Annotated in this window: 54 protein-coding genes and 1 tRNA gene (2 of these 55 only partly in view); 34 read left to right on the forward strand and 21 right to left on the reverse strand. The window is 68.0% G+C overall.

The genetic code is table 11. From position 1 onward, the window contains the following. Positions 1-155 carry the beginning of a DUF885 domain-containing protein gene (locus tag FBZ88_RS07840; protein WP_145616208.1) on the reverse strand. It extends 1,696 nt beyond the left edge of the window, so only the first 155 of its 1,851 coding nucleotides appear in the window; it begins with the start codon at positions 153-155; its stop codon lies off the left edge, out of view. A 180-nt stretch (positions 156-335) separates the two neighbouring features. Here FBZ88_RS07840 and FBZ88_RS07845 point away from each other — a divergent pair, with 180 nt between their 5' ends. The 4 genes from FBZ88_RS07845 (at position 336) to FBZ88_RS07860 (ending at position 4,572) form a co-directional block, all read left to right on the forward strand. Next, positions 336-977 carry an aspartyl/asparaginyl beta-hydroxylase domain-containing protein gene (locus FBZ88_RS07845; protein WP_145616209.1) on the forward strand — a complete coding sequence of 214 codons (642 nt, stop codon included), beginning with the start codon at positions 336-338 and terminating at the stop codon, positions 975-977. Between the two features lie 155 nt (positions 978-1,132). Further along, a tRNA-Ser gene (locus FBZ88_RS07850) sits at positions 1,133-1,220 on the forward strand. 135 nt (positions 1,221-1,355) lie between these two features. Further along, a complete protein-coding gene (locus tag FBZ88_RS07855) occupies positions 1,356-2,951 on the forward strand; it encodes an ABC-F family ATP-binding cassette domain-containing protein (protein ID WP_145616211.1) in 1,596 nt (531 codons plus the stop codon). Positions 2,952-3,384: 433 nt separating this feature from the next. Further along, positions 3,385-4,572: an MFS transporter gene (locus tag FBZ88_RS07860; RefSeq protein ID WP_145616213.1), complete on the forward strand. Its 1,188-nt coding sequence runs from the start codon at positions 3,385-3,387 to the stop codon at positions 4,570-4,572. Here the strand turns inward: FBZ88_RS07860 and FBZ88_RS07865 are convergent, their stop codons facing one another. Continuing rightward, a complete protein-coding gene (locus tag FBZ88_RS07865) occupies positions 4,573-5,415 on the reverse strand; it encodes a helix-turn-helix transcriptional regulator (protein WP_145616215.1) in 843 nt (280 codons plus the stop codon). Positions 5,416-5,508: 93 nt separating this feature from the next. Here FBZ88_RS07865 and FBZ88_RS07870 point away from each other — a divergent pair, with 93 nt between their 5' ends. Both FBZ88_RS07870 and FBZ88_RS07875 read left to right on the forward strand, forming a co-directional pair. Continuing rightward, a complete protein-coding gene (locus FBZ88_RS07870; protein WP_145616217.1) occupies positions 5,509-6,402 on the forward strand; it encodes an SDR family oxidoreductase in 894 nt (297 codons plus the stop codon). Between the two features lie 18 nt (positions 6,403-6,420). Next, complete coding sequence (locus FBZ88_RS07875; protein ID WP_145616219.1) at positions 6,421-7,317, forward strand: SDR family oxidoreductase; 897 nt, start codon at positions 6,421-6,423, stop codon at positions 7,315-7,317. 43 nt (positions 7,318-7,360) lie between these two features. Here FBZ88_RS07875 and FBZ88_RS07880 read toward each other — a convergent pair whose 3' ends face one another. Beyond that, complete coding sequence (locus FBZ88_RS07880) at positions 7,361-8,404, reverse strand: SDR family oxidoreductase (protein ID WP_145616221.1); 1,044 nt, start codon at positions 8,402-8,404, stop codon at positions 7,361-7,363. Positions 8,405-8,555: 151 nt separating this feature from the next. Between FBZ88_RS07880 and FBZ88_RS07885 the strand changes: the two genes are divergently transcribed. Beyond that, the gene (locus FBZ88_RS07885; protein WP_145616223.1) at positions 8,556-9,482 is read left to right on the forward strand and encodes an AraC family transcriptional regulator; all 927 of its coding nucleotides are present in this window, start codon (positions 8,556-8,558) and stop codon (positions 9,480-9,482) included. Positions 9,483-9,489: 7 nt separating this feature from the next. Here the strand turns inward: FBZ88_RS07885 and FBZ88_RS07890 are convergent, their stop codons facing one another. The 3 genes from FBZ88_RS07890 to FBZ88_RS07900 all read right to left on the reverse strand — a co-directional run bounded on the left by FBZ88_RS07890 (position 9,490) and on the right by FBZ88_RS07900 (position 12,648). Beyond that, a complete protein-coding gene (locus FBZ88_RS07890) occupies positions 9,490-10,083 on the reverse strand; it encodes a hypothetical protein (RefSeq protein WP_411861200.1) in 594 nt (197 codons plus the stop codon). Positions 10,084-10,287: 204 nt separating this feature from the next. Further along, the gene (locus tag FBZ88_RS07895) at positions 10,288-12,114 is read right to left on the reverse strand and encodes a DUF4153 domain-containing protein (RefSeq protein ID WP_186464271.1); all 1,827 of its coding nucleotides are present in this window, start codon (positions 12,112-12,114) and stop codon (positions 10,288-10,290) included. 78 nt (positions 12,115-12,192) lie between these two features. Continuing rightward, on the reverse strand, positions 12,193-12,648 hold the full coding sequence (locus FBZ88_RS07900) for a winged helix-turn-helix transcriptional regulator (RefSeq protein ID WP_145616229.1): 456 nt from the start codon (positions 12,646-12,648) through the stop codon (positions 12,193-12,195). Positions 12,649-12,759: 111 nt separating this feature from the next. Here FBZ88_RS07900 and FBZ88_RS07905 point away from each other — a divergent pair, with 111 nt between their 5' ends. Then, positions 12,760-13,674, forward strand: coding sequence for an alpha/beta fold hydrolase (locus FBZ88_RS07905; RefSeq protein WP_145616231.1), 915 nt, complete (start codon positions 12,760-12,762; stop codon positions 13,672-13,674). On the opposite strand, the gene attM is transcribed toward FBZ88_RS07905, so the two are convergent. Next, positions 13,665-14,456, reverse strand: a complete 792-nt coding sequence (gene attM, locus FBZ88_RS07910) for an AttM family quorum-quenching N-acyl homoserine lactonase (RefSeq protein WP_145616233.1) — start codon at positions 14,454-14,456, stop codon at positions 13,665-13,667. The two genes, FBZ88_RS07905 and attM, sit on opposite strands and share 10 nt — an antisense overlap. Positions 14,457-14,562: 106 nt before the next feature. On the opposite strand from attM, the gene FBZ88_RS07915 reads away from it, so the two are divergent. Then, the gene (locus tag FBZ88_RS07915) at positions 14,563-15,453 is read left to right on the forward strand and encodes a LysR family transcriptional regulator (protein ID WP_145616235.1); all 891 of its coding nucleotides are present in this window, start codon (positions 14,563-14,565) and stop codon (positions 15,451-15,453) included. Between the two features lie 23 nt (positions 15,454-15,476). Here FBZ88_RS07915 and FBZ88_RS07920 read toward each other — a convergent pair whose 3' ends face one another. Then, the gene (locus FBZ88_RS07920; protein ID WP_145616237.1) at positions 15,477-16,061 is read right to left on the reverse strand and encodes a hypothetical protein; all 585 of its coding nucleotides are present in this window, start codon (positions 16,059-16,061) and stop codon (positions 15,477-15,479) included. Between the two features lie 257 nt (positions 16,062-16,318). Here FBZ88_RS07920 and rpsB point away from each other — a divergent pair, with 257 nt between their 5' ends. From rpsB to lpxB, 15 genes are all read left to right on the forward strand, one after another. Beyond that, positions 16,319-17,098, forward strand: coding sequence for a 30S ribosomal protein S2 (gene rpsB / locus FBZ88_RS07925; protein WP_040843524.1), 780 nt, complete (start codon positions 16,319-16,321; stop codon positions 17,096-17,098). Positions 17,099-17,381: 283 nt separating this feature from the next. After that, a complete protein-coding gene (gene tsf, locus FBZ88_RS07930) occupies positions 17,382-18,299 on the forward strand; it encodes a translation elongation factor Ts (RefSeq protein WP_145609278.1) in 918 nt (305 codons plus the stop codon). A gap of 404 nt (positions 18,300-18,703) precedes the next feature. Then, positions 18,704-19,405: a UMP kinase gene (gene pyrH, locus FBZ88_RS07935; protein WP_281290113.1), complete on the forward strand. Its 702-nt coding sequence runs from the start codon at positions 18,704-18,706 to the stop codon at positions 19,403-19,405. Positions 19,406-19,407: 2 nt separating this feature from the next. Then, positions 19,408-19,965 carry a ribosome recycling factor gene (frr, locus tag FBZ88_RS07940; RefSeq protein WP_088872557.1) on the forward strand — a complete coding sequence of 186 codons (558 nt, stop codon included), beginning with the start codon at positions 19,408-19,410 and terminating at the stop codon, positions 19,963-19,965. Positions 19,966-20,027: 62 nt separating this feature from the next. After that, positions 20,028-20,765, forward strand: coding sequence for an isoprenyl transferase (locus FBZ88_RS07945; protein ID WP_145616241.1), 738 nt, complete (start codon positions 20,028-20,030; stop codon positions 20,763-20,765). Continuing rightward, entirely contained in the window at positions 20,701-21,645 is a 945-nt protein-coding gene (locus tag FBZ88_RS07950; protein WP_246138555.1) for a phosphatidate cytidylyltransferase, read from the forward strand. Before FBZ88_RS07945 ends, FBZ88_RS07950 begins: the two co-directional genes overlap by 65 nt. Then, positions 21,636-22,865, forward strand: a complete 1,230-nt coding sequence (locus tag FBZ88_RS07955; protein ID WP_246138556.1) for a 1-deoxy-D-xylulose-5-phosphate reductoisomerase — start codon at positions 21,636-21,638, stop codon at positions 22,863-22,865. Before FBZ88_RS07950 ends, FBZ88_RS07955 begins: the two co-directional genes overlap by 10 nt. A 208-nt stretch (positions 22,866-23,073) precedes the next feature. Then, the gene (gene rseP, locus FBZ88_RS07960) at positions 23,074-24,216 is read left to right on the forward strand and encodes an RIP metalloprotease RseP (protein WP_088871599.1); all 1,143 of its coding nucleotides are present in this window, start codon (positions 23,074-23,076) and stop codon (positions 24,214-24,216) included. 13 nt (positions 24,217-24,229) lie between these two features. Next, a complete protein-coding gene (gene bamA, locus FBZ88_RS07965) occupies positions 24,230-26,560 on the forward strand; it encodes an outer membrane protein assembly factor BamA (protein ID WP_145616243.1) in 2,331 nt (776 codons plus the stop codon). Between the two features lie 110 nt (positions 26,561-26,670). Continuing rightward, complete coding sequence (locus FBZ88_RS07970) at positions 26,671-27,225, forward strand: OmpH/Skp family outer membrane protein (protein WP_186464272.1); 555 nt, start codon at positions 26,671-26,673, stop codon at positions 27,223-27,225. Between the two features lie 73 nt (positions 27,226-27,298). Continuing rightward, positions 27,299-28,339 carry a UDP-3-O-(3-hydroxymyristoyl)glucosamine N-acyltransferase gene (lpxD, locus tag FBZ88_RS07975; protein ID WP_145616247.1) on the forward strand — a complete coding sequence of 347 codons (1,041 nt, stop codon included), beginning with the start codon at positions 27,299-27,301 and terminating at the stop codon, positions 28,337-28,339. Next, entirely contained in the window at positions 28,323-28,805 is a 483-nt protein-coding gene (gene fabZ, locus FBZ88_RS07980) for a 3-hydroxyacyl-ACP dehydratase FabZ (protein ID WP_004273206.1), read from the forward strand. Before lpxD ends, fabZ begins: the two co-directional genes overlap by 17 nt. Positions 28,806-28,817: 12 nt before the next feature. After that, a complete protein-coding gene (gene lpxA / locus FBZ88_RS07985) occupies positions 28,818-29,606 on the forward strand; it encodes an acyl-ACP--UDP-N-acetylglucosamine O-acyltransferase (protein ID WP_145616248.1) in 789 nt (262 codons plus the stop codon). Beyond that, a complete protein-coding gene (locus tag FBZ88_RS07990; RefSeq protein ID WP_145616250.1) occupies positions 29,606-30,436 on the forward strand; it encodes an LpxI family protein in 831 nt (276 codons plus the stop codon). The genes lpxA and FBZ88_RS07990 overlap by 1 nt, the downstream gene beginning before the upstream one ends. After that, positions 30,433-31,629 (forward strand): lipid-A-disaccharide synthase, encoded by a 1,197-nt coding sequence (lpxB, locus tag FBZ88_RS07995; RefSeq protein WP_145616252.1) that lies wholly within the window; start codon positions 30,433-30,435, stop codon positions 31,627-31,629. The genes FBZ88_RS07990 and lpxB overlap by 4 nt, the downstream gene beginning before the upstream one ends. A gap of 25 nt (positions 31,630-31,654) precedes the next feature. Here lpxB and FBZ88_RS08000 read toward each other — a convergent pair whose 3' ends face one another. Continuing rightward, positions 31,655-32,575, reverse strand: a complete 921-nt coding sequence (locus tag FBZ88_RS08000) for a DMT family transporter (RefSeq protein ID WP_145616254.1) — start codon at positions 32,573-32,575, stop codon at positions 31,655-31,657. Positions 32,576-32,708: 133 nt separating this feature from the next. Here FBZ88_RS08000 and FBZ88_RS08005 point away from each other — a divergent pair, with 133 nt between their 5' ends. Continuing rightward, positions 32,709-34,109, forward strand: a complete 1,401-nt coding sequence (locus tag FBZ88_RS08005; protein WP_246138557.1) for an aminotransferase-like domain-containing protein — start codon at positions 32,709-32,711, stop codon at positions 34,107-34,109. Here FBZ88_RS08005 and FBZ88_RS08010 read toward each other — a convergent pair. The 4 genes from FBZ88_RS08010 to gltX form a co-directional block, all read right to left on the reverse strand. Then, positions 34,094-34,801, reverse strand: a complete 708-nt coding sequence (locus FBZ88_RS08010; protein ID WP_145616258.1) for a 2-phosphosulfolactate phosphatase — start codon at positions 34,799-34,801, stop codon at positions 34,094-34,096. The two genes, FBZ88_RS08005 and FBZ88_RS08010, sit on opposite strands and share 16 nt — an antisense overlap. A 196-nt stretch (positions 34,802-34,997) precedes the next feature. Beyond that, positions 34,998-35,222, reverse strand: coding sequence for a hypothetical protein (locus FBZ88_RS08015; protein WP_145616260.1), 225 nt, complete (start codon positions 35,220-35,222; stop codon positions 34,998-35,000). 19 nt (positions 35,223-35,241) lie between these two features. Then, the gene (gltA, locus tag FBZ88_RS08020) at positions 35,242-36,561 is read right to left on the reverse strand and encodes a citrate synthase (RefSeq protein ID WP_004274395.1); all 1,320 of its coding nucleotides are present in this window, start codon (positions 36,559-36,561) and stop codon (positions 35,242-35,244) included. 112 nt (positions 36,562-36,673) lie between these two features. Further along, positions 36,674-38,080 (reverse strand): glutamate--tRNA ligase, encoded by a 1,407-nt coding sequence (gene gltX, locus FBZ88_RS08025; RefSeq protein ID WP_145616262.1) that lies wholly within the window; start codon positions 38,078-38,080, stop codon positions 36,674-36,676. A 420-nt stretch (positions 38,081-38,500) separates the two neighbouring features. Between gltX and FBZ88_RS08030 the strand changes: the two genes are divergently transcribed. From FBZ88_RS08030 to FBZ88_RS08040, 3 genes are read left to right on the forward strand one after another with little or no spacing between them, the layout of a single operon-like run. Then, positions 38,501-40,537, forward strand: coding sequence for a ComEC/Rec2 family competence protein (locus FBZ88_RS08030; protein WP_186464273.1), 2,037 nt, complete (start codon positions 38,501-38,503; stop codon positions 40,535-40,537). Positions 40,538-40,597: 60 nt separating this feature from the next. Further along, positions 40,598-40,849, forward strand: a complete 252-nt coding sequence (locus tag FBZ88_RS08035; RefSeq protein ID WP_088872555.1) for a type II toxin-antitoxin system RelE family toxin — start codon at positions 40,598-40,600, stop codon at positions 40,847-40,849. Continuing rightward, positions 40,846-41,223 (forward strand): helix-turn-helix domain-containing protein, encoded by a 378-nt coding sequence (locus tag FBZ88_RS08040; RefSeq protein WP_145616266.1) that lies wholly within the window; start codon positions 40,846-40,848, stop codon positions 41,221-41,223. Before FBZ88_RS08035 ends, FBZ88_RS08040 begins: the two co-directional genes overlap by 4 nt. A gap of 51 nt (positions 41,224-41,274) precedes the next feature. On the opposite strand, the gene lexA is transcribed toward FBZ88_RS08040, so the two are convergent. The 6 genes from lexA to FBZ88_RS08070 form a co-directional block, all read right to left on the reverse strand. Further along, positions 41,275-41,997: a transcriptional repressor LexA gene (gene lexA, locus FBZ88_RS08045; protein ID WP_145616268.1), complete on the reverse strand. Its 723-nt coding sequence runs from the start codon at positions 41,995-41,997 to the stop codon at positions 41,275-41,277. Positions 41,998-42,149: 152 nt separating this feature from the next. After that, a complete protein-coding gene (locus tag FBZ88_RS08050; protein ID WP_145616270.1) occupies positions 42,150-43,349 on the reverse strand; it encodes a molybdopterin molybdotransferase MoeA in 1,200 nt (399 codons plus the stop codon). A gap of 15 nt (positions 43,350-43,364) precedes the next feature. Next, positions 43,365-43,856, reverse strand: coding sequence for a cyclic pyranopterin monophosphate synthase MoaC (moaC, locus tag FBZ88_RS08055; RefSeq protein WP_145616272.1), 492 nt, complete (start codon positions 43,854-43,856; stop codon positions 43,365-43,367). Position 43,857: 1 nt separating this feature from the next. Next, positions 43,858-44,673 (reverse strand): indole-3-glycerol phosphate synthase TrpC, encoded by an 816-nt coding sequence (gene trpC / locus FBZ88_RS08060; RefSeq protein WP_145616274.1) that lies wholly within the window; start codon positions 44,671-44,673, stop codon positions 43,858-43,860. Continuing rightward, positions 44,670-45,737: an anthranilate phosphoribosyltransferase gene (gene trpD / locus FBZ88_RS08065; protein WP_145616276.1), complete on the reverse strand. Its 1,068-nt coding sequence runs from the start codon at positions 45,735-45,737 to the stop codon at positions 44,670-44,672. The genes trpC and trpD overlap by 4 nt, the downstream gene beginning before the upstream one ends. Continuing rightward, positions 45,734-46,357 carry an anthranilate synthase component II gene (locus tag FBZ88_RS08070; RefSeq protein WP_145616278.1) on the reverse strand — a complete coding sequence of 208 codons (624 nt, stop codon included), beginning with the start codon at positions 46,355-46,357 and terminating at the stop codon, positions 45,734-45,736. The genes trpD and FBZ88_RS08070 overlap by 4 nt, the downstream gene beginning before the upstream one ends. 281 nt (positions 46,358-46,638) lie before the next feature. On the opposite strand from FBZ88_RS08070, the gene FBZ88_RS08075 reads away from it, so the two are divergent. The 3 genes from FBZ88_RS08075 (at position 46,639) to FBZ88_RS08085 (ending at position 48,488) form a co-directional block, all read left to right on the forward strand. Next, a complete protein-coding gene (locus FBZ88_RS08075) occupies positions 46,639-47,748 on the forward strand; it encodes a divergent polysaccharide deacetylase family protein (protein ID WP_145616279.1) in 1,110 nt (369 codons plus the stop codon). 36 nt (positions 47,749-47,784) lie between these two features. After that, complete coding sequence (locus FBZ88_RS08080) at positions 47,785-47,988, forward strand: heavy-metal-associated domain-containing protein (RefSeq protein ID WP_145616280.1); 204 nt, start codon at positions 47,785-47,787, stop codon at positions 47,986-47,988. A gap of 89 nt (positions 47,989-48,077) precedes the next feature. Next, the gene (locus FBZ88_RS08085; RefSeq protein ID WP_145616281.1) at positions 48,078-48,488 is read left to right on the forward strand and encodes a hypothetical protein; all 411 of its coding nucleotides are present in this window, start codon (positions 48,078-48,080) and stop codon (positions 48,486-48,488) included. Positions 48,489-48,559: 71 nt separating this feature from the next. Here the strand turns inward: FBZ88_RS08085 and trpE are convergent, their stop codons facing one another. Beyond that, positions 48,560-50,086: an anthranilate synthase component I gene (trpE, locus tag FBZ88_RS08090; protein ID WP_145616283.1), complete on the reverse strand. Its 1,527-nt coding sequence runs from the start codon at positions 50,084-50,086 to the stop codon at positions 48,560-48,562. A 6-nt stretch (positions 50,087-50,092) separates the two neighbouring features. Beyond that, positions 50,093-51,976: a peptidylprolyl isomerase gene (locus tag FBZ88_RS08095; protein ID WP_186464274.1), complete on the reverse strand. Its 1,884-nt coding sequence runs from the start codon at positions 51,974-51,976 to the stop codon at positions 50,093-50,095. Between the two features lie 314 nt (positions 51,977-52,290). On the opposite strand from FBZ88_RS08095, the gene tpiA reads away from it, so the two are divergent. From tpiA to FBZ88_RS08110, 3 genes are all read left to right on the forward strand, one after another. Then, complete coding sequence (gene tpiA / locus FBZ88_RS08100; RefSeq protein ID WP_145609306.1) at positions 52,291-53,040, forward strand: triose-phosphate isomerase; 750 nt, start codon at positions 52,291-52,293, stop codon at positions 53,038-53,040. A 124-nt stretch (positions 53,041-53,164) separates the two neighbouring features. After that, the gene (gene secG / locus FBZ88_RS08105) at positions 53,165-53,572 is read left to right on the forward strand and encodes a preprotein translocase subunit SecG (RefSeq protein WP_145616287.1); all 408 of its coding nucleotides are present in this window, start codon (positions 53,165-53,167) and stop codon (positions 53,570-53,572) included. Positions 53,573-53,677: 105 nt separating this feature from the next. Continuing rightward, positions 53,678-55,155, forward strand: the 5' portion of a protein-coding gene (locus tag FBZ88_RS08110; protein WP_145616290.1) for a CTP synthase. 154 nt of this gene lie beyond the right edge of the window; the window shows 1,478 of its 1,632 coding nt (coding positions 1-1,478); its start codon is at positions 53,678-53,680; the stop codon falls past the right edge of the window.

Consider the following 55,155-nt stretch of genomic DNA (forward strand, 5'->3'; position numbering starts at 1 on the left):
AGCAGCCGCTCGGCGATGCCGGCCAGCAGCTTTTCCGCCGCCGTGTCACCCGGCGCCGGGGTGGCCTCAGCGGCCCAGACGGGGAAGGGCAGGGCCAGGCTGGTGGCCACGGCCGAGGCGCCCGCCAGCAACGCGCGGCGGCTGATATCCGACATGTCTCGCTCCCGATATTGTATGCAACTGCCTGATCCGCTTGTACCCGGCCCGGGGGCGGGGTGCGAGGGGGAAATTGCCCGGCGCGGGGGCGTGCAGGTGGATGACCTGTCTCATGGCGGGCGGGCGGCTTAACCGCTAAACAGGAACGTGGTGCACGGGCGTAGGGGACGGGGGCGGGCTTGCATCCTTGGCAGGAATTGACGCGGGACAGCGGGCTCACCTTGCACGGCCCGTTGGCCATGGCGATGGACGTGGCCGCGCTTCAGGCGGACTTCGCCACCCTGGACCGGGATTTGCCGGGCGAGGCGCGCGGCAGTTTCGGCGGTACCAACGGCTGGACATCCGTGCCGCTGCTGGACCGGCGCCTGGATGGGGCACCGGTGGCGATGCCGGCATTGGCCATGATGCCGTCCGTCGCCGCGCTTCTGGCGCGCGTGGACTGGCGGGTGCGGGCCAGCTACCTGCTGCGGCAGGGGCCGGGGGAGATCCTGAAATGGCATTATGACGGCCAAGCCCTGCATCTGGAGGAGGCGCGCATCCTCATTCCCATCGCCGTGCCGCCGGCTGCCGTGACCTGGATCGGGCACGAGGCGGCCGCCTATCCCCCCGGCCAGGCCTGGGCGGGTGACTTTTCCATCCCCCATCAGGTCGAGAACCCAGCGCCCGGACAGCGCGTCGTCCTGGCCCTGGACGTCGATGCCACCCCGGCCCTGGCGCGCCTGTTCCCGCCGGCGCTGTCGGCGGAGCCGCTCCGGCGCATCCAGCTGGCGCAGGAATGCTGCAACCTGGTGCGGGCTTGGCGAGTCAGCGGCCAGGAATAATGGCGGCACCCCGCGCAACCGTGTGGACGCGGGCCGCGAGGGAATGCTAGACGATGGGCCTCCCGGTGCCCGAGGCCCGGGCCGTCGGTGGAACCGGATGGAAAAATCTCTCGCTTCGGCTGAGGGGCGTTCGGTAAGCCATTGGCGAAGAAGACGGATGGGTGGCCGAGTGGTTTAAGGCAGCGGTCTTGAAAACCGCCGTGGGGCAACTCACCGTGGGTTCGAATCCCACCCCATCCGCCATCCCGTCCACACCCACGCTTGAAATCGCCCTTTGCCGTCCCTAGGTTTGTGGCCAGTGCGAACCAACTGGATGGTGCTTCATGGATTTCCGCCCGAACACGACGAGCCTTCGTTCCGTCTTCGGGGATATCCATCATGCCTGCCACCATCACGCTTGCCGATCTCAGCTGGGCCACGCCTGACGGACGCCCGCTTTTCTCCCATCTTTCCCTCAGTTTCGGAGCCCAGCGCATCGGCCTTGTCGGGCGCAACGGTGTGGGCAAGTCCACGCTGTTGGCGCTGATCGCCGGGGCGGTGCCGCCGCGGGCTGGTACGGTGACCGTGTCGGGCACCCTGGGCGTGTTGCGCCAGGGCGCGCTCCTGCGTGCCGACGAGACCGTGGCCGATCTGTTCGGCGTGGCCGACGGCTTGGCGCTGCTGCGCCGGGCGGAGCAGGGTATCGCGACCGTGGACGAACTGGGGGACGCCGACTGGACCCTGGAGACGCGGCTGCAGGGCGCGCTGGCCCGTCTGGCCTTGGACGTGATGCCCGGGACACCGCTGGTGACCTTGTCGGGCGGCCAGCGGACGCGGGTGGCGCTGGCCGCTCTGGCATTCGCCGAGCCGGACTTCCTGCTGCTGGATGAGCCCACCAACAATCTGGACGCGGAGGGCCGCGCCGCCGTGGCGACCCTGCTGGGCGGATGGAAGGCCGGCGCCATCGTCGTCAGCCATGACCGCGCCCTGCTGGAGGGCATGGACACCATCGTCGAGCTGACCTCCCTGGGCGCCACAAGCTATGGCGGGGGCTGGAGCCGCTACCGCGCCTTGAAGGCACAGGAGCTGGCGGCGGCCCGGCATGACCTGGATGAGGCGGAGAAACGCGTGGCCGATGCCGCGCGGCGGGCGCAGGAGGCGGTGGAGCGCCAGGCGCGACGCGACGGTGCCGGCCGGCGCAAGGCGGACAAGGGCGATATGCCGCGCATCTTGCTGGGGCAACGGCAGGACAATGCCGAGCGCAGCGCTGGGGCCGGCGCCCGCCTGGCCGATGCCCGAGGCGCCCAGGCGGAGGACGCGGCGGCGGCGGCCCGCGCCCGCATCGAGGTGCTGCAGCCCCTGTCCATCACCCTGGCCTCTACCCGCCTGCCGGTCCATAAGGTGGTGCTGGCACTGGAGACGGTGACCGCCGGCTATGCGCAGGGGCGCCCCATCCTGGACGGCCTGTCCCTGACGGTGACGGGCCCCGAGCGGGTGGCTATCGAGGGCCCCAACGGGTCGGGCAAGAGCACCCTGCTGGCGGTGCTGACCGGCCGCCTGGCACCCTGGTCCGGGACTGTGCGCACCCACACCGCCCTGGCCCTGCTGGACCAGCGGGTCAGCCTGCTGGATCCGGCCACGTCCATCCTGGAAAACTTCCGCCGCCTGAACCCTGGGGCCACCGAGAACACCTGCCGTGCCGCCCTGGCCCGGTTCCGTTTCCGGGCTGATGCCGCCTTGCAAGAGGTAGCCAGCCTCAGTGGCGGCGAGTTGATGCGTGCCGGTCTCGCCTGCGTGCTCGGGGGCGAGGTGCCGCCACCCTTGTTGATTCTGGATGAGCCCACCAACCACCTGGACATCGACGCCATCGAGGTGGTGGAAGCCGGCCTGCGCGCTTATGACGGCGCCTTGGTTGTGGTCAGCCACGATCCGGCCTTCCTGGAGGCCATCGGCATCAGTCGATGGGTGGCCTTGGGCGCTTCAGAAATTGGATGAGATATGCAAAAAATATCATTTAATAACAATTATCTAAGAAGATTTTCTGATGTCGCGCATGAGGCGTCGCCGTGATGATGCATGGGTATGGCACCCAGTTGAGGCGGAAGCTCAGGGGCCCCGTTCCGAAAAGCTGAACACCAGCCGTGTAACAGGTATGGCAGGGCATCGGGAAGCCGTGCGATGGAAGCCTTTTCAATAGTGGAAACAGCAGGTTGTCTGGGGAGGCTTAGAGCGCGCCGCCAATGCGACTAGGGAATGTGACGAAGTCGTCGTATTTTCCCTATGGCACGGCGACGTGCCCATTCCGATGCCGCTCCCAAGGCGGCCGTAAGCGTTCAACGTCAACCAACGCACCGACCGCCCCGACCGGGCGGGCGTGTGCGTTGCCTTGCACGCGCCGCCGGCCGGGGCAAAAGCCCGGAGCATTCCCATGGCATCCATTTCATCGCGTGACCCGGCGCAGGGCCGCTTGCTACTGCTGATCGCCGTCCTCTTCCTGTCCTACCTCTGTGTCGCCATCCCCCTGCCGGCCGTGCCCGTCTATGTCACCGGGCAGTTGGGGTTGGACAATGCCTGGGCTGGTCTCGGCACCGGCATGACCTTTCTCACCGCCATCCTCAGCCGGGGGCCGGCGGGCGGCCTGTCCGACCGGCGGGGCGCCAAGGCGGCCGTGGCGCGCGGCCTGCTCCTTTATGCGGCTGGCGGCCTGGTGTCCCTGGGCGCGGGCCTGCTGCAGCACAGGCCGGTGGCGGCCTTCCTGACCCTGTTGGCCGGCCGTGTGCTGCTGGGCCTGGGGGAAAGTTTCGCCGGGGTTGGCGTCGTCGCCTGGGGGATCGGCATCGCCGGTCCCCAGCGCACGGGCAAGGTCCTGTCCCTTGTCGGTGCTGCCATCTATGGCGCGTTGGCCGTCGGCGGACCCATCGGCCTGGCGCTGCTGGACCGTGCCGGTTTCGCCGGCGCCATGGCGGTGAGCGCCGCATTGCCCTGTCTGGGGCTGGTGGCGATCTGGCCTATGGCGGGCGTCGCCCCGCATCCGCACGCCGTCCGGCCGTCCTTCCTCAGCGTCATGGGCCGCATCTGGCCGCATGGGCTGATCGTCTGCCTGCAGGGCATCGGCTTCGCCGCCATCGGTGCCTTTTTCGCCCTCTATTTTCTGAACCGGATGTGGGACCACGCCGGCCTGGGCCTTACGGCGTTCGGCGGCGGTTTCGTCCTGATGCGGGTGGTGTTCGGCCACCTGCCGGACCGCATCGGCGGATTGCTGGTGGCCACCGGCTCGCTGGCTGTCGAGGCTGCGGGCCAGGTCCTGGTATGGAGCGCCCACGATCCCATCCTCGCGCTGGCCGGCGCCTTCATGACCGGCCTGGGCTGCTCGATGATCTTTCCGTCCATGGGGCGGGAGGTGGTGCACCTGGTGCCCCCGCATCTGCGTGGTACTGCCTTGGGCGGCTTCACCGCCTTCCAGGATCTGGCCTATGGCCTGACGGGCCCCCTGGTCGGTTTTCTGGCCGACCGCGCCGGCTACGGCAGCGTCTTCCTGGTGGGCGGGGCCGCGGCGGGGCTGGGTGTCGCCCTGTCGCTTTACCTGCGGCGGGCGCGGGTGGCCGGGACGGCGTGATCACGACCGCATCAGCGATTGGATGCGCTGGGCGTCCTCTTCCGTGGCGGGGTTGTAGACCGTCATGGTGAGGTCTGTCCGGCCGTCCACCGCGAAGGCCGTGTATTCAAAGGCAAGTGGGCCGATGACGGGATGGCGGATGTGCTTCACCGCCTCATGCGGCGCGCTGACAACCCCGTTCTCGCGCCACAGGGTGGCGAATTCGGGGCTGAGGCGGCACAACTCGTCCACCAGCGGCGCCACCTCGGCGGCGGCCCCCGCCCGCGCGGCGTCGATGCGGAAGGCGCCCAGAACGAAACGCGCCACGCTTTCCCAATCGTACTGCACGGCGCGGGCGCGCGGGTCCAGGAAAAGGAGGCGCAGGATGTTGCGCCGCTCCGGCGGCAGGGCGCCGTAATCCGTCAGCATGACGGTGGCCGCCCGGTTCCAGGCCACCACGTCCCAGGTGGCCGTGCGGATCAGGGCGGGGCTGGGATCCAGCGCGTCCAGTACGCGTTGCAGGCGGGGCGTCACGCTGTCGTTCCGGCGGTAACGCACCTCGGGCGGGCGGCCCAGGCCCAGCAGGAACAAATGCTCCCGCTCCGCCTCCGTCAGCATCAGGGCGCGGGCAATGCGGTCCAGCACATCGGCGGAGGGGGCGCCGCCCCGGCCCTGCTCAAGCCAAGTGTACCAGGTGGGGCTGATGTTGGCGCGCTGCGCCACTTCCTCCCGGCGCAGGCCGGCGGTGCGCCGCCGCTCCGCCGGGAAGCCCAGGGCCGCGGGGTCCAGCTTGGTGCGCCGGTCGCGCAGGTAGTCACCCAACTTGTTGTCACCCGGACTGTCGGCGGTCAGTGGCTCGCTCATCCTGTTAGCCATTTTACTATGATAAGGTCACTACTTTACCAGGATAGAGCGGGCGTCGAGAGTTGTCTTCAGCGAAACTTGGAGACGACGCAGATGCGTGTATTCGTGACAGGCGCCACGGGATGGGTCGGTTCCGCCGTGGTGGCCGATCTGATCGGGGCGGGGCACCAGGTGCTGGGCCTGTGCCGCGCGCCCGACAAGGCCGCCGCTTTGGCCGCGGCCGGTGCCGAGGTTCATCATGGCAGCCTGCAAGACCAGGAAAGCCTGAAGCGCGGCGCCGAACAGGCCGACGGCGTCATCCACCTGGCCTTCAACCACGACTTCACCAACTTCGCGCAGAATGGCGCGGATGAGCGGCGCGCCATCGCCGCCATCGGTGAGGTGCTGGTGGGCAGCGACCGGCCACTGGTCGTCACCTCGGGTGTCGCCCTGCTGGCGCCGGGGACCCTGGCCACGGAGCAGACCCCAACCCGGCCGGAGTCCGAGGCCTTCCCCCGCAATCCGGAAGCGGCCGCGGCGGCGTTGAGGGCCAACGGCGTGCGGGTGACGGCCGTCCGGCTGGCCCCTTCGGTCCACGGCCACGGCGATCATGGCTTCGTTCCGCGCCTGATCCAGCTGGCGCGCGAAAAGGGTGTCTCCCCCTATATCGGCGAGGGCGTGAATCGCTGGCCGGCCGTGCACCGCGTGGATGCGGCCCGCGTCTTCCGCCTGGCGCTGGAACGGGGGGCCGAGGGCGGCCCGTTCCATGCCATCGCGGAAGAGGGCGTGCCGTTCAGGGACATCGCGGCGGTCATCGGCCGGCGGCTGGGCGTTCCCGTCGTTTCCCAGACGGCGGAGGAGGCGGCCCAGCATTTCGGCTGGTTCACCCGTTTCGCCGCCATCGACTGCCCGGCCGCCAGCGCCCACACCCGCGCCCTGCTGGGCTGGACGCCGGCTCAGCCCGGCTTGCTGGCCGATCTCGACCACCCCGCCTATTTCACCGTTTAAGATAAGGATATCCGGACCATGCGTGTGTTCGTGACAGGTGCCACCGGCAACATCGGTTCCGCCGTGGTGAAGGATCTGATCGCGGCCGGCCACCACGTGCTGGGCCTCTGCCGGTCGGAGGAGAAGGCTGCGGGCCTGGCCGCCGCCGGCGCTGAACTCCACCATGGATCGCTGGAGGATGAAGACAGCCTTCGCAGCGGGGCCGCCCAGTGCGACGGCGTCATCCATCTGGCCTTCAACCATGACTTCTCCCGCTTCGTGGCCAACTGCGAGGATGACCGCCGGGTGATCCGGGCGCTGGGCTCGGCACTCACCGGCACCGACCGCCCCCTGGTCATCACCTCCGGCACCCCCATCGCCAACACCGTGCCGGGCGAGCCGGCGAAGGAGGGCAACGCCATCGTCGGGTCGAACGTCCACCCCCGGGCGGCGTCGGAGGAAGCGGCCGCCGCCCTGGCGGCGGAGGGGATCAACGTGTCGGTGGTGCGCCTGCCGCAGGTCCACGACCCGATCACCCAAGGTCTGATCACCCCCCTGATCGGCATGTTCCGGCAGAAGGGGGAATGCGTGTATGTGGGTGAGGGCCTGAACCGCTGGCCGTCCGCCTATGTGCTGGACGTCGCCCGGTTGTATCGGCTGGTGGTGGAGCGGGCCGAGCCCAACGCGAAGTACCACGCGGTGGCGGAGGAGGGCGTGGCGATCCGCGACATCGTGTCGGCCATCGGCCGCCGGCTGGACCTGCCCGTCAAGTCCATTCCCCAGGAAGAGGCGCCGGCCCATTTCGGCTGGCTGTCCATGTTCGCCGGCCTCGACATGCCGGCCTCCAGCGCCTGGACGCGCGAGGTGCTGGGCTGGCATCCCACCGGACCCAGCCTGATCAGCGACCTGGAGCGGCTGGAATTGCCCGGTCACTGACGCGGATAGGGCGGCGCAGGGGTGGGGCGGTCCGCTTCCACCCCTACGCCGCCTGTTTCAATCCGGGAAGCAGTCCCAGCCGGATCAGGCTTTCGGCGGTCGCGACGATGGCTTCCTCAGCGGGGCGGGGCGCCCAGCCCAGCAGCCGTATCGCTTTTTCACTGGTGGCGTTCAGGTTGACGCCCAGCAGGGTCACAGCGCCCTTCATGACCGGGTTTTTCAGGCTGATCAGGCGGACCAGCCAGTTGGGCAACACCCGTGTCGGCACCTTGGCGGCGGCAGTCCCCAGGCGCCGCCGCAGCACCCTGGCGATATCGATCATCCACAGGCTTTCACCGGAAATCGCCAGGAAACGCTCGCCGTTGGCGGCGGGATGGGTCATGGCGCGCAGGTGCAGGTCCGCCACATCCCGCACATCGACGACCCCGCAATTGAGCTTCGGGCATCCCGGCTGCCCGTTCATCATGTTCCGGATCAGGCCGATGGAGTGGGAATAATCGGCGCCCAGCACGGGGCCCAGGACGGCGGTCGGGTTCACGGCCGACAGTTCCAGCCCGCGTCCCTCCCGCGCGATGAAATCCCAGGCGGCCCGTTCGGCCAGGGTCTTCGATTTCTGATAGGGCCAGACGGCACCCGTCAGGTCGCTCCAGTCCGTCTCGTTGAACGGCCGGCCCATGGCCTTGTGCCCGGCGCAGATGGCGCCGAAGGCGGAGGTCAGCACCACCCGCCTGACCCCGGCGTCCCGTGCGGCGCGCAGGACCCGCAAATTGCCCTCGACGGCCGGCCTGACCCAATCGTCCTCACTGACCTGCTCACCCGTCGGCGTGGGGGAGGCGCCGTGCAGGACGTAAGCGCAGCCGGCGACCGCCTCCGCCCAGCCGTCATCGGCGGTGAGATCGGCGGCGACGATGGTCAGGCGGTCGCCCGCCTCGACCCCACCAACCTTCAGGTGCGCGCGCACCTCTGCCTCCCGCGCCAGGGAGCGGACGGTGGTCCGCACGCGATATCCGGCCGACAGCGCCGCTAGGATGCAGTGCTGGGCGATAAAACCCGTGCCGCCGGTCACGAGGATCAGTTGGTCATTCATGTCGATTTTCCGAGAGGGGCCCTGATGATGAGGGGCGATGATTTGACGACGCCCAGCCAACGGGCGCTCTTTGTCCTCAGCCCCAAGGTAGGGGGCGGTGTCCGGACTGTGAATGCTTGAACGTCCGTGATGCTTTCGCGATAGTACGGAAATGAGCGCCGACCCTTTCTCCGACATCCTTAAGTTCACGAGCGCGGAATCGCTGGTGACCGGCGGCTTCACGGGCGGCGGCGCCTGGGCTATCCGTTTCCCCGCCCCTGACAAGATCAAGTTCTTCGCCGTGGTGAAGGGCCGTTGCTGGGTGCGCATCGAGGGTGAGGTGGCGCCGGTTCATTTCGAGACCGGCGACGTGGGCCTGCTGTCGGCCAAGCGGTCCTTCGTGCTGGCCAGTGACCTGGACGTCGCGCCCGTCGACGCCATGAGCCTGTTTTCCCGCAGCGACAAGACCAAGCCGGTGACGGTGGGTGAGGGCGATGATTTCGCCCATATCGGCGGCCATGTCCTGCTTGATCCGGTCAGCGGCCGGCTGCTGGCGGATGTCCTGCCGCCGTGGATCCACGTGCCGGCGGCCTCACCGCAGGCGACGGCCTTCCGTTGGCTGCTGGACCAGTTGGTGGCGGAGCGGCGCGCCGACCTGCCGGGCACGCAGCTGGTGACGGCGCAACTGGCCCAGTTGCTGTTCATCCAGATTTTGCGGGCCCATCTCAAGACGTCCGGGCCCATGCCGGCCGGATGGTTGCGCGCGCTGGGCGACCCCCGCCTGGCGCCCGCCCTCCGGCTGATGCATGGTGAGCCCGCCCGCGCCTGGCATCTCGATGATCTGGCCAAGGCTTGCGCCATGTCGCGGACGACGTTCGCGCTGCATTTCAGGACGGTGGCGGGCGTGGCGCCGCTGACCTATCTCACCGAATGGCGCATGCGCCTGGCCGAACGCGCGTTGCGCGAGGGGGCCGCCCCCGTGGCCACGATCGGGCAGTCGCTGGGCTACAGCTCCGAAAGCGCCTTCAGCACCGCCTTCAAGCGCGTGACCGGCGCGTCGCCCAAGGCCTACCGGGATGCTGTCCGGATGTCCGCGTGAGCCCGGTTCAAGCGCGGTCCTCGTGCTCCTCCGGGGCGCCGAAGCTGAAGCCGCCTCCTCCACCGCCGCCGCCCCCGCCCATTCCCATTCCCATTCCCATTCCGCCGCCGTTCTTGTCGCCGGCCTTATCACCCTGGCGGTCGTCCTTGTTCCTGCCGCCGTTGCCGGAGGGGCGGGCCGGACCCTGCATGGGGATGTCGAGGCCAGGAGGAATGGGGTCCAGGTCCAGGGCTTGGCGGATGAAGGCGCGCAGGGAGACGACCAGTTCCTGGGTATGGACCAGGTGGCCGGCCACCAGCTCCCGCGCCGCGCGCTCCGCCAGGCGCACATGCTCCTGCGTGCCCAGCAGTAGGATGTCGGCCAGGGCGGCCTCCACCGCGTCGCGGATGCGCCGCGCCCGGTCCGACCCGCCGGCGTGCTCCGGCGTCAGGTCCAGCACGGCGGCCGCCTTGTCGCCGTCCGCCGGCACCCGCACTGGCGGGGGCGGCCGCAGGTCGCGCAGATGGGCCGGATTCACCGAGAGATCGCCGGTGAAGGACCCGCCCAGGGTGCGATAGGCGGCGATCAGGGTGCGCAGCCGCTCATTGATCTGGCGGTTCATGCGCTCTCGCCGCTGTTGAACGGTAGACATCACCACCAGCCGGATGCCGACGCCGATCAGGGTGACCAGTGCCAGGCCCAGCAGTGTGACGACGACGTTCTGCCAGGAACTGAAGTCGATATTGCGCAGCGTTGCCTCCGGCCTTCCCTAACGCCCCTCAATTGGAAGTGAATGGGCAGCGGGGATGTTCCCGGCAGGGGGACTTTACGGCCCTGGCGTCGGGCAATTGACGGTGGGGAGCATGATGTTCAGGCGGACGCCGCCCACGATCAGGTCCGGCCAGGGGTGGGGTGCCGCGGTTACTTGTCCCTTTTCCAGTGCATCACGCACGGCCGGGCAGATCGGTACCGATAGATAGCCGGCCAGGCTCCAGACTCCGGTCTCGTTCTGCTGGTACAGCACAGTGCTGTAGGCGTTTTCCTGAAGAATGACCGCTTCCGGTTGGCCGGGCTGCAAGGTAATCACGAAAGCATCGCAAGATTCATCGTCCGTGTCAGCGCAACTGCTGCTGTCATGAAGCCGGTTGTTGTCCTTCAGGACCTCGACAAGGCCTGCCGGCAGGGCACGGCCTGCAGGATAGACCTTAAGTTTCCTGACCTGATCGGCGGCCGTTTGTGGGCGTCGCGAGGCTGTGGCCGCCAAATAACGGTTCTCTTTGCTGAGCACCATGGTGGCATTGGCGTGCAGGGCTTCCGTTTGCTCCTTAGTCCAGTGGCTGTCGGTCGCTTCGCGCAGCGATGTTACCGCGTCCTGGCCCCAGCGGGCGCCATCGAAGCGTAAGGCCACCAGATCGATCTTGTCGGGGCTAAGGGTGCCGGCGCGCAACTGCGCCATCTGGCTGGCCACCATCAGCCGCGCGGGGTCGGCCACGGGTGTCAACAGGGCCAGCAGCAGGATCAGCACCAGGTGGGCTGTGAGATGATTGGTGTCCTCCAGCCGACGCAACCAGGTGGGACTTAGCGGATTGGGCGCCCGGATAACAGCGATGACATAGCCGATGGTGTAGGCGGCCAGGCCGATGGTGATGGCCGCCGCGTTCACCCGCTGCACGCTCCAGCCGTATTGCTCTACCCGCAGGCCCAGCGCCCAGGCGGCCAGCGCCACCAGGGGCAGAAGGGCCAGCGCACCCACGGTGCCGGCCCAGCGCTTGGCGGCGATGGTTGTCCGTTCCGCCGCGCCGTCCTGGTAACAACAGTTGATGAGGAAGATCAGCGCCGCCGCTGCCGTCAGCAACAGGCTGGCGGCGAAATGGGTCCGCCACAGCGGCTGCAGGGACAGGAAGGGCAGGCTGCCAAGGAAGCCCACGACGATGACCGCCAGCAGCGGCAGCAACCACGAGAAGAGGGTGAGTGCCAGGGCGCGGGCACCCCGGATCAGGGCGGGCTGCACGTCGGTGATGTGCACGGCGCCCGCGATGGCCAGGGTGGTGGCGGGGATGGCGAACCAGTCGTGTTGGATCAGCCGTTCGAAGAAGGTGACCTTCAGCAGATTGAACAGGCCGGCGCCGAGATAAAGCACCCCCCAGAACACAGCCACGAACACCACGGTCAGGGCCGCCTGCACCCCTTGCTTCCAGGCCGTGTCAAAATGGCGCGGATAGCTGGGGCGCCAACGCCGCTCGATGACGGCGTCTACCACCAGCGTGTGGGCGATGAACAGGCCGCCGGCCAAGCGCAGCCATAAGGCGAAATTATGCCACAGCGGGCTTCCGTCACCCACCGGCGAGCGGGAAATGGCGGCATGATAGGCAAGGCCGGCGATGATCAGTGTGGCCGCCATCGCCCAGGCGGTCAGCGGACGCCGGCTGATCTGCCCGGCACCCATCAGGATCAGCGGGGGAATCAGCATGAACACCGTCAGCAACGGGGTGAACAATGCGGGCGCCGTGGCGGGCCATCCCAGCGGCTTGGCGGCCGCCTCCGCCAACAGGTACAGACCCACCGCCTGGATCAGCGCCACCACCAGCCGGGTGAGGAAAACGCCCGACAACCTGCCGGCGGCCTGCGGGGACGTCGTTTCAGTCCTATCCATCCTCATGCTCATACGCCCCATCGTTCCCGTCGTTGCAGCCCACGATAGGCGCGCTTTTGTGCAGAAGCGATGCAGGGTTTAAGGATTTTCCACCGGGAAGCGCACCACGGTGTCCTCCGGTGCCAGCGGGGTGCCGTCAAGGGCTTGGGGTTCCAGGCGGCGCAAGGGTAGCCCGGTGCGCTTGTCCAGCAGGCGCACGTGCGGCTCATCGGCGGTGAAGAAATGGTCCTCGCCCCATTGGCGCAGGGCCACCAGCACGGGGAAGAGGCCACGCCCCTTGGCCGTCAGCACATAGTCCTGGTGGGCACCGCCATCGGATGCGGGCACCGCCTCCAGGATGCCGTGGGCTACCAGGGTGCGCAGGCGGGCGGCCAGGATGTTCTTGGCCAGGCCCAGGCTCCTCTGGAACTCCCCGAAGCGGCGCAGGCCGTCGAAGGCGTCGCGGATGATCAGCAGCGACCAGCCGTCGCCGATGGCGTCCAGCGGCCGGGCGACGCCGCACAGCGAGTCCTGGTGGCTGGTGCGCTTGACCATGGCGGTCGCTCCTCCTCGATGCCCATCCCGCCCCGATATAGAGGTTGCAAATTGATACCTCAAGCGGTACGTCTCAATCGGTTTTAATTTGAAACCAATTTGGAGGCCACGATGATCCCCGCCGACGCCACCTTCGACGGCACCTTTCCCTTCACCCCCCATGTCACCGACGCCCCCGGCTTTCCCATGCACTATGTGGATGAGGGGAAGGGCGAGGTGGTGCTGTGCCTGCATGGGGAACCCACCTGGGGCTACCTGTTCCGCCACCTGATCAGGGCATTGAGCCCCACGTATCGCGTGGTGGTGCCGGACCACATGGGCTTCGGCAAAAGCGCCACGCCGCCGGACCGCAGCTATTGGCTGCAGGACCATATCGATAATCTGGAACGCTTCGTCCTGGCGCTGGACCTGCGCGACATCACCCTGGTGCTGCACGATTTTGGCGGGCCGATGGGCATGGGTCTGGCCGCCCGCCATCCCGACCGTATCGCCCGCGTGATTTCGGCCAACGGCCCCGTCTCCTTTGGCCAGGCCGATCAGGTCGGCCGGTTGCTGGCCAATGCCGCGACGGCCCCCTGGTTCCAGTGGATACTCAAGGCACAGGCGGACGGCAGCCTGGAAACGGTGCTGGGCCAGTTGGGCTACACCATCCTCAGCACGCTGAAACTCAACGGCTTCGAGGATCACAGCATCATCACCGATGCCTGGCTGGCGGCCTATGGCGCGCCCTTCGCCACCCCGGCGGACTGCCTGGGCGCCATCGGCTGGGCCAAGGGGTTCGCCACCGGCATGCACCGTTTCGAGATGCCGGACGCGGCCGCCGTCCGCGCCATTCGGGCCCGGCCGGCGCTGGCCATCTGGGGGATGGCGGACCGCACCCTGCAGGGGGCGCACTTCCTGCCGCTGTTCCGCGACCTGTTCCCGGCCGCCGCCGTTCATGAACTGCCCGGCGTGGGCCATTATTGCCTGGAGGATGCGCCGGACCTGATCGCCCGGCTGATCGCCGACTTCTTGCGTCAGTCGTAATAGTCCGGCGCCAGCCGAAAGCGGGGCCACACATCCGGGTCGTGGCCCGGCACCAGCGTGGCGCCGGTCCGCTCCACCAGTGCGCGCAGCTTGGCCACGGACCGGACGGTGTCCACCGCGGACGCCAGGAAGCCTGGCAGCGCTTTCTCGTTCCAATGGTCCAGGGTGTAGACGGCGTCGGCCGCCAGCAGCCAGGCGCCGCTGTGGGGCAGGGTGACCAGAAAGGATTGGTGGCCCACCGAATGGCCGGCTGTGAACACCAGGCGCAAGGTCCCATCGCCGAACAGGTCAAAGCCGTCGGTGGCGTCGCCCTCCAGGAAGCGCCAATCCAGGCCGGGGCGGTCGAAATCCCGGCGGGCATAGGCGCCGGCGGCGAACCAGTCGGGGGTGAAGGCGTATTCATACTCCCGCCGCTGCACGATGTGGGTGGCGCGGGGGAAACGGCCGATGGCGCCGGTGTGGTCGGAATGCAGGTGCGACAGCGCGACAAAGCGGATGTCGCCCGGGGCCAAGCCCAGGGTGGCCAACTGGGCGACGCAGCCCTGTTCCGGCGTCATCACCGGCTGAAAGACATCGACCGTGCCGCCCCAGTAGCCGCGCGGATCCGCCAGCCCTTCGGCCGCCAGGCCGCCGTCCAGGACGACGTTGCCCTTGGGGTGGGTCAGCAGGAACCAGGGCACCGGGATTTCATAGTCGCCGCCGCCGCCCTGGTTCATGCGGATGTCGTGCACCTTGCAGCGCTGCGTGCCGGACTGGAAGAAGTAGAGGCGGATATCACTCATGGGAATTCCTCGGAATGTGAGGCTCCCTGTGTCGGCCATCGGCATATGGGCCGGTAGATGTGGTCATTCGATTACTTTCATCGGAAAATCCGATAGGCTCGTCGCCATGGATTTGCTGATGGCGATGCGCGTCTATGTCCGGGTGGTGGAGCGGGGCAGCCTGTCGGCCGCCGCCCGCGACCTTGGCATGGGCCAGCCGGCGGTGAGCGAACGCATCGAGCGGCTGGAGGCCCATCTGGGCAGCCGCCTGCTGTTGCGCAGCACCCGTTCCCTGTCCATGACCGATGCCGGCGCCGTCTTCTACGAACGCGCCCGGCAGGCGCTGGAGGCGGCGGCCGACGCGGTCGCCGCGGTGGGCCGGGACCAGCCCTTGCGCGGCACCCTGCGCCTGGCGGCACCTCATGGCGTGGGTGAGGTGCTGCTGCCGCCCATCCTGCTGCGCCTGCGCCAGTCGCACCCAGATCTCGACATCGACCTGGTGCTGAATGACCGCGTTGTGGACCCGGTGACGGAGGGGGTGGACCTCTCCCTACGGCTGGGCGACAGCGGGGAGGGGGCCTTCATCGCCCGGCACCTGGGCCATGTCCGCCGCGTGCTGGTGGCCGCGCCCGATTATGTCGAGCGCCACGGCGCGCCGGTGGGGCCGCAGGATTTGGGCGGCCATGACTTCGTACGGGTCGGCGGCCTGTTCGCCAACGGCCGGCTGCCCCTGGTGGCCGATGACGGCACGGCCATCGCCGCGCCGATAAGGATACGCATGAGCCTCGGCCACTGGCGGCCGGCGCATGCCCTGCTGCTGGGCGGGGCCGGTATCGGCGTGTTGCAGGCGCCGGTGTGCGCGGCGGATGTGGCGGCGGGCCGGCTGGTGCCGCTGCTGCCCGGGTATACGGTGCCGGGCTTCGATCTGCACGCGCTCTATCCCATCAGCCGGCAGGTGCCACCCAAGGTGCGGGTGGTGCTGGACCTGCTGCGGCAGGAACTGCCGGCGCTGCTGTGACTCTGTTCAGGGCCTGAGGATTTTCAGGGCCTGAGGATTTCCACCACCCGGGCCACGGGGCGCTCGGCACCGGGCAGGGTGAGGGCCAGGTGGGCCAGGCGGCCATAGAGCGCCTCGCCTTCCGCCCCGCCCAGCAGGTGGACCAGTGCGGTATCAGCCGCCAGGGTGAAGAACAGCCGCGGCCGGCTGAGGAAGGGCAAGCCGGCATCGGCCAGCAGGGCGCCGAAGGGCGTCTTTTCCGCCAGCGCCTCCGCCGCCACCGGCGGGGGCAGGGCCAGCAGGTCGACGCTCAGCAGGCCCAGGGCCAGGGGGCGGCCGTCGGTGCGCGCCGCCAGGATGACGAGCCTGCGCAGGCGGTCGAGGCCGGGGCCCTGGTCACGGGTGCGGGCCTGGACGTTGACGCTGACCGGGCCGCCGGCGTGACGGGCCAGGGCGGCCGTCATGCCGTCGACATGGTCCAGGCGCGGGCGCACGGCGTCCGGCAGGGCGCCGGCGGCGACGGCGGTGATGGCCGGCGGTGGCAGGCCCAGGTCGGCGTAGCTGAGGGCCAGCGCGGCGCGGGCCTCCGCCAGGAGGGACTCAGCGGGAAGGTCGGTGGGGGCGAACATGGGCCGCACCATAGGCGTGGGGGCCCGGCACTGCCAAGCGCCCGGCGCGGGGGACCCCTTTCGTTCCCGCAGGGCGGGCGCCCGCGCTTCGGGGTTGAAATCGCCGGGGCGGCGGAGTATCACACCGGCCATCGTCAATCCCACACGTGGGCTTGCGGGGCGTCCTTATTATCTGGGCGGTCCGCTTCCGGTGTCTCAAGGCCAGGTGGCCAAGGGGCATTGCCCACGGAGGCCAAACCGGAGAAAGGTTCCGTTTCATGGCTATGCCTACCTTTACCATGCGCCAGCTGCTGGAAGCCGGCGTTCATTTCGGTCACCACACCCGTCGCTGGAACCCGAAGATGGCCCCGTACATCTTCGGTGTGCGCAACGGCGTGCACATCATCGACCTGGAGCAGTCGGTGCCCATGCTGCACCGCGCCATGCAGGCCGTGCGTGACGTGGTGGCCGGCGGTGGCCGCGTCCTGTTCGTCGGCACCAAGCGCCAGGCCCAGGAGAAGGTGGCCGAGGCTGCTGGTCGTTGCGGCCAGTACTACGTCAACCACCGTTGGCTCGGCGGCATGCTGACCAACTGGAAGACCATTTCCCAGTCCATTAAGCGCCTGCGCGAGATGGATGAGCTGTTGGGCGGCCAGATCGCCGGCCTGACCAAGAAGGAACTGCTGAACCGCACCCGTGACCGCGACAAGCTGGAGCGGGCGCTGGGCGGCATCAAGGAGATGGGCGGCCTGCCGGACATCCTGGTCATCATCGACACCAACAAGGAGTCGCTGGCCGTTCAGGAAGCCAACAAGCTGGGCATCCCCGTGGTGGCCGTGCTGGACAGCAACAGCAACCCCGACGGCGTGACCTTCCCCATCCCCGGCAACGACGACGCCCTGCGCGCCATCGAGCTGTACTGCGAGCTGATCTCCGGCGCCGTGCTGGATGGCCTGCACGCTGAGATGGCCGCCTCGGGCATCGACGTCGGCGCTTCGGAAGAGGCCCCGGTGGAAGAGATCCCCGCCGAGGAAGCCGAAGTCGCGGCCGAGGCCTAAGGCTTAAGCGAACGGCCGGGCCGGGGCTCCGTTCACGGGGGTCCGGTCCGGCCGGCTTGCTGTCCGGGGGCGGTGCCCCTGGAGTGTCCGGGTTACCGGGGTGCGTCAAACCATCCCGCCCCCGGCCGACCACCGCCCCGCTTCGGGGCGGCTGTCATATGGGTGGCCCCCCGCCGGGGTGGCGACCCCACGAATTTCCGGATGCGGACGGCGACGTCCCTCCGACCCCTGATCAAAATCCCTGCGGACGCCCGTCCGCCCTGACGCGATGAGAGAGGCGAAGATGGCTGAGATTACGGCTGCGCTCGTTAAGGAGCTGCGCGAAAAGACCGGCGCCGGCATGATGGACTGCAAGAAGGCCCTGAACGAGGTCGCCGGCGACATCGAGGGCGCCGTCGACTGGCTGCGCAAGAAGGGCCTGGCCGCCGCCGCCAAGAAGGCCGGCCGCGTCGCCGCCGAGGGCCTGGTCGGTGTCGCCTCCCAGGGCACCGTCGGCGCCGCCGTCGAGATCAACGCCGAGACCGACTTCGTCGCGCGCAACGACCTGTTCCAGGCCCTGGTGTCCGGCGTGACCAAGCTGGCGCTGGCCGATGCCGACGTCGAGTCCCTGAAAGGCCAGGCTTTCGGTAACGGCCGCACCGTCGCGGAAGAGCTGACCCACCTGGTCGCCACCATCGGCGAGAACATGAACCTGCGCCGCGCCGCCCGCCTGTCGGTCACCGACGGCGTCGTCGCCACCTACGTCCACAACGCCCTGACCGGCGGCCTTGGCAAGATCGGCGTGCTGGTGGCCCTGGAGTCGACCGGCGACAAGGCCAAGCTGCAGGAGCTGGGCCGCCAGATCGCCATGCACATCGCCGCCGCCCGTCCGGAAGCCCTGGACATCGCCGACGTCGACACCGCCGCCCTGGACCGTGAGCGCAACGTGCTGGCCGACCAGGCCCGCGCCTCCGGCAAGGCCGAGGACATCATCGCCAAGATGGTGGAAGGCCGCCTGCGCAAGTACTACGAGGAAGTGGTGCTGCTGGAGCAGACCTACGTCATCGACCAGGAGACCAAGATCCGCAAGGTCGTCGAGAACGCCGCCAAGGACGTGGGCGCCCCGGTGAAGCTGACCGGCTTCGTGCGCTTCGTGCTGGGCGACGGCATCGAGAAGGAAGAGAGCGATTTCGCGGCCGAAGTGGCCTCGATGGCGCGCTGATCCTTCAGCCGACTTGAGTTGAGTAAGACCGGCGCGTCCAGTGATGGGCGCGCCGGTTTCTTGGGTACCCCTGCCATGGCGGTGCCCCCAGGCCATCCCCGGCACCATTTCTGTGTCAGCCCCGGATGGCGATTTTCCTGACAATTCCAGGTGAGTAGAGTGGCCGCCGGCGTGATCGTCCGCGCCGCTCTTTCGTGTGCCTCGGGCCCGGCGTCATTTTGACGGCACAATTCGGGGCTCTGTTGTGCTGCCTTCCCGCAACGCCAGACTTGGCGGCGGGGGCAAGTTTGCAGTAGAGCTAACCCGGATCTGACCCCGGACACTCGTGGCTTCCCAACCCGGCTTGCCGCCGGGCCCACCAACTGGCGAGAGGACCTGACCCCGTGGCTGCCCGATACAAACGCGTGCTATTGAAAATCTCGGGCGAGGCGCTGATGGGGGACCGTGAATTCGGTCTCGACCAGAAGGTCGTCAACCGCGTCGCCAACGAGGTGAAGACCGTCGTCCATATGGGGGTCGAGGTTTGCCTGGTGATCGGCGGCGGCAACATTTTTCGCGGCGTCTCGGGCGCCGCGTCGGGCATGGAACGCGCCACGGCCGACAATATGGGCATGCTGGCCACCGTCATGAACGCCCTGGCCATGCAGAGCGCGCTGGAGCGCATCGACGTGCCCACCCGCGTGCAGTCCGCCATCCCCATGGCCAGCGTGTGCGAGCCCTTCATCCGCCGCCGCGCCGTGCGTCACATGGAAAAGGGCCGGGTGGTGATTTTCGCCGCCGGCACCGGCAACCCCTTCTTCACCACCGACACGGCCGCGGCATTGCGCGCCTCGGAAATGGGCTGCGAGGCCCTGCTGAAGGGCACCAAGGTGGATGGCGTCTACACCGCCGATCCCAAGAAGGATCCCACGGCCGAGCGCCTGAGTTCCCTGAGCTATCTGCACGTGCTGTCCAACGACCTGCAGGTCATGGACGCGACGGCGATTTCGCTGGCGCGTGAGAACAACATTCCTATTCTCGTCTTTTCCATCCATCAGGAAGGCGGCTTCGCCGAAGTCATGGATGGAAGGGGTCATTTCACGATCATTACGGAAGAAGAGGCTTGAACGTGGCCGCCCCCGATATCGATGGCATCAGCCGGCGCATGGATGGCGCCGTTGACAACCTGCGCAAGGAATTCGCCGGCCTGCGCACCGGCCGCGCGTCGGCCAACCTGCTGGATCCGGTGCAGGTGGAGGCCTACGGCTCCAGCATGCCCCTGAACCAGGTCGCCACCGTCAGCGTGCCGGAGCCCCGGCTGATCACCGTGCAGGTGTGGGACCGCGGCATGGTGAAGGCCACCGAGAAGGCCATCCGCGAGGCCGGCCTGGGCCTGAACCCGCAGACCGACGGCAACACCATCCGCGTGCCGATCCCGGACCTGAACCAGGAACGCCGCCAGGAACTGGTGAAGGTGGCCAACAAGTATGCCGAGCAGGCCCGCGTCGCCGTGCGCAACGTGCGCCGCGACGGCATGGACCACCTGAAGAAGCTGCAGAAGGACGGTGACCTGTCCGAGGACGAGCACAAGACGTGGTCGGACAAGGTGCAGGCCCTGACCGACGCGCACATCAAGAAGATCGATGAGGCGTTCGCGGCCAAGGAAAAGGACATCACCCAGATCTGAGGTGGCGTCCCAGCTTCGCTTTCATTCCTACCCGTCCCGGTTCCTGTTTCTTCGAGAGTCCCATGTCCGGTGCCGCAGTGCCCCTGAACGCCCGTCCGCCCGCCCATATCGCCATCATCATGGATGGCAATGGGCGCTGGGCGACGCGCCGGGGCCTGCCCCGCACCGCCGGCCACAAAAAGGGCGTGGAGGCGGTGCGGCGTGTGCTGGAGGCGGCACGGGAACTGGGCGTGTCCTATCTCACCCTGTTCAGCTTCTCGTCCGAGAACTGGAGCCGGCCCGAGGGTGAGGTCAGCGAGCTGATGCACCTGCTGCGGTTCTACCTGCGGGGGGAGATCGCCACCCTGCACAAGAACGGCGTGCGGCTGCGCATCATCGGCGACCGGTCGCGCCTGGCGCCCGACATCGTCACGCTGATCCAGAACGCCGAGGCCCTGACGGCGAACAATACCGGCCTGACGTTGGTGATGGCGCTCAGCTACGGCTCGCGCCAGGAAATCGCCAACGCCGCCCGCCATTTGGCGGAAGAGGTGAAGGCCGGGCGCATGACGACCGACCAGGTGACGGTGGAAAGCTTGGGCGCCTCGCTCTATACCCAGGACATCCCCGATCCGGACCTGGTGATCCGCACCAGCGGGGAAAAGCGCATCAGCAACTTCCTGCTGTGGCAGATGGCCTATGCGGAGCTGGTGTTCGTGGAAACGCTGTGGCCGGATTTCGGTCGCCAGGAATTGGATGACGCCATCCAGGAATTCCATCGGCGCGACCGCCGGTATGGGGCAACGGTTGGAACGCGCTGAAGGGCTGTTGGCCAAGCTGCCGGGTGATCTGAAGACCCGTATCTTCTCCGCTTTGGTCCTGGGGCCCCCGGTCCTGGTGGCCGTGTGGCTGGGCGGCATCGTCTTCCAGCTGGTGCTGGTGGCGGTCGCCGTCATCGCCGGTCTGGAATGGCTGCGCCTGGTGGTGCCGGGGCGCCAGCCCTGGGCCACGACCATGGGGCTGATGACCATCCTGGTTACCCTCAGTGGCGAGTTCGTGGCCGGGCCGCTGTACGGCCTGGTTCTGCTGGCGGCGCAGACGGCGCTGCTGTGGTGGGCCGCCGCCGGCGGCCATCCGCGCGCGCTGGAAGCGGTGGACGCGGAGGCCAACGGAGGGGCGGGGGCCGGCCGGCTGCCGGCGCCCATCCTGTTCGCGCTGATCGTGCCCTATGTCGGCGGTGGCTGCCTGGCGCTGGACTGGATCCGCAACCGGGCGGGTCCCGACGCCCCCTGGCTGTTCCTGTTCCTGCTGCTGGCCATCTGGGCCACCGACATCGGCGCCTATGCCGCCGGCCGCACCATCGGCGGGCCCAAGCTGGCGCCACGCATCAGCCCCAAGAAGACCTGGGCAGGCCTTTTGGGCGGCATGGCGGCCGCAGCTTTGGTAGGGTTGGCCCTGTCGCCGCTGGCCACCGTGTCCTCGCCCGGCGCCTGCGCCCTGGTGGCGGCCGTCATCGCGGTGGTGGGCCAGGCAGGCGACCTGTTCGAATCGTATATGAAGCGCCGGTGCGACGTGAAGGACAGCGGCTCGCTGATCCCCGGGCACGGCGGATTGTTGGATCGCATTGATGGGCTGGTCATGGCGGCGCCGGTGTTCGCGCTGTTCCACGCCCTGATTGGGGAGAATGGGTCATGGTGGTGAGTTCCCTGCAGGCCGTTGCGGCGCCCAAGAAGGGGGCAGCGGAGCCGGCGACCGCCGCCGTTCCCGCCGCGCGCACGGTGACCATCCTGGGCTCCACCGGCTCGGTGGGCTGCAACACGGTCGAGCTGGTCGCGGCCGATCCGGAGAAGTACCAGGTCGAGGCGCTGGTGGCCCGCAAGAACGTGGATCTGCTGGCCCGCCAGGCCAAGGAGCTGCGCGCCAAGGCCGCCGTGGTGGCGGATGAGGCCCACTACGCCGCCCTGAAGGACGCGCTGTCCGGCACCGGCATCGAGGTCGCCGCCGGTGCCCAGGCGGTGGTGGACGCCGCCGCGCGGCCTGCGGACTGGGTCATGGCCGCCATCGTGGGCGCTGCCGGCATGGAACCGACGCTGGCCGCCGCGCGCCGGGGCGCCACCGTGGCCTTCGCCAACAAGGAAGTGCTGGTCTGCGCCGGGTCGCTGATGATGGCAGAGGTGAAGCGCCACGGCGCCACCCTGCTGCCGGTGGACAGCGAGCACAGCGCCATCTTCCAGGTCTTCGACTCCGAGCGGGTGGAGGGCGTGAGCCGCCTGATCCTGACCGCCTCGGGCGGCCCTTTCCGCAACAAGACGCGTGAGGACATGGCCCGCGCCACGGTGAAGGAGGCGGTGGCCCACCCCACCTGGGACATGGGCGCCAAGATCTCGGTCGACAGCGCCACCATGATGAACAAGGGGCTGGAGGTCATCGAGGCCCACCATCTGTTCGGCATGCCCGAGGATAAGATCGACGTGCTGGTTCATCCGCAGTCGGTGGTGCACAGCCTGGTGGAATATGTCGACGGTTCCGTCCTGGCGCAGCTGGGCACGCCGGACATGCGCACGCCCATCGCCGTGGCCCTGGGCTGGCCGCACCGCATCGCCACCCCGGGTGATCGCCTGAACCTGGTGACCGCCGGCCATCTGGAATTTTACGCGCCCGATCCGGGGAAGTTCCCGGCGCTGCGCCTCGCGCGCGAGGCCATGCGGGCCGGCGGTTGCGCCGCCTGCGTCATGAACGCCGCCAACGAGATGGCCGTGGCCGCTTTCCTGGATGGCCGCATCGGCTTCCTGGATATCGAGCGTATTGTCGAGCACACGATGACGACGGTGCCGCATTCCCGCCTTAATTCACTGGACGATGTGCGCGAAGTCGATACCGTTGCGCGGCGGGTTGCGGCTGAAGCGATTCAGGCGCGATAGGAAACGGGGGTCCCGGCCGTTCAAGGATGACCGGGGCCTGCCGGCCAGGTTGCGAAGCCGCCGCTGGTGACGTTTTGTTCACCAAGGCGGCGCACCATCGCGACCAGGCAAACAGGCCCTCTTCTCATGCGTGTCCCAGTTTCCGCGCCGGAAGGCGGGGTGAGGCGGGGAAGCCCTGAAGGAGGGGGTGTTATTGGAGTTTGGGACGATGCATCAGATCGTGAACTACGCCAGCACCTATGGGGGCACCTTCCTGGTGGTCTTGACCGTCCTCGTGTTCGTGCACGAATTCGGCCATTACTACATCGCGCGCCGCAACGGCGTGCGGGTGGATGTGTTCTCCATCGGCTTCGGTCCGGAAATCTGGGGTTTCAACGACCGCGCCGGCACGCGCTGGAAGTTCAGCCTGATCCCGCTGGGCGGCTACGTGAAGATGTTCGGTGACGCCGACGCCGCCAGCCGGCCCGGCGCCGAGACCCGCTCCATGACGCCGGAAGAGCGCGCCGTATCCTTCCACTACAAGCGGGTGGGCCAGCGCGCCGCCATCGTGGTGGCGGGCCCCATGGCCAATTTCCTGTTCGCCATCGTGGCCCTGTCGCTGCTGTTCATGTTCTACGGCCAGCCCTACACGCCCGCCGTGCTGCAACAGGTGGAGCCCGACAGCGCCGCCGCCGTGGCCGGCCTGCAGGCGGGCGACCGCGTGCTGGAACTGGGCGGCCACAAGATCGAGCGGTTCGAGGATCTGCAGCAGATCATCGCCATCAGTCCGGATGTGACGCTGGATGTGAAGGTGCAGCGCGGCGACGCGCAGATGGATCTGAGCGTCACGCCGCGCGCCGTGGAATCGGAAGACCGCTTCGGCAACAAGAGCCGTATCGGCCGCCTGGGCGTCATCCGCGGGCAGGACGAATACCACCGCCGCGATCCGCTGAACGCCGTGTGGGCGGCGTGCAAGGCGACCTGGGCCCTGATCACCGGCACGCTGGACGCCGTGGGCCAAATGATCGCAGGCAGCCATGGCACCGAGGATCTGGGCGGGCCGTTGCGCATCGTGCAGATGTCCGGGCAGATGGCACAGTTGGGCCTGGTCCAGGTCATCTGGTTCATGACCGTGCTGTCGGTGAACCTGGGCCTGATCAATCTCTTCCCCGTCCCCATGCTGGACGGCGGGCATCTTATGTACTATGGCCTGGAAGCTTTGCGGGGCCGTCCCCTGGGCGAGCGCGCTCAGGAATATGGTTTCCGGATCGGCCTGGCTTTGGTACTTAGTCTCATGATTTTCGCCACTTGGAACGATCTGATCCACTTTGGCGTGGGCAGTTTCGTTAAGTCTCTGATTTCCAAAGTTTGACCGGGGGAAATAATTGGGTTCGGTTTCGAGAGTAGCGGCGCTGTGCCTGGCTATCGCCGGCACCACCGCAACGTCAGCTGTCGCTCTTTCGTCCGGTGCCTGGGCTCAGGAGATCCTGTCCGGTGGCGTCATCAAGGACATCCGCGTCGAAGGCACCCAGCGTATCGAGCAGGCCACGGTCCGCTCCTACCTGGTCGTGTCGCAGGGCGATGCCTTCAATCCGGACAAGATCGATGAATCGCTGAAGGCCCTGTTCGCCACCGGCCTGTTCGCCGACGTGACCCTGCGTCGCGACGGTGATACCCTGGTGGTGGCCGTGGTCGAGAACCCGATCATCAACCGCGTGGTCTTCGAAGGGAACAAGCGCGTCAAGACCGAGGACTTGCAGTCCGAAGTCCAGCTGCGCTCGCGCCTGGTGTTCACCCGGTCCCGCGTGCAGCAGGACGTGCAGCGCATGCTGGACGTCTACCGCCGTAACGGCCGCTTCGCCGCGCGCATCGAACCCAAGATCGTCCAGCTGGAACAGAACCGCGTCGACCTCGTGTTCGAGATCGATGAAGGTCCGCTGACCGGCGTGCAGCTGATCAGCTTCATCAACAACAACATCTATGACGACAGCGAACTGCGTGACGTCATGGTGACCAAGGAATCGCGTTGGTGGCGCTTCCTCTCCAGCGACGACACCTACGATCCCGATCGTCTGGCCTATGACAAGGAACAGATCCGCCGCTTCTACTTCCGCAACGGCTACCCCGATTTCCGGGTGATGTCGTCGGTCGCGGAACTGACGCCGTCGCGCGACAAGTTCTTCATCACCATGGCCCTGGATGAGGGCAAGCGTTACAAGTTCGGCAAGATCGAACTGACCAGCGCCATCAAGGACATCGATCTGGCCCCCCTGCGGGAGGTGATCGAGACCAAGGAAGGCGACTGGTTCAACGCCGACAAGATCGAAAGCACGATCAACAAGCTGCAGGACAAGCTGGGTGACCAGCAGTATGCGTTCGTGCAGGTGGATCCCAATGAGGAACGCCACGCCGACACGCAGACCGTCGACCTGCACTTCGAGATCAACCCCAGCCCGCGCGTGTTCGTCGAACGCATCGACATCAACGGCAACCTCATCACCCTGGACAAGGTGGTGCGGCGCGAGCTGCTGCTGGCCGAAGGCGACCCCTTCAACGCCTCCAAGGTCAAGCGCTCCGAGCAGCGCGTGAAGGATCTGGGCTTCTTCGACGACGTCAAGATCAAGCCGAGCGAAGGCAGCACGCCCGACCAGGCGGTGTTGACCGTCGACCTCAGCGAGCAGTCCACCGGTGAAATCCAGGTGGGCCTGGGTTACTCCACCACCGAAGGCGCGCTGATCGACTTCTCGATCCGGCAGCGCAACTTCCTGGGTACGGGCCAAGACATCCGTTTCTCGACGATGTGGTCCTACTACTCCAAGGAATTCACCATCTCCTACACCGATCCCTATTTCATGAACCGGGATCTGGCGATGGGCGTGGACCTGTTCCGCACGGACCGCAACGCCAACACGACGGAAGAATCCTACAGCTACGACATGTCCAGTACGGGCTTCGACATCCGTGCCGGCTTCCCCATTTCCGACCGCTTGCGCGAACTGGTGACCTACACGCTGTCCCACACCCGGATCAGCGACATCACCTATGAAACCACGCGCTTCGTGCAGGAGCAGGTGGGCGCGACGACCACCTCGTCCGTCCAGTCGGCCCTGACGTTCGACGCCCGTGACAGCCGCCTGAAGCCGACCTCCGGCTACTACTTCACCGTCACCAACCAGGTGGCGGGCCTGGGCGGCAGCGTGCACTTCCTGCGCAACCGTCTGACCTCGGGCATCTACTTCCCGCTGTTCAGCAATGTCGTGCTGAAGGTCGAAGGCGAAATCGGCTACATCCTGGGCTTGGGCGGCGAATTCGTGCGCATTCAGGACCGCTTCTTCCTGGGTGGCGACACCCTGCGCGGCTTCCAGGTGGCCGGCGTCGGCCCCCGCGCCTTCAGCAGCAACGGCGGCAACGACGCTCTGGGCGGCAAGCGGCTGGTGCGCGGCACGTCGGAGGTCACCTTCCCGCTGGGCCTGCCGGAGGAACTGGGTGTGGACTTCCACGTCTTCACCGATATCGGCGCCCTGGACCAGAGCGGTGAGTCGCCGTTGCCGGGTGACGATTTCCATGACGAGTTCGCGTTCCGCGCCTCCTCGGGCGTGGGCGTGTCGTGGAAGTCGCCGTTCGGCCCCATCCGCATCGACCTGGCCTATCCGTGGATGAAGAAGAGCTACGACCGCATTCAGCAGTTCCGCTTCAGCTTCGGTTCGCAGTTCTAAGAACGAAGGGACGGGACATGATGGCGTTCGCACGCCGTACCACACCCCCGGCCGTTTGCCTTTCCCATGCGAGGGCCGCCTTGGCGGCCCTCGTTCTTGGTTTTGGGGGCTTGGCGCCCTTGGATGCCGCCCTGGCGGCGGTCCCGGCCAAGGCGCCGGCCAAGCCCGTGGCCAGCGACAGCCAGCAGAAGCCGGTGACGACCATCGCCGTGGTCGATGTGCAGATCCTGCTGGAAAAGTGCTCCGCCATGCAGAGCATGAAGCGACAGGACAGCGAGCAGACGCAGAAGTTCCAGGCGGAGCAGTCGCAGCAGGAACAGTTCCTGCGGCAGGCGGAAAAAGAGCTGGCCAGCCAGCGGACCAAGCTGGGCCAGGAGGACTTCGACGCCAAGCGCAAGGATTTCGAACAGCAGGTGGCGGAGGTGCAGCGGCGCCTGCAGGAACGCAAGCGCCAGTTGGACAACGCCTTCGCCGCCGCCAGCGCCCAATTGCGCGACAATATGGTACGCGTGGTGGGCGAGGTGGCGCGCGAGAACGGCTTCACGCTGGTCATTCCGCGCTCCAACATCATCTACATGGCGGACGACGCGCTGGACATCACCAACACCGTGTTGTCACGCTTGAACGCCACGTTGCCGCAGATCACGGTCAACGTTCCGAACTGACCGGCACCCGGGCGCCCTCTCGACGGGATGGCGCGTCCGGGCGCGGTCGCTGCCGTTGAAAGGTGCCGTTCCCATGGCCGATCCCCGTTTCTTCAACCGGGCCGGGCCCTATACCCTTGCCGAGCTGGCGCGGCGCTCGGGCGCCGAGGTGGCGCCGGGCAGCGACCCGGACCTGATGCTGAGCGACGTCGCCGCGTTGGATGCCGCGGAGCCGGGCCAACTGAGCTTCCTCGACAACAAGAAATACGTGGCCGCCTTCAGCGCCACGCGGGCGGGTGCGGTGGTGGTGCATCCGGCGCTCGCGTCCAAGGCGCCGACGGGCGTGGCGCTGCTGCTGTCGCGCAACCCTTACAAGGCCTACGCCTTGTGCGCCCAGGCCTTCTATCCGGCGACCGCCCCATCGGGGAAGATCAGCGCCGGCGCCCATGTCGACCCCAGCGCCGAGGTGGGCGAGGGGACGGACATCGCCGCGGGCGCGGTGGTGGAGGCGGGGGCCGTCATCGGCGCCCGCTGCCGCATCGGCCCCAACGCCACCATCGGCGTGAACGTGCGGCTGGGGGACGACACCGTCATCGGCGCCAACGCCTCGCTGACCCACTGCATCCTGGGGTCGCGGGTCACGATCTATCCCGGTGCCCGCATCGGCCAGGACGGCTTCGGCTTCGCCATGGACCTGGCCGGCCACGTGCGCGTGCCGCAGATGGGCCGGGTGCTGATCGAGGATGACGTGGAAATCGGCGCCAATGCCACGGTGGACCGGGGGGCCGGGCCCGACACGGTCATCGGCCGGGGCTGTATGATTGATAATTTGGTGCAAATCGGGCACAACGTGCACCTCGGTGCCGGCTGCGTCATCGTGGCCCAGGCGGGGATATCGGGCAGCACCAAGCTGGATCATCATGTCGTGCTGGCGGCACAGGCCGGCGTGACGGGGCATTTGAAAATCGGCGCCGGCGCGCAGATCGCGGCACAAAGCGGTGTCATGCGGGACGTGGGGCCGGGGGAGAAGGTCGGCGGTTCGCCGGCCGTGCCCATGCGGCAATGGTTGCGCCAGGTAGCGGCGCTGGGTCGCCTGGTGCGGGGTAGGAATGAAGGTGATGGACGTGACGACTGAAGAGCAGAAGGTTCCTGGCAAGGTACCCGATTTGGACATCCTGCGGATCATGCAGATGATCCCGCATCGCTATCCTATGCTGTTGATCGACAAGATCGTCGACATCATCACGGGTGAGAGCTGCACGGGCATCAAGAACGTCACGATCAACGAGCCGTTCTTCACCGGCCACTTCCCGCAGAAGCCCGTCATGCCGGGCGTCATGATCGTGGAGGCCATGGCCCAGACCTCGGCCGTGCTGGTCATGCACACGCTGGGTGAGTCGGCGGAAGGCAAGCTGGTCTACTTCATGTCCATCGAGGAGGCCAAGTTCCGCCGCCCGGTGGTGCCGGGCGACCGCGTCGAGATCAAGGTCCAGAAGATCCAGAACCGCCGCAACGTGTGGAAGTTCAAGGGTGAGGCCTGGGTGGACGGCCAGCTGTGCGCCGAAGCCACCTACGCCGCCATGATCGTGATGGACAGCTAGGCCTTATCCGTGATGAGCGAGACCGTGATCCACCCGACCGCCGTGGTCGATGCCGGCGCCCAGATCGGCGCCGGGGTCAAGATCGGCCCCTACTGCGTGGTCGGTGCCCACGTCACGCTGGGGGACGGCGTCGATCTGAAAAGCCATGTGGTGGTGGAAGGCCGCACCCAAGTGGGCGCCGGCACCGTCATCTATCCCTTCGCCTCCATCGGTCACGCCCCCCAGGACCTGAAGTTCAAGGGGGAGCCGGCGGAGCTGATCATCGGCCGCAACAACCGGATCCGTGAGCATGTGACCATGCACATCGGCACCGAAGGCGGCGGCATGGTCACCCGCGTGGGCGATGGCTGCCTGTTCATGGCCTCGTCCCACGTGGCGCACGACTGCATCGTGGGCGACAACGTCATCCTGGCCAACAACGCCACCCTGGGCGGCCATGTCGAGGTGGGGGACAACGCCATCCTGGGGGGGCTCTCGGCCGTCCACCAGTGGGTGCGCATCGGCGCCCACGCTATGATCGGCGGCATGTCGGGCGTGGAAAGCGACGTCATTCCCTATGGCCTGGTGAAGGGCGATCGCGCCTTCCTGGCGGGGCTGAACCTGGTGGGGCTGACCCGCCGCGGCTTCACCCGCGAGGATGTGAACGCCCTGCGCACCGCCTTTGATGGCATCTTCGGCCATGAAGGCACGCTGGCTGACCGCATGGCGGCGGTGGAAAGCGCGCACCCCACGCCCGTGGTCGGGGAAGTGCTGGCCTTTATCCGCGGCCGTGGCGGCCGCGCCCTGTGCCAGCCGCGCTGATGCCGGACACCCCCGTAAAACTGGGGATCCTGGCGGGGGGCGGCGACCTGCCCAGCCGGCTGGTCGACACCTGCCGCGCCCTGGGGCGCCCGGTTTTCGTCGTGGCCCTTGACGGCCAAGGCGCCACCGTGCCCCCTGACGTGCCCCAGGCGACCTTTCGCATCGGCGCAGCCGGTGCCATCCTGGACCGGCTGCGCGCGGAAGGCGTGGGGGAGATCGTGCTGGCCGGCCGCGTGCGCCGGCCCAGCCTGGCCGAAATGCGGCCGGACTGGTTCGCCGCCAAGTTCTTCGCCCGCATCGGCGCCAAGGCTTTGGGCGACGACGGCATCCTGCGCGCCCTGGTGGCGACGCTGGAGGAGGAAGGGTTCGCCGTCGTGGCCGTGCAGGCCCTGGTGCAGGGGCTGCTGAGCCCCGCCGGCCCCATGGGCGCCCTGGCGCCTGACGCCGCTGCCGAGGCCGACATCCACCACGGCGTGGCCGTGGCCCGCACCCTGGGCCTGCTGGACGTGGGCCAGGCGGTGGTGGTGCAGCAGGGCTTGGTGCTGGGGGTCGAGGCCATCGAGGGCACCGACGCCTTGATCGAACGCTGCGGCGGGCTGCGCCGCGAGGGGCCCGGCCCCATTCTGGTTAAAATGCGCAAACCCCAGCAGGACATCCGCCTGGATCTGCCCACCATCGGCGTTACAACGGTGCGGAAGGCGGCGGCCCATGGCTTCCGCGGCATCGCGGTGGAGGCGGGCGGCACCCTGACCTTGGGCGCAGAACAGGTGGCCCAGGCGGCGGACGCCGCCGGCCTGTTCGTCACCGGTATCGTTACGGAGGCGGTATGAACGAGGATGTGCCGTTGGTCTTCCTCGTCGCGGGGGAACCGTCGGGCGACGTGCTGGGTGGTCGGCTGATGCTGGCCCTGAAGCAGGAAACGTTTGGCGCCATCCGCTTCGCTGGCATCGGCGGGGAGCGCATGAAGGCCCAGGGCCTGAAAAGCCTGTTCCCCATGGAGGAATTGGCCCTGTTCGGCCTGGCGGAACTGCTGCCCAAGCTGCCCAGCCTGCTGCGGCGTATGAAGCAGACGGAACAAGCCATCCTGGACATGAAGCCGGCGGCGGTGGTGACCATCGATGCGCCGGACTTCTGCTTCCGCGTGGCGCGCCGGGTCAAGAAGGCCAACCCGGATATTCCCCTGATCCATTACGTGGCGCCGACCGTCTGGGCCTGGCGCCCGGGGCGTGCCGCCAAGATCGCCAAGTTCCTGGACCATCTGCTGGCGCTGCTGCCGTTCGAGCCCCCTTATTTCGAGAAGGCGGGCCTGGACTGCAGCTTCGTGGGCCACCCCATCGTGGAAAGCGGCGCCGACGCCGGCGACGCCGACCGCTTTCGCGCCAAGCACAGCCTGGAGTCCGACACCCGGATCATTACCATCCTGCCGGGCAGCCGCCGCAGCGAGGTGACCAAGCTGCTGCCCGATTTCAAGGGCGCGCTGGATATCCTGGCGCCACGCCTACCGCGCGTGGTGGCGGCCGTACCTACGGTGCCCGCCACCAAGGCCTTGGTGGAGGAGGCGGTGAAGAGCTGGCCGCTGCCCGCCGTGGTGGTGGAGGGCGACCAGGACAAGTACGACGCCTTCGCCGCCAGCGAGGCCGCCCTGGCTGCGTCCGGCACGGTGGCGCTGGAACTGGCGCTGGCCCGGCTGCCCGCCGTCATCGCCTATCGCATCCACCCGCTGACCTACCGGCTTTATCGCGGCCTGATCAAGGTGCGCTTCGTCAACTTGGTCAACATCATGCTGAACCGCATGCTGGTGCCGGAGTTGCTGCAGGAGGAATGCCGGCCGTCACGCCTGGCGGAGGCCTTGGGCCGCCTGCTGGACGATCCAGCCGCCCGCCAGGAGCAGATCGAGGGCGTGGCCGAGGTGGCCGCCTGGCTGGGCCAGGGCGATACCCCGCCCAGCCGCCGCGCCGCCGAGGTCGTCATGCGGGTGATCCACGCCCGTGCGCGCGAGGCGGAGCAGGCGGGGTTGGCCTGACCCCTACATCGCGGGACTTTCAGAACTAACGCCTGACGGCGCGCCGGGCGCCGGCCACGCACAGCACCACGACCAGGGCCGTGCCCAGCACGGCCGGCCCTACCGGTTCACCCAGCAGCACGGCCGCCAGGCCGAAGCTGCAAAAGGGCTGCAGCAGCTGGATCTGTCCCACCGCCGCCGTGCCGCCCAGGCCCAGGCCGTGGTACCAGAAGAAAAATCCGATCAGCATGCTGAACAGGGTGACATAGCCCAGCGCCATCCAGGCGCTGGCCGGTACGGACTGCCAGTCTGCGGGGAAGGTGGCCCAGGCCAGCGGCGCCATGAGGGGCAGGGACAGCACCAGCGCCCAGCAGATGACGGGCCAGCCGCCCAGGTGGCGCGACAGCCGCGCCCCCTCCGCATAGGCCAGGCCGCAGACGATCACGGCCAGGATCATGAGCCCATCGCCCGGTGCCAGCTGCAAACCTCCTTGCCGCAGGGCGGGTGCCAGGGCATAGGCGGCGATGGCCGCCGCACCCGCACAAGAGAACAGCCAGAAGGTTGCCCGGGGCCTGTCGCCGCCGCGCAGCGCGCCGAAGACGGCGGTGGAGATGGGCAGCAGGCCGCTGAAGACGACGGCGTGCGTGCTGGGCATCCAGTGCAGGGCCAGGGCCGACAGCAGGGGGAAGCCGATGACGGCGCCTCCCGCCACAACCGCCAGGCCGGGCAGATCGCCCATCGAGGGCCGCTGGGGACGCAGCGCGGCCAGCAGGCCGGCGGCGACCATGCCGGCCAGGGCGGCTCGCGCCAGGCTGAGGAAATTGGCGTCCAGCCCGGCCAAGCCGATCTTCGTTACCGGCAGACTGCCGCTGAAGATGATGACGCCGATCAGGCCGTAGACGAAGCCTGCGGCCGGCTGGCGCGTTGGTGCCGTGGTAAGGGGCGTGGGGACGGTGGTGTCCGTCATAGCGGGGCATCCTGGGTCGTGACGATGCCGATGCTGCCTTCCGTCTGTGCCGGTCACAAGGTATGGTGCAGTACGGTTTAAGCAAACTGTACTGGTCCAAATGGCGATACAATCGACGGAGCCTACCGCCGGCATGACCCTGGTCGAGACGGTCATGGCCGAGATCCATGCCCGGGTGGATGGCCGGCTGCTGGCGGCCGGCGCCCGCGCGCCTTCCATTCGCGTGCTGGCGGAGCGGTTGGGCGTGTCCAAGTCCACGGTGGTGGAAGCATACGATCGCCTGGTGGCGGAGGGCGTGCTGTTGGCGCGCCCGGGTTCCGGCTTTTACGTCGCCAAGCGGGCGGCGCCGCTGGCGCTCATGGGCACGGCGCTCGCGGGGGCGGAGCCGCCACCGGACCGGGCGGTGGATCCGCTGTGGCTGATGCGCCAAGCCCTGGAACCGGGCGAGGGCGTGCTGAAGCCCGGGTGCGGGTGGCTGCCGGCCGATTGGATGCCGGAACAGGCCATTCGGCGAGCCTTCCGCGCCTTGGCGCGGGCGCCGTCGGCGGCCCTCTTGGACTACGACAACCCCCTGGGCTATCCGGCCCTGCGCCGCCACTTGGCCGACCGTTTCACCGCCCGCGGCATCGCGGCCGCGGCTGACCAGATCCTGCTGACCGACAGCGGCAGCCAGGCCATCGACCTGGTCTGCCGCTACCTGCTGGAACCGGGCGACGTCGTGCTGCTGGATGACCCCTGCTACTACAACTTCAAGACCGTGGTGGCGGCCCACCGTGCCCGCGCCGTGCCGGTGCCCTACACCCCCGCCGGGCCGGATCTGGCGGTCTTCGCCCAGGCGGCGGCGACCCATCGGCCGCGCCTCTACATCACCAACGCCGCCCTGCACAATCCCACCGGGACCAGCCTGACCGCGCCGGTGGCGCACAAGCTGCTGACCCTGGCGGCGGCCCATGACATCCTGATCGTCGAGGATGACATCTTCAGCGATTTCGAGGCGGAGCCGTCGCCCCGGCTGGCCGCCTTTGATGGTCTGGAGCGGGTGATCCACATCGGCAGCTTTTCCAAGACGCTGTCGGCGGCGGTACGCTGCGGCTATGTCGTGGCGCGGGGTGACTGGATCCAAGGCATCGCCGACGTGAAGCTGGCCACCGCCTTCGGCAACGCCACCACCAATCCACGCATTATCCACCAGCTGCTCACCGACGGCAGCTACCGGCGGCATATGGAAGGCGTACGCGCGCGCCTGGCCGGCGCCATGGGACGTACGGTACGCCGGCTGGAGGCCTTGGGGCTCAAGCCCTGGGTTGAGCCCCGGGGCGGCATGTTCCTGTGGGCGGCCCTGCCGCCGGGTGTGTCGTCGGTGGCGTTGGCCCGCGCGGCGCTGGACCACGGGGTGGTGCTTGCGCCCGGTGACGTCTTCAGCCTGACCAATACCGCCGACGGCTTCCTGCGTTTCAACGTCGCCCAGTGCGACAGCCCCCGCATCTTCGAGGTGCTGGCCCAGGCGATGGAGGGGGCCTATGCCGCCCGATAGGCGCCGTTGCGCAAGACCGGCGCCGTGGCGCTGACGTTCAGCTCAAGGGCAGGGTCCACATCATCGGCGTAGCCCCAACCCATCAGTTCCTGGCCCGAGCGGCTGTTCCGGATGATGTCGGCCAAGTCCGGCCCAGCCGCCCTATACGCGTCGCGCGCCACCTGCGCCTCGGCGGAGATCGGCAGGTCCAGCGCCGCAATGATGGCGCCGGCCCCCAGCAGGTCCTCCACCGCCGGCCGCAGGCTGCCGTCCGGCCAGCGCTCACCCGCCGGGATGATGGCGATGTCGCCACCCTCGGCCAGCATGTGGGCGTGTCGTGCGACGACCGCGGCATTGCGCAGGCAGCCTGCCAGTACCTTCGCTGCGCTGCCCGCCAGGGAGAGCCGGGAGCCATTGGGCGAGGGCAGCATAAGCCGGGTACCGGATGCGATGGTGGTGAGGGAGCGGGGCGACAGGCTGAGTTGGCCGCCGGCGTTGCGCGGGGCCGCCAGCACCGCACCTGCCTCATCAGCGGCGGTCTGGGCCGCCGCCGTGTCGCCGTAGGGAAAGGGCAGGATGGCCGCGCCGCGGCTGGTTGCGATATCGACGGCCGTGGAAAAGGACAGGATATCGACGATGACCAGCACCGCCACGCGGTCACGTACCGCCTCCACTCCGGCCAAGCCCCATTCGCTGTGTACGGTTTGGCTCATGATTGCACCTTCGACGTACGCTCCGGCCATCAGCCCGACCAGTACCTTTTGGGAAGTTTTTGATCGCATGCATTGCCGGTAGTGCCAGCAATGCATGCGGTGAACCTGGGCCATTGGCACGATATGAAAGAAAAGGCCGCCCGGTCGCCCGGACGGCCTTTCCAGAAAGCACGGGGAAGGTGTTCGCCATCGTCCCTCAGTGCAACAGGGACACCACGGTGGCCGCGATGCCCAGGACTGCGCCCAGGGTGGCGAAGGTCATCCACACCAACCGCTTCAACCGCCGGCCCGGGGGCACGGGGTTGTCGTTGGCCGGTAGGTGGCCCTCCAGCGAACGGGCAGGAAGGATGCGGGCGCGGGGTCGGGACCGGCTGCCGCCTGCCCCGTTATCGCCATTGCTGGGATGAACCCGCTCCGCCATCGTCCCGTCCGCCTATGCCTTAGCGCTGCTCGACCGGGACATAATCCCGCGTCGTGGCGCCGGTGTACAGCTGACGCGGACGGCCGATCTTCTGCGAGGTGTCGGCGATCATTTCCTGCCACTGGGCGATCCAGCCCACGGTGCGGGCCAGGGCGAACAGCACGGTGAACATGCTGGTGGGGAAGCCGATGGCCTTCAGAATGATGCCCGAGTAGAAGTCGACGTTCGGGTACAGCTTCTTCTCGACGAAGTACGGGTCTTCCAGGGCAATGCGCTCCAGCTCGACCGCAATGTCCAGCAGGGGGTCGTCCTTGATGCCCAGTTCGGCCAGGACTTCCTTGCAGGTCTGCTGCATGACCTTGGCGCGCGGGTCGTAGTTCTTGTAGACCCGGTGGCCGAAGCCCATGAGGCGGAAGCTGTCGTTCTTGTCCTTGGCGCGGGCGATGAACTCGGGGATCCGGTCCTTGTGGCCGATCTCACCCAGCATCTTCAGCACGGCCTCGTTGGCGCCGCCGTGGGCGGGGCCCCACAGGCAGGCGATGCCGGCGGCGATGCAGGCGAAGGGGTTGGCGCCGGAGGAACCGGACAGACGCACCGTGGAGGTGGAGGCGTTCTGCTCGTGGTCGGCGTGCAGGATGAAGATCTTGTCCATCGCCTTGGCGATGACCGGGTTGATCTTGTACGGCTCGCACGGGACGCCGAAGGTCATGTTGAGGAAGTTCTCAGCATAGCCCAGGTCGTTGCGCGGATACACGAAGGGCTGGCCGATCGAGTACTTGTAGGCCATGGCAGCCAGGGTCGGCATCTTCGCGATCAGGCGGTGCGAAGCCACCATGCGCTGGCGCGGATCCTCGATGTCGGTGCTGTCGTGGTAGAAGGCGGACAGGGCGCCGACCACGCCACACATGACGGCCATCGGGTGGGCGTCGCGACGGAAGCCGCGGAAGAACTGCGACAGCTGCTCATGCACCATGGTGTGATAGGTGATGGAGCGCTCGAACTCGCTCTTCTGCTTGGCGTTCGGCAGCTCGCCGTGCAGCATCAGATAGCAGACTTCCATGAAGTCGCTCTTCTCGGCCAGCTGCTCGATGGGGTAGCCGCGGTGCAGCAGCACGCCCTTGTCGCCGTCGATGAAGGTGATCTTGGACTCGCAGCTGCCGGTCGAGGTGAAGCCCGGGTCGTACGTGAAGTACCCGGTGTCGCCGTAGAGCTTGCGGATATCGATCACGTCAGGGCCGGTCGTGCCGTGCATGACGGGGAATTCGTAAGACTTACCGGTTTGGTTGTCGGTGAGGGTGACCGTTTTCTTTCCGGCCGCCGGTGTCGTCGTATCGCTCATTTCGGCACGTCCTTGTTTATACGGAGCGGGGCCCTCTGCCCCTTATTGGTCTTTATGACGCGGTGCGGAGTGTAGTGTTCCGCACCGCCGAAGGCAATGACGCCAGGAGGGCTCACGCACCCCCTGCGACATCACTGATACGGGCCAGGGTTTCAGCCTGGCCCAGCACTTCCGCCACCTCGAAGATGGGTGGCGAGACCGTGGAACCGGAGAGTGCAGCGCGCAATGGCTGGGCCAGTTTGCCCAGCTTCAGGCCCGTCTCCTCGGCGTACGCCCGTACGACCCCCTCAAGGGTCGCCGCGGTCCAGTCGGGGGCCTCCGCGAAGCGGGTGGCGATCACCGCCAGCTGGGCGCGCGCGTCTTCGGTCAGAAGTTGGGAAGCCTTGTCGTCCAGCGGAAGGGGGCGCGCCGTGATATAAAACTGTGCGGCCGCCGCAAGTTCCACCAGGGTTTTGGCCCGGGCCTTCAGGCCCGGCATGGCGCGGCGCAGCAGGTCGCGATCGGCGTCGCTCAATTCACGACCCAGGGCCGTGACCAATCGGGGGCCGATCAGGTCCACCAGCCGGCCGTCGTCCGCCTGCCGGATGTAATGGCCGTTCAGATTGTCCAGCTTGGCGTAGTCCATGCGCGACGGGGACCGTCCGATGCCTTCCAGGTTGAACCAGGAAACGGCGTCCTCGGTGCTGATGATCTCATCATCGCCGTGGCTCCAGCCCAGGCGCAGCAGGTAGTTGCGCAGCGCCTCCGGCAGGTAACCCAGGTCACGGTAGGCCTCGGCCCCCAGGGCGCCGTGGCGCTTGCTGAGCTTGGCGCCGTCGGGGCCGTGGATCAGGGGGATATGGGCGAAGTCCGGCGGCGTCCAGCCCATGGCCTGGTAGATCTGCAGCTGTCGGAAGGTGTTGGTCAGGTGGTCGTCGCCCCGGATCACCTGGGTCACGCCCATATCCTGGTCGTCCACCACCACCGACAGCATGTAGGTCGGCGTGCCGTCGGCGCGCAGCAGCACCATATCGTCCAGCTGGCTGTTCTGCACCCGCACCTCGCCCTGCACCTTGTCCTGCAGAACGGTTTCGCCCTCGCGCGGGGCCTTCAGGCGGATGACGGGGGCTACGCCGGCCGGCGCCTCCGACGGGTCGCGGTCGCGCCAGCGGCCATCATAGCGCATGGGCAGGCCGGCGGCCTTCTGCTGCTCCCGCATCTCTTCCAGCTCTTCCGGCGAGCAGTAACAATGATAGGCATGTCCCTGGGCCAGCATGGTGCGCGCCACCTCGGCATGGCGCTCGCGCCGCTCGAACTGGCTGACGGCGTCGCCGTCCCAGGTCAGGCCCAGCCAGCTCAAGCCATCGATGATGGCGTCCACCGCCGCCTGGGTCGATCGCGCCCGGTCCGTATCCTCGATGCGCAGCAGGAAGGTGCCGCCGTGGTGGCGGGCGTACAGCCAGTTGAACAGGGCGGTACGGGCACCGCCGATGTGCAGGTAGCCAGTGGGGGACGGGGCGAAGCGGGTGACGACACTCATGGGAAACGCACTCTCCGGCATGCGGGCGGGTGGCGCACCGTCGGGGCGTCTGGAGGGGTCGCTTTGGAAGGGACGCATCCAGAGGTTGACGGCGCCACGCGAATATCGAGATAGCTGGTGATCAGGTCCGGCGGCAGAATAACCGCCAGGGGCGCATCACCAGGATGCGGAAGCCGCTGAGATAGCACACCCGGAACGAAGATGCACCCTGAGGCAGACCCCGCTGGAGAGGACTGGGACCGTGAGGCTCCCTACTTATCGACTGGGTCCTATTTAGCTACTGGGCGGAGCGAATTTGGCGCCGACCCACCTCCTTCAGATGTGATGCGGATCACACATCGTGCGCTCGCCGCGTTAGCCAGCATTGTCGCATCTGCGTATGTCAATTTGGTGGAAGAGCGCGAACGTTGGGTCCTTTGGGTGCCTGTCTTCCTGGGGGCCGGCATCGCCCTGTACTTCGCCATGCCGGGGGAGCCGCCGCCCTGGTCGGGCCTGCTCTTCACCTTGGGGGCCTTTGGCCTCTACCTGCTGGCGGGAGAGCGGCTGCCCCTGCGGCTGGCCCTGGGCGCCTTGCTGGCCCTGGGCGTGGGCTTCACGGCGGTGGAGGCCCGCACCACCTGGCTCAAGACCCCCATCCTGCAGCGCCCCCTGGGACCTGTGCCGGTGGAGGGCCGCGTGGCCAATGTCGAGCGGCTGGACAAGGGCGTACGCGTCACCCTGGCCGATCCGCACATTCCCCGCCTGGCCCCCGAGCTGACGCCGCCCGCCGTCCGCATCCGTCTGCGGCCGACAGATACGGCCCCGCCGGCCGGCACGCGGGTGCGCATCCTCGCGGCGCTGCGTCCACCGCCCGACAGTCCGGAGCCAGGCGCCTATGATTTCCGCCGATCCGCCTTCTATCAGGGCATCGGCGCCGTCGGTTTCGCCTTCAAGACGCCCGAGATGGTGGCGCCGGCGCCGGTGGGCGTCGTCGGCTGGATCAACGACCGCGTGGTGGCCCTGCGTGAGCTGATCGCCGACCGCGTGGCCGCCCGCCTCAGCGGCGCGCCCGCCATGATCGCCATCGCGCTGCTGAATGGGGAACAGACGGGCATTCCGCCTGATGACCTGCAGGCCATGCGCGTTTCCGGCCTGCAACACATCCTGTCCATCTCCGGCCTGCACATCAGCCTGGTGGCGGCGCTGTTCTACTTTTTCGCCCGGGCGGCCCTGGCCCTGTGGGAGGGGGTGGCGCTGCGCTATCCCATCAAGAAGTGGGCCGCCGCCTTCGCCATCCTGGCGACCCTGGCCTACATGATGCTGGTGGGCGCGCAGGTGCCCACCTTGCGCTCCGTCCTCATGACGGCGCTCGCCATGGTGGCCATCCTGGCCGACCGCTCGGTCTTGAGCCCCCGGGCCATCGCCATCGCCGGCATCCTCTGCCTGTTGTACCAGCCGGAACAACTGCCGGGCCCCAGTTTCCAGATGAGCTTTGGTGCCGTGCTAGCGCTGATCAGCGCGTATGAGGTGCTGCGCGGCCCCTTGAACCGCTGGCGCAAGGATGGGGGCTGGCTGCGCCGCGCCGCCTTGTTCGTCGGGGGCCTGTGCCTGACGTCCATCATCTCCACCATCGCCACCATGCCGTTCTGCCTCTACCATTTCCAGCAGGTGGCCAATTACGGCGTGCTGGCCAACCTGATCGGCATTCCCATCACCGAACTGTGGATCATGCCGCTGTGCCTGCTGGCCTATGTCGCCATGCCCTTCCATCTGGATGGCTGGATCATCGACATGATCGGCTGGGGGTGCGACGGCATCCTATGGACGGCGCGCATCACGGCCGCCTTGCCTGGCGCCGCCCTGCATGGGGCGGCCTTGTCCGACTTGGCTTTCGGCCTGCTGGTGGTGGGCGGCCTGTGGCTCATGCTATGGCGCCGCCGCTGGCGCTTGGCCGGCCTGGCGCCTATTGCGCTCGGCTGCGTGCTGGCACCGTTGACGCCCCGGCCGGACATGGTGGTGTCGGGCGGCGGCACCATGGTGGCGGTGCGCGACGGTGGCGGCAAACTGTGGCTGTCGTCCTCGCGCGGCGGTGGCTTCGAGGTGGAGACCTGGGGCAAGCGCGATGGCGGGGAGGGGCGCCCGCCCGCCTGGCCCACCGTGGGCACGGACGACGGCAGCCTGCGGTGTGACAGCCTGGGCTGCCTCTACCATCCCGACCTTTACCGGCCGGAGCGGCGCGACCCCGCCACCCCGGACGGGCGCCTGGTCGCCATCGCCTGGACCCGCGACGCCCTGGCGGAGGATTGCGACAATGCCGACCTGGTGATCTCCCGCGTGCCGGCGGCGGGCTGCGACGCCCCCCGCGTCATCGGCCCCGACGTGCTGGCCGCCCGTGGCGCGCACGCCCTGTACTTCGAGCGCGGCGGTGTACGCATCGAGACGGTACACGATCCGCAAAGCAAACGGCCCTGGGACTGAGGCGTTGCTATTGGCGACAAGGTGATTGATCGGGTGGTCGCTATCAGCGACAATGGCGCCATGAAGCTGCTGATCGAAGCGCAGGCCCTGAAAGCCCTTATGAAGATGCCTCGGGCGGATGCCATGGCGCTTCGTGACAAGCTCAAGGCCTTCGCAGCCGACCCCAACGGCACCCATCCATGGGCCAAGGCGTTTGGCGGCGGCATGGGGCGCATCCGCCACGGTGATTGGCGGGCTGTCTACCGGCTGGATGGTGAGACTGTGACGGTGGTGGTGCTGAAAATCGGCAACAGACGGGAAGTTTACCGATGAACGCTTTCATAAAGCCGCTCGCCCAGACGGACGACAGCGTCACCATCAGCCGGGCAGACTATGACGCCATGGTCGCGCTGCTGGCTGACGCCGAAGATATCCGCGACGCGACCGCCGTGGCCGCCAAGCTGGTGGCGCGGGAGACAGAAGCCTATCCCGTGGAAGTCATGGACCGGCTTCTGGATGGCGACCATCCCGTGCGGGTTTTCCGGGACCATCTGGGGCTGACCGCCCAGGAATTGGCGGGCCGCGCCGGCATCAGCCGCGCCTATCTGTCGGAGGTGGAGAACCGGAGCAAGCCGGGCAGCCTCAAGGCCATGACCAAGCTGGCGGCTGCCCTGAACATACCACTGGATCTGCTGGCGCCTCAGTAATTCCGGCGGAGCGACGCGGAGCCTGGATAGGCTCCGCATCGGAAAAGGAACTCAATACCGGCGGAACAGGCCCACCAGGCGGCCTTGTACCCGCACGCGGTCGGCGCCGAACACCCGGGTCTCGTAGGAGGGGTTGGCCGGTTCCAGGGCGATGGAGTTGTTCTTGCGGCGCAGACGCTTCAGCGTCACCTCGGCGGCATCGACCAAGGCGACGACGATGGCGCCGTTTTCCGCCGTCTCGCAGCGCTGGATGATGACGGTGTCACCGTCATGGATGCCGGCCTCCACCATGCTGTCGCCGGCCACTTCCAGGGCGTAGTGCTCCCCGATGCCCAGCATGGAGACGGGGATGTCGATGGTGGTGCCGCTGTCGCGCAGCGCCTCGATGGGCAGGCCGGCGGCGATACGGCCGTACAGGGGCAGGCTGACGGCACCGATGGCATCGCCAGCATCCCGCCCGGGCAGGCCCGCCTGGAAATCGGCCTTGATGACATTGGGTTTGAAGCGGGGTTCCACTCCCGCCGGTGCGGTCGCCGCCGCCTTCTTGGGCGCGGACGTCGTTTCCGGCAGACGCAGCACCTCCAGCGCGCGGGCACGGTGGGGTAGGCGGCGGATGAAGCCCCGTTCCTCCAGCCCGGTGATCAGGCGATGGATGCCGGACTTGGACTTGAGACCCAAGGCATCCTTCATCTCATCGAATGAGGGAGAGACGCCGCCTTCACCCAGATGCTGGTGGATGTACAGCAGCAGCTCCTGTTGCTTCCGCGTCAGCATATCGCCCCCTTCGCTGTGTCGAGCCGCTAGATATGGAACAAACCCGAAACGTACTTGCCATGTTCTATTTTGGTTCACGGCCCGCGTCAAGGGTTAGCGATGAAAAACCACCGGACGATGACAGATTTAGGGCGGCTGACGGGGGATGGGCCTTAAATCCCGTCCAGCGGGACGATGTCCACCACCGTGCCGGCCTCGGCGGCGGGGGCGTGGGGCGGGCGGATGATCAGGCAATCCGCCGCCGCCAGGCGACTCAGCATGGAACTGTCCTGCTGGGTGAAGGTCGCGGCATGGGGCAGCGCGCCGTCGCCCGGTGCCAGCGTGGCGCGCAGATAGTCTTGCCGCCGGTCGTTGGCGGGCAACGGGGTGGCCAGCACAGCCCGCGCCCGGGGCAACTCCGCAGGGGCCAGCCCCTGCATGCGGCGCAGCGCCGGCACCAGGAACAGGGCGGCGCACACCAGGCTGGAGACGGGGTTGCCCGGCAGGCCCAGCAGGGGCGTGCCCCCCAAGCGGCCGAACATCAGCGGCTTGCCCGGCCGCATGGCGATCTTCCAGAAATCCAGGTCCAACCCCTGGCCGCCCATCATATCGCGGACCAGGTCGTATTCACCGACCGAGGCGCCGCCGGTGGTGACCAGCAGGTCGCACCCGGCCGCCCCCCGCGCCAGGGTGGCCAGGGTATCGGCGTCATCGGGGGCGATGCCCAGGTTGACCGGGGTGCCGCCATGGCGCCGCACCAGTGCGGCCAGCGCCAGGCCGTTGCTGCTGACGATCTGGCCGGGGCCGAGCGGCTCCCCCGGCATCACCACCTCGTCGCCCGTGGCCAGGATGGCGACGCGGGGGCGGCGGTGCACAGTCAGGAAAGGGTGGTTCATGGCGGCGGCCAGGGCCACGTCGCGCACGGTCAGGGGACGGCCGGCTTTCAGGCCCACGGTCCCGGCGATGAAGTCCAGGCCGGCGGCGCGCACCCAGCGGCCAGGCGTGCCTTCGCGCACCCGCACGCCGTCGCCCAGGTCATCGCAGTCTTCCTGCAGCACCACGGTGTCGGCGCCGTTGGGGATGACGCTGCCGGTGAACAGGCGCACCGCCTGCCCCGGCGCCACCGTGCCGGCGAAGGGCCGGCCCGCCGGCGCCTCGCCGATGCGGGCCAGCGTGACGGGCAGGGAGTCCAGGTCCGATCCCCGCACCGCCCAGCCGTCCATGGCGGAGACGGCGGCGGGCGGCTGCGTCACCCGCGCCACGACATCGGCGGCCAGCACGCGGCCCACCGCGTCGCCCACTCCCACCAGTTCGCCGGCCAGGGGCTGGAACTGGACCAGGATGCGGGCCAGCGCTTCGTCAACGGAGATCATGGCAGGACCTGCGGTTCAGGGGGTTTCCGCGCGATAGGGGCCGCTTTTGCCACCATCCTTGGCGATCAGGCGGATGTCGGCGATGACCATGCCCTTATCCACCGCCTTGCACATGTCGTACAGCGTCAGGGCGGCGACGCTAACGGCAGTCAGCGCCTCCATCTCCACGCCGGTGCGGCCCTTCAGCTTGGCCGTGGCCTCGATCTCCACGGCGTTATCCTCGGGCAGGCAGGTCAGGTCCACCGTCACCTTGGTCAGGGCAAGCGGGTGGCAGAGGGGGATGAGGTCGGGCGTGCGCTTGGCCGCCATGATGCCGGCCAGCCGCGCCACGCCCAGCACGTCGCCCTTGCCCATCTGCCCTGCCTGGATCAGGGCCAGGGTCTCCGCCTTCATGACCACGCGGCCGCGGGCGGTCGCCAGGCGCTCCGTCTCCGCCTTGTCAGAGACATCGACCATCACCGCCCGGCCGGCGGCGTCGAAATGGGTGAAGCCGCTGGTCTCGGCCATCTCAGGCCACCGCCTGGTCCAGGCCCAGCAGGGCGCGGGTGGCGGCCGCGACATCGGCCTGGCGCATCAGCGACTCACCCACCAGGAAGCGGCGGGCGCCCACGATCTCCATGCGCAGCAGATCCTGCGGATGATAAAGGCCGCTCTCCGCCACCAGGTGGCGGCCCGGCGGCACCATCCCGGCCAGCATCTCGGTGGTGGCGAGGTCGATGGACAGGGTCTTGAGGTTGCGGTTGTTCACGCCCAGCAGTCCGCCGGGCAGCGTCAGGGCGCGGCGCATCTCCTCCAAGTCGTGCACCTCGACCAGCACATCCATGCCCCAGCCGGTGGCGGCGTCATACAGCTCCAGCGCCTGGGCGTCATCCAGCGCCGCCATGATCAGCAGGATGCAGTCGGCGCCCAGGGCGCGCGCCTCGGCCACCTGGTAGCTGTCCAGCATGAAGTCCTTGCGTAGCACCGGCAGGTCGCAGGCGGCGCGGGCCGCCACCAGGTACTCGTCCGCCCCTTGGAAATAAGGCACGTCGGTCAGCACCGACAGGCAGGCGGCACCACCCTCCTGATAGGCACGGGCCAGGGCGGGGGGATCGAAATCCTCCCGGATCAGGCCCCTGCTGGGGCTGGCCTTCTTGATCTCGGCGATGAGGGCGTACAGGCCGGCATCCACCTTGGCCTGCAGGGCGCGGGCGAAGCCCCGGGTGGGGCCGGCGTCGCGCGCGGCCTGTTCCACCTCGGCGAGGGGGCGGGCGGCCTTGCAGGCGGCGATATGCTCACGCTTGTCGGCGCAAATCCGGGCCAGGACGTCTGCTGCGTCGCTCATGCGCGGGTTCCTTCGATGTGTTCCTCGGCCACCGGGGGTGGCAGCGGGCAATGATGGGTCAGGGCTGCCAGCTTGGCAGCGGCGCGGCCATCGTCCAATGCCTGGGCCGCCTGGGCCACGCCGTCAGGCAAGGTGGTGGCCTTGTCGGCGACGATCAAGGCGGCGGCGGCGTTGATCAGCACAATGTCACGATAGGCGCCCTTTTCCCCCGCCAGCACGGCGCGCAGGGCCCGGGCATTCTCCGCCGCGTCGCCGCCCCGGATGTCCTGGGGCCGGGCGCGGGGCAGGCCGGCGTCCTCCGGCGTCACCTGGAAGCGGCGGATGACGCCGTGGCGCAGCTCCGCCACATGGGTGGCGCCGGTGGTGGTGATCTCATCCAGCCCGTCCTCGCCGCTGACCACCCAGGCGACCTCCGTGCCCAGGCGGTTCAGCACCTGGGCCAGCGGCTCCACCCAGCGCTCGGCGAACACGCCCATCAGCTGGCGCTTGGCGCCCGCCGGGTTGGACAGGGGGCCGGTCAGGTTGAAGATGGTACGGGTGCCCAGCTCCACCCGCGTCGGGCCCACGTTGCGCATGGCGCCATGGTGGCGGGTGGCCATGAGAAAGGTGATGCCGTCCTGCCATAGGGCGGTGCGCACGGCCTCCAGCTCCGCCTCCACGTTCACGCCCAGCTGGCCCAGCACGTCGGCGGCGCCGGACTTGGACGACAGGGCGCGGTTGCCGTGCTTGGCCACCGGCACGCCGCAGGCGGCCAGCACGAAGGCCACGGTGGTGGAGATGTTGTAGGTGCCGCTGGCGTCACCGCCGGTGCCGCAGGTGTCGATGGTACCCGGCGGGCAGTCGATACGGGCGGCGCGGCCGCGCAAGGCCCGCACCGCGCCTGTGATCTCGTCCACCGTTTCGCCGCGCACGCGCAGCGCCATGAGAAAGCCCCCCATCTGCGATGGGGTTGCGTTGCCGGACATGATGATGTCGAAGGCGGCCAGGGCCTGATCCTCCGACAGGCGCTTGCCCTCGGCCACCCGGCCGAGCAGCGCCTTCATGTCACCGATGTCACCGCTCATGCCGCCAGGCCGGTCTTCTTGACGGCCTTGCGCGCCACGCCGGCGAAATCCAGGAAATTCGCCAGGATCTGGTGGCCGTGGTCGGAGGCGATGCTCTCGGGATGGAACTGCACGCCATGGATGGGCAGGGTGCGGTGGCGCAGGGCCATGATCATCTGGTCCTCCCTGCCTCCCTCAATCCAGGCGACCGATTCCAGCTCCGCCGGCAGGGTCTCCCGCTCCACGATCAGGGAATGGTAACGGGTGGCGGCGAAGGGTGTGGGCAGGGTCTTCATGACGCCTTCGCCCTGGTGGGTGACCTGGCTGACCTTGCCGTGCATGGGCACCGGCGCGCGGATGACGCGGCCGCCGAAGGCCTGGCCGATGGCCTGGTGGCCCAGGCAGACGCCGAACAGGGGGATGCGCCGTTCCGCGGCGGCGGTGATCAGCGGCAGGCAGATGCCGGCCTTGTCGGGATCGCAGGGGCCGGGGGACAGGACAATGGCCTCCGGCTTCAGGGCCAGGGCGTCATCCACGCTCAGGGCGTTGTTACGCCAAACGGCCACGTCGGCGCCCAGCTCGCCGATGTAATGGACGAGATTGTACGTGAAGCTATCGTAATTATCGATGAGCAGCAGCATGATCTGGGAACCCGTTTGGGGGGAATTGGACGTGGCCAAAGGTGGCCTACACTAGTCCCGAGGCCGCGCGCAGGGCAACCGGATTGGGTGCGGGTCCGATAAGCGGCATATGCCGACATGTGCGTGTGATAAGCGGCATACCCCACCTAGGAGATTGCCAGCATCAGCGGGGCTGTAGCAGTACTGGTGGCCGGCCCTCAACCACAACCGGCCACCCGCGCGAAGGGGACAGTCATGACCGTTTCCACCACATCCGTTCTCCCCAGCAGACGGTCTCGCTGATGCCCCGCCGCGTCACCCCACCGCCGCCCTTGGGACGGCCGGGACAGAAAACCCCCAAGCGCGCGCCTGCCCGGCGGCGCAAGGGCGCCAGGATCAGCCTGACCCGGGCGCAGCTGGCCGGTATCGTCGGCCTGACGGCCATCGTGGCCCTGTTGGGCGCCTATGTGATGGGCAACCGCCATCCGCACAAGCCCACTGTGGCGACGGCACCGCCGCCATCGGGGACGGGTAAGACCAGCCCCCGTTTGCCCAGCGCGCCGCCGGTTCCCCCCCTGCCGCCGTCGGAACAGCATGCCGAAGCACCGGTGACGCTGCCGCCGGTTCCTCCTTCCAAGACCGAACCGCCGAAGGCGGAGCCGGGCAAGGGGGGCGCGGCTTGGCGGCGCAACGCCGTGCCGTCGCCCCAGATGGCGGCACCGGCGCCGGGGGCGGCGCATGCCCGCATCGTGCTGGTGATCGATGACCTGGGGGTGGACCGGCCGCGCTCCACCCGCGCTGTGGCGCTGCCGGGCCCGGTCACCACCGCCTGGCTGCCCTATGCTCACGACCTGGCCGACCAGACCCGGGCCGCCAAGGCGGCGGGGCATGAGCTGATCGTGCATGTGCCCATGGAGCCGGTGGGCAAGGCCGATCCCGGCCCGGGCGCCTTGACCGTGAACCTGAGTGACGAGGAGGTGCAGCGCCGGCTGGAGGCAGACCTTGCGTCCTTCGACGGCTATGTCGGCATCAACAACCACATGGGCAGCCGCTTCACCGCCAATGAGGGCAAGCTGTCCATCGTTCTGGCCGAACTGTCCCGCCGGGGCCTGATGTTCCTGGACAGCCGCACCACCCCGGACACCAAGGGGCCCGAACTGGCCACGCGCTATCGCCTGCCCCTGGTCAGCCGCGACGTCTTCCTGGACGACGACCAGTCGCCCAAGGCGGTGCAGGCCATGCTGGCCAAGGTGGAGGAGGTGGCCCGCCGCCACGGCACCGCCGTCGCCATCGGCCATCCGCATGACGTGACCTTGACCGCCCTGGAACACTGGCTGCCCACCCTGGCCGCCAAGGGTTTCACCCTGGTGCCATTGACGGCAGTCATAGCGGCCACGCCCGGCGGCACATAAAGATCATTAATTGACCGGCGGCAGTTGGAGAGTGAGATGAGTGCTTCTTATCGAATCGACGGCATGACCTGCCAGGGCTGCGCACGCTCGGTGACGAAGGCCATCCAGGCCGTGGCGCCGTCGGCCGAGGTCGCCGTGGATGTGGAGGCGGGTGTGGTGACCGTCACCGGCCCCGCCGATGGCGATCAGGTGAAACGCGCTGTTGAGGATGCGGGCTTCGACTTCGTCGGGCCGGCCTGACAGTTCGTTTGAGCGGCACCAAGCGTATCCTGGCGCTGTCCGGCAGCTTGCGGGCGGCCTCGTCCATTCAGGGAATTGTTGGGGGCTAGGTGAAGACTACTCTTTTAGTGATTGTTTTTATGGGATTGTTGGCTGGCGGCCGCCTCCATGCGGAAACGAAGCCCCTGGCGTATGAGCCTGCGGTGGTGACACTGTCAGGCACCGCGGTGATGGAGGATCATTACGGTCCGCCCAATTTTGGCGAGACGCCGGATCGGGACGCCAAACTCCGGGTGCCGATGCTGATGTTGGCGGAGCCAGTGGATGTCGAGGCGGTTCCTGGTGTCGGGCGTGAGCATGAGAGGCTGGACCAGATGCAACTGGTGCTGCCCTCCCGGCTTTCCATCAAAGCCTACGTCAACAAGCGGGTAACGATTACCGGCACGTTGTCGGAACAGCTTGAGCCCGGTGATTTCACCCCGGTCTTGATCAATGTCCAAACCATCAAACCCGCACCATGACAAGGACGTACGCGGGAGAATGCTGACGTGACAAAGCCGCCGGGGGGCGGCGGCTTTGTCAGACTCCAACCTCAGATATTCCGCGTCGATCGCTTTTCCTGGGCGTAGCGCACGGCTTCCTCGGCGGCCTTGAACAGGGCCTTGGCCTTGTTCACGGTCTCCTGGTACTCGGCCTCCGGATCGCTGTCGGCGACCACGCCGCCGCCCGCCTGGACGTGCATGACGCCGTCCTTGATGACGGCGGTGCGCAAGGCGATGCAAGTGTCCATGGTGCCGTTGGCGGCGAAATAGCCGATGCAGCCGCCGTAGATGCCGCGGCGGGTGCCTTCCAGCTCCTCGATGATCTCCATGGCCCGCACCTTGGGCGCGCCGGAGACCGTGCCGGCGGGGAAGCCGCCCACCAGGGCGTTGATGGCGTTGAAGCGGGACTTGTCCAGCTTGCCCTCAACGTTGGAGACGATGTGCATCACGTGGGAATAATGCTCGATGGTGAAGCGCTCGGTCACCGTGACCGTGCCGACCTCCGCCACCCGGCCCACGTCGTTGCGGCCCAAATCCAGCAGCATCAGGTGCTCTGACAGCTCCTTGGGATCGGCCAGCAGGTCGGCCTCCAGTTCCTTGTCCTCCGCCGGGGTCTTGCCGCGCCGGCGGGTGCCGGCGATGGGGCGGATGGTGACGGTGTCGTCGCGCAACCGCACCAGAATCTCCGGGCTGGAGCCCACGACCGACAGGTCGCCGAAATCCAGGAAGAACAGGAAGGGCGAGGGGTTGATGCGGCGCAGCGCGCGGTACAGCGCGAAGGGCGGCAGGGCGAAGGGGACGGAGAAGCGCTGGCTGGGCACCACCTGGAAGATGTCGCCGGCGCGGATGTACTCCTTCGCCTTCTCCACCATGGCGTGGTAGTCGGCGCGGCTGATGTTGGAGGATGGGTCGGGCAGGGCCTCGATCTCACTGCCCGCGTCATGCCCCACCGGCAAGGGCCGGTCCAGATCCGCCATGGCGTCGGCCAGGCGCTCCCTGGCGGCGAGGTAGGCGGCCTCCGCCGAAACCCCCGCCTGCGGCCGCACCGGGGTCACCAGGGTGACCACGTTCTCGATGCTGTCGAAGATCGCCATGATGGTGGGCCGGATGAGGACGGCGTCCTCCACGCCCAGCGCGTCCCGGTTCTTCTCCGGCAGCTTTTCCATCAGCCGGACCATGTCGTAGCCGAGATAGCCGAACAGCCCGGCCGACATGGGCGGCAGGTGGGCCGGCAGGTCGATGCGGCTCTCCTCCAGCACGTCGGCCAGGGCGTCCAGCGGGGCGGCGGACAGCGGCTCGAACGACGCCAGGTCGGTGGCGGCCCGCCGATTGATCCAGGCCTGGGTCCCCTTGCTCTTCCAGATCAGGTCGGGCTTCAGCCCGATCAGGGAATAGCGGCCGCGGACGGAGCCGCCGGTGACCGATTCCAGCAGGAAAGAAAACGGGCGCCCTTGCGCCAGCTTCAGCATGGCGGCGACGGGCGTCTCCAGGTCGCTGACCAGCCGCGTCCAGACGACCTGCGCCTGGCCCGCGGCGTATGCCGTGCCGAAGGCCGTCTCATCGGGGAAGGGGGTCACGACGCCTTACTCCTGGTGTTCAAGGCGCTGCAGCAGCGTCCGGTTCTCGGTGATGCGATAGCGCTGGCGCAGGGCGTCCAGGAACTGGACGTAGAGGTCGCCGGCCACGCCGTCGCGCAGTTGCTTGGCGGCCACGCCGGCGCGGTCGGCCAGCAGCGGCTCCGGCATGGGCACCAATGCCGCCAGACGCACCACCATCTGGCCGTCGGCGGCGGCGCCGGTGGTGACCTCGCCCGGCTTCAGGGTGAACAGGGCGTCCACCAGTTCCGGCGTCAGGGGGCTGTCCTTGCCCACGGTGCGGCCCACGGGCGGCTGGCGGGTGTAGACGGCACCCGTCTCCTTGGCCACCTGCTCCGGCGTGGCGCCGGCCTTCAGCTTCTCCACGATATCCTTGGCCTTGGCCTTGGCGGCCTCGTCGCGCTTGGAGGATTTCCAGTCGGCGATGACCTGATCCTTCACCTGGTCCAGCGGCTTCAGGGCCGGGGCCTGCACGCTGTCCACGCGCACGGCGAAATAGCTCTTGTTGCGCTCGCCCTCGGTGGTGCTGCTGTTGTCGCCCGAGGCCAGGCCGAAGGCGGTCTGCACCACCTTGGCGATGGGAACGGCCAGGCCGGTCACCGGCTTGCCGGCGGGATCCTTGCCCTCGCGGTCCACGGCGGCGATCTTGGTCACCACCGCGTCCACCTTCTTGGCGGCCTCTTCCAGCGAGGCACCGCCGGAAATGGCATCGTCGAGCTTGTTCGACAGGTCGTACAGCTGGTCGGTGGCGCGCTCGGCCTTCACCTGCTCCACCAGCTGGGCCTTCACCTGGTCCAGGGTCTGGGTGCTGCCGGGGACGATCTTGGTGACGGCGACGACGTGCCAGCCGAAGCCGCTTTTCACCGGCTCCGACACCTTGCCCTGGGGCAGGGAAAAGGCGATGTCCTGCAACTCGGCCGGCAGGTCCGCCTTGGTGATGTTGGCCAGCGGCAGCATGGACACGCCGGCGGCCTTGGCGGCGTCGGCCAGCGACTTTCCGCCGGCGGCGGCCTGCGCCACCTTGTCCGCCTGTTCCTTGGTGTCGACCAGCACCTGGTCCAGGTCGCGGCGTTCGGGCTTCACGAATTCCTTGGACCGGGCGTCATAGGCCTTCTTCAGGTCCTCATCGCTGACCTCCTCGGTCTTGGCGATGGCGTCGGTGGACAGGGTGACCACGGTCAGGGCCCGGTATTCCGGGGCGGTGTAGCGGACGGCCTGGGCCTTGTGAAAGGCTTCCAGCGTCGCCTGGTCAGGCGTGCCCGGGTCCGGCATGGCCTTGTCGGCCACGAACAGCGTCTCCGCCCCACGCTGCTCGCCACGATAGCGCACCAGGTCGCGGGCCAGGGTCTGGGGCACGCGGATGCCGGCGGCCAGGGCCTCCGTCACCTCGGTGCGGGCCATGTCCTCGCGCACCTCGCCGACGATATCTTCCTCGGTCAGCTGGTTCTGGCGCAGCAGGGCCCGCATCAGCAGGGGATCGAACTGGCCGGACTTGTCCTTGAACACCGGCATCTCGGCGATCTTCTGCGCCGCCGCCTGTTCCGAGACGCGCAGGCCGAAGTCGTGCGTCGCCTGCTTGATCAGGGCGCGCTGGATCTCGTCCTGCAGCGCCGCGCGCATCAGGCCCATCTGCTTGGCCTGCTCGGCCGTCAGCTCCGGACCCATGGTCTGGCGCAGCCGGCTCACCTGCTGGCGGAAGGCGCGGTCCACATCCTGCGGGGTGATCTCGGTGTCGCCGACCCGGGCCACAGCTTGGTCACTGACGGTGGTGCCCACCCGGCCCACACCCCAGATCCCGAAACTGATGATCAGGAACACGAACAGGATCTTGGAGAACCACGAGCCCGAGAATTTGCGGATGAACTGAAGCATGTGCCTGCTGCGTCTTGCGAATTGCTTGTCAGTGGGAACAGGGCCTGGGCCCTGGATATCCCACCCTCCCATCAGGGCGCGGCATCATAGAAGCAGGGGGCGGGGGCGGCAATAGATGGTTGGGCGGGCGACGCGCATGGGCCGGACGTGCCGACTCACGGTCTTGTCACGGCCTGAATCATGGAAATGCCGGCCCATGACTGTTACAGCATGACGACAGGGACAACCGTGACAAGGCAGGCCACCCAAACCTAAAAGGCCCCCGCGCGGATGCTTCCCTTTTGAGTGCGTTAAACTCGGGGAGAACAAAGGAAATGCGCCGCAAATTCATTGTCGGTAATTGGAAGATGCACGGCCTGCGGGAAGGGGGGACGGCATTGGCCTCCGACCTTGCCGGCCGCATGCTGGGGGCGGGTGACGTCGCCTTCGACATGCTGCTGTGCCCGCCCGCCACCCTGATCCACACCGTGGTCCAAGCCGTGTCCGACGCGCCGGTCAGCGTCGGCGGCCAGGATTGCCATGGCAAGGATTCGGGGGCCCATACCGGGGACATCGGGGCCCCCATGCTCGCCGACGCCGGCTGCCGGTACGTCATCGTCGGCCATTCGGAGCGGCGGCAGGGCCATGGCGAGCAGAGCGTGGAGGTGAGGGCCAAGGCCGCCGCCGCCCACCGCGCCGGCCTGGTCGCCATCGTCTGCGTGGGTGAGACGGAGGCGGAGCGCGACGCCGGCCGCGCCATGGACGTCATCGCCCGCATGGTGGACGATTCCATGCCCGAAGGCGCCACGGCGGCCAACACTGTGGTGGCCTATGAGCCCGTCTGGGCCATCGGCACGGGGCGTACGCCCACGCCCAAGGACGTGGCAGCCATGCATTCCATGATCAGGCGCCGTCTCGCAACGCTGGTTGATCAGCCGGACGCGGTGCGCATCTTATATGGCGGTTCCGTTAAGCCGGACAACGCGGCCAGCCTGTTGCACATCGACGATGTGGACGGGGCCCTGGTTGGCGGCGCCAGCTTGAAGGCGGACGAATTCTGGGCCATCGCGGAAACTTGCCGCTAGCGCCCCGGGTTCGGACTGGGTAAAGAGATGCGCGAGCAGGTCGGCCGCCCCCGGACGGGGCGGCCGGCTATTTCATGTTTTGCCATAACCATTGTTTGGCCTGCTGGATAGGATTGCTGCTTCGATGTCCACCGTCGTCCTGGTTTTGCACATTCTGATCGGCATCGCGCTGGTCGGTGTCGTCCTGGTCCAGCGCTCTGAAGGCGGCGGGCTGGGCATGGGCGGCGGCACCATGGGCGGCTTCATGACGGCCCGGGGCAGCGCCAACCTGCTGACCCGCACCACCTCCATCCTGTTCGGCGCCTTCCTGGTGACCAGCCTGGTGCTGGCCTTGCTGAACCGTGCGGCCACGCACCACGATTCGGTGTTCGACAAGCTGCCGGCCGCCACCGCTCCGGCCCCGGCCACGCCTGCGCCCGGTGCCGTGCCCTCCGGCGACCAGCCGGCCGCGCCAGCGGCGCAGCAGCCGGCACCGGCGACCACCTCCCCGGCTCCCACCTCTGGCGAGCCCAAAGTTCCGACCGGCCAGTAAAGGCGGGCGACACTAACGGAGGCGGCGAAAGCCGCCTCTTTCAATTCGGGGGGCCGGCGCATTCGCGTTGGCCCGACATGCGGCCTTTAGCTAAACTAGGCTTCCATGACGCGCTTCATTTTCATCACCGGCGGCGTGGTCTCTTCCTTGGGTAAGGGACTGGCGTCGGCCGCTCTGGGTGCTTTGCTCCAGGCCCGTGGCTACAAGGTCCGCCTGCGCAAGCTCGATCCCTATCTGAACGTCGACCCCGGCACCATGAGCCCCTACCAGCATGGTGAGGTGTTCGTGACCGACGATGGTGCCGAGACCGACCTGGATCTGGGCCATTACGAGCGCTTCACCGGCGTCTCGGCCCGGCAGACGGACAACATCACCACCGGCCGCATCTATTCCAACGTGATCGCCAAGGAGCGCCGCGGCGACTACCTGGGCGCCACCGTGCAGGTGATTCCGCACGTCACCGACGCCATCAAGGAGTTCATCCTGGGCGACGTGAAGGATGAGGACTTCATCCTGTGCGAGATCGGCGGCACCGTCGGCGACATCGAGAGCACCCCGTTCCTGGAGGCGATCCGCCAGCTGGGCAACGATCTGGGGCCGGAGCGGGCGCTCTTCATCCACCTGACCCTGCTGCCCTACATCCCGTCGGCGGGTGAGCTGAAGACCAAACCCACCCAGCACTCGGTGAAGGAGCTGCTGTCGGTCGGTATCCAGCCGTCCATCCTGCTGTGCCGCTCCGACCGTCCGATTCCGGAGAACGAGCGCCGCAAGATCGCCCTGTTCTGCAACATCCGGCAGGAGCGGGTGATCGCCGCCCTGGACGTGGACACCATCTACCACGTGCCGGTCAGCTATCACGAGCAGGGCTTCGACGAGCAGGTGCTGCGCTACTTCGGCCTGCCGGCCGACGAGGCGCCGGATCTCTCCCGCTGGAAGGAGATCGCCGCCCGCGTCCGCCAGCCGGAGGGCGAGGTCACCATCGCCGTGGTCGGCAAGTACACCAGCCTGCTGGACAGCTACAAGTCGCTGGCCGAGGCCCTGACGCACGGCGGCATCGCCAACAACGTCAAGGTCAAGCTGGATTGGATCGATAGCGAAATCTTCGAGGGCGGCGGCGCTGTTCAGCGGCTGGAAGGGGTGCATGGCATCCTGGTGCCCGGCGGCTTCGGCGAGCGCGGGTCCGAGGGTAAGATCCGCGCGGCCCAGTTCGCGCGTGAGCGCAACGTGCCTTATTTCGGCATCTGCTTCGGCATGCAGATGGCGGTCATCGAGGCCAGCCGCCACCTGGCGGGCCTGGAGGACGCGGGCTCGTCCGAGTTCGGGCACAAGTACAAGCATCCGGTGGTCGGCCTGATGACCGAGTGGGTGCGCGGCAACGAGATGGAGACGCGCGGCGCCGAGGGTGACCTGGGCGGCACCATGCGGCTGGGCGCCTATCCCTGCCAGCTGCTGCCGGGTACCAAGGTTGCGGAGGTCTACGGCGCCAACCATATCGAGGAGCGTCACCGCCACCGGTATGAGGTGAACATCACCTACAAGGACCAGCTGGAGAAGGTTGGCCTGAAGTTCTCCGGCCTGTCGCC

It is taken from the genome of Nitrospirillum bahiense, assembly GCF_007828025.1.
GTDB lineage: Bacteria > Pseudomonadota > Alphaproteobacteria > Azospirillales > Azospirillaceae > Nitrospirillum > Nitrospirillum amazonense.

What these genes read in the sequence shown, in the direction of transcription:
- FBZ88_RS07855 (WP_145616211.1), top strand. Translation starts at nt 1,356, where the DNA reads ATGCCTGCCACCATCACGCTTGCCGATCTCAGCTGGGCCACGCCTGAC.
- FBZ88_RS07860 (WP_145616213.1), top strand. Translation starts at nt 3,385, where the DNA reads ATGGCATCCATTTCATCGCGTGACCCGGCGCAGGGCCGCTTGCTACTG.
- FBZ88_RS07865 (WP_145616215.1), bottom strand. Translation starts at nt 5,415, where the DNA reads ATGAGCGAGCCACTGACCGCCGACAGTCCGGGTGACAACAAGTTGGGT.
- FBZ88_RS07870 (WP_145616217.1), top strand. Translation starts at nt 5,509, where the DNA reads ATGCGTGTATTCGTGACAGGCGCCACGGGATGGGTCGGTTCCGCCGTG.
- FBZ88_RS07875 (WP_145616219.1), top strand. Translation starts at nt 6,421, where the DNA reads ATGCGTGTGTTCGTGACAGGTGCCACCGGCAACATCGGTTCCGCCGTG.
- FBZ88_RS07880 (WP_145616221.1), bottom strand. Translation starts at nt 8,404, where the DNA reads ATGAATGACCAACTGATCCTCGTGACCGGCGGCACGGGTTTTATCGCC.
- FBZ88_RS07885 (WP_145616223.1), top strand. Translation starts at nt 8,556, where the DNA reads ATGAGCGCCGACCCTTTCTCCGACATCCTTAAGTTCACGAGCGCGGAA.
- FBZ88_RS07890 (WP_411861200.1), bottom strand. Translation starts at nt 10,083, where the DNA reads ATGAACCGCCAGATCAATGAGCGGCTGCGCACCCTGATCGCCGCCTAT.
- FBZ88_RS07895 (WP_186464271.1), bottom strand. Translation starts at nt 12,114, where the DNA reads ATGGATAGGACTGAAACGACGTCCCCGCAGGCCGCCGGCAGGTTGTCG.
- FBZ88_RS07900 (WP_145616229.1), bottom strand. Translation starts at nt 12,648, where the DNA reads ATGGTCAAGCGCACCAGCCACCAGGACTCGCTGTGCGGCGTCGCCCGG.
- FBZ88_RS07905 (WP_145616231.1), top strand. Translation starts at nt 12,760, where the DNA reads ATGATCCCCGCCGACGCCACCTTCGACGGCACCTTTCCCTTCACCCCC.
- attM (WP_145616233.1), bottom strand. Translation starts at nt 14,456, where the DNA reads ATGAGTGATATCCGCCTCTACTTCTTCCAGTCCGGCACGCAGCGCTGC.
- FBZ88_RS07915 (WP_145616235.1), top strand. Translation starts at nt 14,563, where the DNA reads ATGGATTTGCTGATGGCGATGCGCGTCTATGTCCGGGTGGTGGAGCGG.
- FBZ88_RS07920 (WP_145616237.1), bottom strand. Translation starts at nt 16,061, where the DNA reads ATGTTCGCCCCCACCGACCTTCCCGCTGAGTCCCTCCTGGCGGAGGCC.
- rpsB (WP_040843524.1), top strand. Translation starts at nt 16,319, where the DNA reads ATGGCTATGCCTACCTTTACCATGCGCCAGCTGCTGGAAGCCGGCGTT.
- tsf (WP_145609278.1), top strand. Translation starts at nt 17,382, where the DNA reads ATGGCTGAGATTACGGCTGCGCTCGTTAAGGAGCTGCGCGAAAAGACC.
- FBZ88_RS07945 (WP_145616241.1), top strand. Translation starts at nt 20,028, where the DNA reads ATGTCCGGTGCCGCAGTGCCCCTGAACGCCCGTCCGCCCGCCCATATC.
- FBZ88_RS07950 (WP_246138555.1), top strand. Translation starts at nt 20,701, where the DNA reads ATGACGCCATCCAGGAATTCCATCGGCGCGACCGCCGGTATGGGGCAA.
- FBZ88_RS07955 (WP_246138556.1), top strand. Translation starts at nt 21,636, where the DNA reads ATGGTGGTGAGTTCCCTGCAGGCCGTTGCGGCGCCCAAGAAGGGGGCA.
- rseP (WP_088871599.1), top strand. Translation starts at nt 23,074, where the DNA reads ATGCATCAGATCGTGAACTACGCCAGCACCTATGGGGGCACCTTCCTG.
- lpxD (WP_145616247.1), top strand. Translation starts at nt 27,299, where the DNA reads ATGGCCGATCCCCGTTTCTTCAACCGGGCCGGGCCCTATACCCTTGCC.
- fabZ (WP_004273206.1), top strand. Translation starts at nt 28,323, where the DNA reads ATGGACGTGACGACTGAAGAGCAGAAGGTTCCTGGCAAGGTACCCGAT.
- lpxA (WP_145616248.1), top strand. Translation starts at nt 28,818, where the DNA reads ATGAGCGAGACCGTGATCCACCCGACCGCCGTGGTCGATGCCGGCGCC.
- FBZ88_RS07990 (WP_145616250.1), top strand. Translation starts at nt 29,606, where the DNA reads ATGCCGGACACCCCCGTAAAACTGGGGATCCTGGCGGGGGGCGGCGAC.
- lpxB (WP_145616252.1), top strand. Translation starts at nt 30,433, where the DNA reads ATGAACGAGGATGTGCCGTTGGTCTTCCTCGTCGCGGGGGAACCGTCG.
- FBZ88_RS08000 (WP_145616254.1), bottom strand. Translation starts at nt 32,575, where the DNA reads ATGACGGACACCACCGTCCCCACGCCCCTTACCACGGCACCAACGCGC.
- FBZ88_RS08005 (WP_246138557.1), top strand. Translation starts at nt 32,709, where the DNA reads ATGACCCTGGTCGAGACGGTCATGGCCGAGATCCATGCCCGGGTGGAT.
- FBZ88_RS08010 (WP_145616258.1), bottom strand. Translation starts at nt 34,801, where the DNA reads ATGAGCCAAACCGTACACAGCGAATGGGGCTTGGCCGGAGTGGAGGCG.
- FBZ88_RS08015 (WP_145616260.1), bottom strand. Translation starts at nt 35,222, where the DNA reads ATGGCGGAGCGGGTTCATCCCAGCAATGGCGATAACGGGGCAGGCGGC.
- gltA (WP_004274395.1), bottom strand. Translation starts at nt 36,561, where the DNA reads ATGAGCGATACGACGACACCGGCGGCCGGAAAGAAAACGGTCACCCTC.
- gltX (WP_145616262.1), bottom strand. Translation starts at nt 38,080, where the DNA reads ATGAGTGTCGTCACCCGCTTCGCCCCGTCCCCCACTGGCTACCTGCAC.
- FBZ88_RS08035 (WP_088872555.1), top strand. Translation starts at nt 40,598, where the DNA reads ATGAAGCTGCTGATCGAAGCGCAGGCCCTGAAAGCCCTTATGAAGATG.
- FBZ88_RS08040 (WP_145616266.1), top strand. Translation starts at nt 40,846, where the DNA reads ATGAACGCTTTCATAAAGCCGCTCGCCCAGACGGACGACAGCGTCACC.
- lexA (WP_145616268.1), bottom strand. Translation starts at nt 41,997, where the DNA reads ATGCTGACGCGGAAGCAACAGGAGCTGCTGCTGTACATCCACCAGCAT.
- FBZ88_RS08050 (WP_145616270.1), bottom strand. Translation starts at nt 43,349, where the DNA reads ATGATCTCCGTTGACGAAGCGCTGGCCCGCATCCTGGTCCAGTTCCAG.
- moaC (WP_145616272.1), bottom strand. Translation starts at nt 43,856, where the DNA reads ATGGCCGAGACCAGCGGCTTCACCCATTTCGACGCCGCCGGCCGGGCG.
- trpC (WP_145616274.1), bottom strand. Translation starts at nt 44,673, where the DNA reads ATGAGCGACGCAGCAGACGTCCTGGCCCGGATTTGCGCCGACAAGCGT.
- trpD (WP_145616276.1), bottom strand. Translation starts at nt 45,737, where the DNA reads ATGAGCGGTGACATCGGTGACATGAAGGCGCTGCTCGGCCGGGTGGCC.
- FBZ88_RS08070 (WP_145616278.1), bottom strand. Translation starts at nt 46,357, where the DNA reads ATGCTGCTGCTCATCGATAATTACGATAGCTTCACGTACAATCTCGTC.
- FBZ88_RS08075 (WP_145616279.1), top strand. Translation starts at nt 46,639, where the DNA reads ATGCCCCGCCGCGTCACCCCACCGCCGCCCTTGGGACGGCCGGGACAG.
- FBZ88_RS08080 (WP_145616280.1), top strand. Translation starts at nt 47,785, where the DNA reads ATGAGTGCTTCTTATCGAATCGACGGCATGACCTGCCAGGGCTGCGCA.
- FBZ88_RS08095 (WP_186464274.1), bottom strand. Translation starts at nt 51,976, where the DNA reads ATGCTTCAGTTCATCCGCAAATTCTCGGGCTCGTGGTTCTCCAAGATC.
- tpiA (WP_145609306.1), top strand. Translation starts at nt 52,291, where the DNA reads ATGCGCCGCAAATTCATTGTCGGTAATTGGAAGATGCACGGCCTGCGG.
- secG (WP_145616287.1), top strand. Translation starts at nt 53,165, where the DNA reads ATGTCCACCGTCGTCCTGGTTTTGCACATTCTGATCGGCATCGCGCTG.